This is a genomic window from Mycobacterium sp. NGS62 (assembly GCF_059812285.1).
In genome coordinates this window covers 56388-113937 of the sequence record NZ_JCALCK010000009.1, presented here as the reverse complement: position 1 = coordinate 113937, position 57550 = coordinate 56388, and the positions used below count along the sequence as shown (strand labels likewise).

At 65.9% G+C, this 57550-nt stretch carries 53 protein-coding genes and 2 tRNA genes (2 of these 55 only partly in view); 20 read left to right on the top strand and 35 right to left on the bottom strand.

Translation table 11 applies throughout. The features are described 5' to 3' along the window. Together crgA and AC5Y49_RS19255 are read left to right on the top strand one after the other, a co-directional pair. Positions 1 to 195, top strand: the 3' portion of a protein-coding gene (gene crgA / locus AC5Y49_RS19260; protein WP_065014546.1) for a cell division protein CrgA. It extends 87 nt beyond the left edge of the window; 195 of the gene's 282 nt are visible here — the last part of the coding sequence; its start codon lies beyond the left edge, outside the window; its stop codon occupies positions 193 to 195. Positions 196 to 349: 154 nt separating this feature from the next. After that, entirely contained in the window at positions 350 to 766 is a 417-nt protein-coding gene (locus AC5Y49_RS19255) for a PH domain-containing protein (protein WP_499889882.1), read from the top strand. A gap of 10 nt (positions 767 to 776) precedes the next feature. Here the strand turns inward: AC5Y49_RS19255 and AC5Y49_RS19250 are convergent, their stop codons facing one another. Further along, a complete protein-coding gene (locus AC5Y49_RS19250; RefSeq protein ID WP_499889880.1) occupies positions 777 to 1325 on the bottom strand; it encodes a peptidylprolyl isomerase in 549 nt (182 codons plus the stop codon). Positions 1326 to 1461: 136 nt separating this feature from the next. Between AC5Y49_RS19250 and cwsA the strand changes: the two genes are divergently transcribed. Further along, positions 1462 to 1887, top strand: a complete 426-nt coding sequence (gene cwsA, locus AC5Y49_RS19245) for a cell wall synthesis protein CwsA (RefSeq protein WP_499889878.1) — start codon at positions 1462 to 1464, stop codon at positions 1885 to 1887. Between the two features lie 6 nt (positions 1888 to 1893). Here the strand turns inward: cwsA and AC5Y49_RS19240 are convergent. The 10 genes from AC5Y49_RS19240 to dnaA form a co-directional block, all read right to left on the bottom strand. Then, positions 1894 to 1966, bottom strand: a tRNA-Ala gene (locus tag AC5Y49_RS19240). Continuing rightward, on the bottom strand, positions 1957 to 2100 hold the full coding sequence (locus tag AC5Y49_RS19235; protein ID WP_499889876.1) for a hypothetical protein: 144 nt from the start codon (positions 2098 to 2100) through the stop codon (positions 1957 to 1959). The genes AC5Y49_RS19240 and AC5Y49_RS19235 overlap by 10 nt, the downstream gene beginning before the upstream one ends. Positions 2101 to 2105: 5 nt before the next feature. Next, a tRNA-Ile gene (locus AC5Y49_RS19230) sits at positions 2106 to 2179 on the bottom strand. A 51-nt stretch (positions 2180 to 2230) separates the two neighbouring features. Beyond that, the gene (locus AC5Y49_RS19225; protein WP_499889874.1) at positions 2231 to 3115 is read right to left on the bottom strand and encodes a DUF3566 domain-containing protein; all 885 of its coding nucleotides are present in this window, start codon (positions 3113 to 3115) and stop codon (positions 2231 to 2233) included. Positions 3116 to 3180: 65 nt separating this feature from the next. Further along, the gene (gene gyrA / locus AC5Y49_RS19220; protein WP_499889872.1) at positions 3181 to 6945 is read right to left on the bottom strand and encodes an intein-containing DNA gyrase subunit A; all 3765 of its coding nucleotides are present in this window, start codon (positions 6943 to 6945) and stop codon (positions 3181 to 3183) included. Positions 6946 to 6963: 18 nt separating this feature from the next. After that, complete coding sequence (gene gyrB, locus AC5Y49_RS19215) at positions 6964 to 8994, bottom strand: DNA topoisomerase (ATP-hydrolyzing) subunit B (RefSeq protein WP_499889871.1); 2031 nt, start codon at positions 8992 to 8994, stop codon at positions 6964 to 6966. 219 nt (positions 8995 to 9213) lie between these two features. Continuing rightward, positions 9214 to 9771, bottom strand: coding sequence for a DUF721 family protein (locus AC5Y49_RS19210; protein ID WP_499889869.1), 558 nt, complete (start codon positions 9769 to 9771; stop codon positions 9214 to 9216). After that, the gene (recF, locus tag AC5Y49_RS19205; RefSeq protein ID WP_499889868.1) at positions 9768 to 10916 is read right to left on the bottom strand and encodes a DNA replication/repair protein RecF; all 1149 of its coding nucleotides are present in this window, start codon (positions 10914 to 10916) and stop codon (positions 9768 to 9770) included. The genes AC5Y49_RS19210 and recF overlap by 4 nt, the downstream gene beginning before the upstream one ends. A 9-nt stretch (positions 10917 to 10925) precedes the next feature. Then, positions 10926 to 12125, bottom strand: a complete 1200-nt coding sequence (gene dnaN, locus AC5Y49_RS19200; protein WP_499889866.1) for a DNA polymerase III subunit beta — start codon at positions 12123 to 12125, stop codon at positions 10926 to 10928. A gap of 464 nt (positions 12126 to 12589) precedes the next feature. Next, positions 12590 to 14080, bottom strand: coding sequence for a chromosomal replication initiator protein DnaA (gene dnaA, locus AC5Y49_RS19195; RefSeq protein WP_499889864.1), 1491 nt, complete (start codon positions 14078 to 14080; stop codon positions 12590 to 12592). 619 nt (positions 14081 to 14699) lie between these two features. Here dnaA and rpmH point away from each other — a divergent pair. The 9 genes from rpmH (at position 14700) to AC5Y49_RS19150 (ending at position 21151) form a co-directional block, all read left to right on the top strand. Further along, on the top strand, positions 14700 to 14843 hold the full coding sequence (rpmH, locus tag AC5Y49_RS19190; protein ID WP_081968348.1) for a 50S ribosomal protein L34: 144 nt from the start codon (positions 14700 to 14702) through the stop codon (positions 14841 to 14843). A 21-nt stretch (positions 14844 to 14864) separates the two neighbouring features. Then, complete coding sequence (gene rnpA / locus AC5Y49_RS19185) at positions 14865 to 15218, top strand: ribonuclease P protein component (RefSeq protein ID WP_499889862.1); 354 nt, start codon at positions 14865 to 14867, stop codon at positions 15216 to 15218. After that, positions 15215 to 15559 carry a membrane protein insertion efficiency factor YidD gene (gene yidD / locus AC5Y49_RS19180; protein WP_499889861.1) on the top strand — a complete coding sequence of 115 codons (345 nt, stop codon included), beginning with the start codon at positions 15215 to 15217 and terminating at the stop codon, positions 15557 to 15559. Before rnpA ends, yidD begins: the two co-directional genes overlap by 4 nt. A gap of 43 nt (positions 15560 to 15602) precedes the next feature. Further along, complete coding sequence (gene yidC, locus AC5Y49_RS19175; protein ID WP_499889956.1) at positions 15603 to 16670, top strand: membrane protein insertase YidC; 1068 nt, start codon at positions 15603 to 15605, stop codon at positions 16668 to 16670. 104 nt (positions 16671 to 16774) lie between these two features. Next, positions 16775 to 17335: a Jag family protein gene (locus AC5Y49_RS19170; protein WP_499889859.1), complete on the top strand. Its 561-nt coding sequence runs from the start codon at positions 16775 to 16777 to the stop codon at positions 17333 to 17335. Positions 17336 to 17394: 59 nt separating this feature from the next. Beyond that, complete coding sequence (rsmG, locus tag AC5Y49_RS19165) at positions 17395 to 18117, top strand: 16S rRNA (guanine(527)-N(7))-methyltransferase RsmG (protein ID WP_499889857.1); 723 nt, start codon at positions 17395 to 17397, stop codon at positions 18115 to 18117. Beyond that, positions 18114 to 19079: a ParA family protein gene (locus tag AC5Y49_RS19160; RefSeq protein ID WP_499889855.1), complete on the top strand. Its 966-nt coding sequence runs from the start codon at positions 18114 to 18116 to the stop codon at positions 19077 to 19079. Before rsmG ends, AC5Y49_RS19160 begins: the two co-directional genes overlap by 4 nt. A gap of 45 nt (positions 19080 to 19124) precedes the next feature. Further along, positions 19125 to 20111 carry a ParB/RepB/Spo0J family partition protein gene (locus AC5Y49_RS19155; RefSeq protein ID WP_499889853.1) on the top strand — a complete coding sequence of 329 codons (987 nt, stop codon included), beginning with the start codon at positions 19125 to 19127 and terminating at the stop codon, positions 20109 to 20111. A 308-nt stretch (positions 20112 to 20419) separates the two neighbouring features. Further along, positions 20420 to 21151 carry an acetyltransferase gene (locus AC5Y49_RS19150; RefSeq protein WP_499889851.1) on the top strand — a complete coding sequence of 244 codons (732 nt, stop codon included), beginning with the start codon at positions 20420 to 20422 and terminating at the stop codon, positions 21149 to 21151. Here the strand turns inward: AC5Y49_RS19150 and AC5Y49_RS19145 are convergent. The 8 genes from AC5Y49_RS19145 to AC5Y49_RS19110 form a co-directional block, all read right to left on the bottom strand. Next, complete coding sequence (locus AC5Y49_RS19145) at positions 21138 to 22358, bottom strand: N-acetylmuramoyl-L-alanine amidase (protein WP_499889849.1); 1221 nt, start codon at positions 22356 to 22358, stop codon at positions 21138 to 21140. The two genes, AC5Y49_RS19150 and AC5Y49_RS19145, sit on opposite strands and share 14 nt — an antisense overlap. A gap of 136 nt (positions 22359 to 22494) precedes the next feature. Further along, positions 22495 to 22842: a thioredoxin gene (gene trxA, locus AC5Y49_RS19140; protein ID WP_499889847.1), complete on the bottom strand. Its 348-nt coding sequence runs from the start codon at positions 22840 to 22842 to the stop codon at positions 22495 to 22497. After that, positions 22839 to 23849: a thioredoxin-disulfide reductase gene (gene trxB / locus AC5Y49_RS19135; protein WP_499889845.1), complete on the bottom strand. Its 1011-nt coding sequence runs from the start codon at positions 23847 to 23849 to the stop codon at positions 22839 to 22841. Before trxB ends, trxA begins: the two co-directional genes overlap by 4 nt. A gap of 73 nt (positions 23850 to 23922) precedes the next feature. Next, on the bottom strand, positions 23923 to 24654 hold the full coding sequence (locus AC5Y49_RS19130) for an RsmA family anti-sigma factor (RefSeq protein ID WP_499889843.1): 732 nt from the start codon (positions 24652 to 24654) through the stop codon (positions 23923 to 23925). A gap of 47 nt (positions 24655 to 24701) precedes the next feature. Further along, on the bottom strand, positions 24702 to 25271 hold the full coding sequence (sigM, locus tag AC5Y49_RS19125; protein WP_499889841.1) for an RNA polymerase sigma factor SigM: 570 nt from the start codon (positions 25269 to 25271) through the stop codon (positions 24702 to 24704). A gap of 52 nt (positions 25272 to 25323) precedes the next feature. Next, positions 25324 to 28992: a murein biosynthesis integral membrane protein MurJ gene (gene murJ, locus AC5Y49_RS19120; RefSeq protein WP_499889840.1), complete on the bottom strand. Its 3669-nt coding sequence runs from the start codon at positions 28990 to 28992 to the stop codon at positions 25324 to 25326. Continuing rightward, a complete protein-coding gene (locus tag AC5Y49_RS19115; RefSeq protein WP_499889955.1) occupies positions 28989 to 31403 on the bottom strand; it encodes a hypothetical protein in 2415 nt (804 codons plus the stop codon). The genes murJ and AC5Y49_RS19115 overlap by 4 nt, the downstream gene beginning before the upstream one ends. Before the next feature lie 20 nt (positions 31404 to 31423). Then, on the bottom strand, positions 31424 to 32173 hold the full coding sequence (locus AC5Y49_RS19110) for an NUDIX hydrolase (RefSeq protein ID WP_499889838.1): 750 nt from the start codon (positions 32171 to 32173) through the stop codon (positions 31424 to 31426). 142 nt (positions 32174 to 32315) lie between these two features. Between AC5Y49_RS19110 and AC5Y49_RS19105 the strand changes: the two genes are divergently transcribed. Beyond that, the gene (locus AC5Y49_RS19105) at positions 32316 to 33758 is read left to right on the top strand and encodes a CCA tRNA nucleotidyltransferase (protein ID WP_499889836.1); all 1443 of its coding nucleotides are present in this window, start codon (positions 32316 to 32318) and stop codon (positions 33756 to 33758) included. Positions 33759 to 33782: 24 nt separating this feature from the next. Further along, positions 33783 to 34292, top strand: coding sequence for a pullulanase (locus AC5Y49_RS19100; RefSeq protein ID WP_499889834.1), 510 nt, complete (start codon positions 33783 to 33785; stop codon positions 34290 to 34292). 71 nt (positions 34293 to 34363) lie between these two features. On the opposite strand, the gene AC5Y49_RS19095 is transcribed toward AC5Y49_RS19100, so the two are convergent. Both AC5Y49_RS19095 and AC5Y49_RS19090 read right to left on the bottom strand, forming a co-directional pair. Then, entirely contained in the window at positions 34364 to 35137 is a 774-nt protein-coding gene (locus AC5Y49_RS19095) for a TIGR03084 family metal-binding protein (protein ID WP_499889832.1), read from the bottom strand. Continuing rightward, positions 35124 to 36473 carry an MFS transporter gene (locus AC5Y49_RS19090; RefSeq protein ID WP_499889830.1) on the bottom strand — a complete coding sequence of 450 codons (1350 nt, stop codon included), beginning with the start codon at positions 36471 to 36473 and terminating at the stop codon, positions 35124 to 35126. The genes AC5Y49_RS19095 and AC5Y49_RS19090 overlap by 14 nt, the downstream gene beginning before the upstream one ends. Before the next feature lie 136 nt (positions 36474 to 36609). On the opposite strand from AC5Y49_RS19090, the gene AC5Y49_RS19085 reads away from it, so the two are divergent. Continuing rightward, positions 36610 to 37215 (top strand): YqgE/AlgH family protein, encoded by a 606-nt coding sequence (locus tag AC5Y49_RS19085; RefSeq protein WP_499889828.1) that lies wholly within the window; start codon positions 36610 to 36612, stop codon positions 37213 to 37215. A gap of 17 nt (positions 37216 to 37232) precedes the next feature. On the opposite strand, the gene AC5Y49_RS19080 is transcribed toward AC5Y49_RS19085, so the two are convergent. Together AC5Y49_RS19080 and AC5Y49_RS19075 are read right to left on the bottom strand one after the other, a co-directional pair. Next, the gene (locus AC5Y49_RS19080) at positions 37233 to 37592 is read right to left on the bottom strand and encodes a hypothetical protein (RefSeq protein WP_499889826.1); all 360 of its coding nucleotides are present in this window, start codon (positions 37590 to 37592) and stop codon (positions 37233 to 37235) included. A 30-nt stretch (positions 37593 to 37622) separates the two neighbouring features. Then, positions 37623 to 38597 (bottom strand): LpqN/LpqT family lipoprotein, encoded by a 975-nt coding sequence (locus tag AC5Y49_RS19075; RefSeq protein WP_499889824.1) that lies wholly within the window; start codon positions 38595 to 38597, stop codon positions 37623 to 37625. A gap of 172 nt (positions 38598 to 38769) precedes the next feature. Here AC5Y49_RS19075 and leuS point away from each other — a divergent pair, with 172 nt between their 5' ends. Further along, the gene (gene leuS / locus AC5Y49_RS19070; protein WP_499889822.1) at positions 38770 to 41649 is read left to right on the top strand and encodes a leucine--tRNA ligase; all 2880 of its coding nucleotides are present in this window, start codon (positions 38770 to 38772) and stop codon (positions 41647 to 41649) included. A 4-nt stretch (positions 41650 to 41653) separates the two neighbouring features. On the opposite strand, the gene AC5Y49_RS19065 is transcribed toward leuS, so the two are convergent. Genes AC5Y49_RS19065 through AC5Y49_RS19035 form a run of 7 tightly spaced genes read right to left on the bottom strand, consistent with a single transcriptional unit; the run spans position 41654 to position 48197 of the window. Next, on the bottom strand, positions 41654 to 42319 hold the full coding sequence (locus AC5Y49_RS19065; RefSeq protein ID WP_499889819.1) for an SDR family oxidoreductase: 666 nt from the start codon (positions 42317 to 42319) through the stop codon (positions 41654 to 41656). Between the two features lie 30 nt (positions 42320 to 42349). Continuing rightward, positions 42350 to 42859, bottom strand: a complete 510-nt coding sequence (locus AC5Y49_RS19060) for a MarR family winged helix-turn-helix transcriptional regulator (protein WP_499889816.1) — start codon at positions 42857 to 42859, stop codon at positions 42350 to 42352. Positions 42860 to 42913: 54 nt separating this feature from the next. After that, a complete protein-coding gene (locus AC5Y49_RS19055; RefSeq protein WP_499889814.1) occupies positions 42914 to 43663 on the bottom strand; it encodes an amino acid ABC transporter ATP-binding protein in 750 nt (249 codons plus the stop codon). Beyond that, entirely contained in the window at positions 43660 to 45453 is a 1794-nt protein-coding gene (locus tag AC5Y49_RS19050; RefSeq protein WP_499889812.1) for an ABC transporter substrate-binding protein/permease, read from the bottom strand. Before AC5Y49_RS19050 ends, AC5Y49_RS19055 begins: the two co-directional genes overlap by 4 nt. 52 nt (positions 45454 to 45505) lie before the next feature. After that, positions 45506 to 46183, bottom strand: coding sequence for a GntR family transcriptional regulator (locus tag AC5Y49_RS19045; RefSeq protein ID WP_499889811.1), 678 nt, complete (start codon positions 46181 to 46183; stop codon positions 45506 to 45508). 3 nt (positions 46184 to 46186) lie between these two features. Continuing rightward, positions 46187 to 46984, bottom strand: coding sequence for an LLM class F420-dependent oxidoreductase (locus tag AC5Y49_RS19040; protein ID WP_499889809.1), 798 nt, complete (start codon positions 46982 to 46984; stop codon positions 46187 to 46189). Positions 46985 to 47006: 22 nt separating this feature from the next. Then, entirely contained in the window at positions 47007 to 48197 is a 1191-nt protein-coding gene (locus AC5Y49_RS19035) for an NADH:flavin oxidoreductase (RefSeq protein WP_499889953.1), read from the bottom strand. 54 nt (positions 48198 to 48251) lie between these two features. On the opposite strand from AC5Y49_RS19035, the gene AC5Y49_RS19030 reads away from it, so the two are divergent. Beyond that, complete coding sequence (locus AC5Y49_RS19030; protein ID WP_499889807.1) at positions 48252 to 49265, top strand: NAD-dependent epimerase/dehydratase family protein; 1014 nt, start codon at positions 48252 to 48254, stop codon at positions 49263 to 49265. On the opposite strand, the gene AC5Y49_RS19025 is transcribed toward AC5Y49_RS19030, so the two are convergent. The 5 genes from AC5Y49_RS19025 to AC5Y49_RS19005 form a co-directional block, all read right to left on the bottom strand. Beyond that, positions 49206 to 49811 (bottom strand): TetR/AcrR family transcriptional regulator, encoded by a 606-nt coding sequence (locus tag AC5Y49_RS19025; RefSeq protein WP_499889805.1) that lies wholly within the window; start codon positions 49809 to 49811, stop codon positions 49206 to 49208. The genes AC5Y49_RS19030 and AC5Y49_RS19025 overlap by 60 nt on opposite strands. A gap of 5 nt (positions 49812 to 49816) precedes the next feature. Then, positions 49817 to 50710, bottom strand: coding sequence for an Rv0045c family esterase (locus AC5Y49_RS19020; protein ID WP_499889803.1), 894 nt, complete (start codon positions 50708 to 50710; stop codon positions 49817 to 49819). A gap of 74 nt (positions 50711 to 50784) precedes the next feature. Continuing rightward, the gene (locus tag AC5Y49_RS19015) at positions 50785 to 51879 is read right to left on the bottom strand and encodes an inositol-3-phosphate synthase (RefSeq protein WP_499889801.1); all 1095 of its coding nucleotides are present in this window, start codon (positions 51877 to 51879) and stop codon (positions 50785 to 50787) included. 58 nt (positions 51880 to 51937) lie between these two features. Then, positions 51938 to 52480, bottom strand: a complete 543-nt coding sequence (locus AC5Y49_RS19010; RefSeq protein ID WP_499889799.1) for a PadR family transcriptional regulator — start codon at positions 52478 to 52480, stop codon at positions 51938 to 51940. Between the two features lie 123 nt (positions 52481 to 52603). Beyond that, positions 52604 to 53446: a DUF1707 SHOCT-like domain-containing protein gene (locus AC5Y49_RS19005; protein WP_499889798.1), complete on the bottom strand. Its 843-nt coding sequence runs from the start codon at positions 53444 to 53446 to the stop codon at positions 52604 to 52606. A gap of 112 nt (positions 53447 to 53558) precedes the next feature. Between AC5Y49_RS19005 and AC5Y49_RS19000 the strand changes: the two genes are divergently transcribed. The 3 genes in view from AC5Y49_RS19000 to AC5Y49_RS18990 are tightly spaced (each overlapping or abutting the next) and all read left to right on the top strand, a layout consistent with a single transcriptional unit that may run on beyond the window. Further along, positions 53559 to 53993: a DUF5318 domain-containing protein gene (locus tag AC5Y49_RS19000; RefSeq protein ID WP_499889796.1), complete on the top strand. Its 435-nt coding sequence runs from the start codon at positions 53559 to 53561 to the stop codon at positions 53991 to 53993. After that, positions 53986 to 56517: a transglycosylase domain-containing protein gene (locus AC5Y49_RS18995; protein ID WP_499889794.1), complete on the top strand. Its 2532-nt coding sequence runs from the start codon at positions 53986 to 53988 to the stop codon at positions 56515 to 56517. Before AC5Y49_RS19000 ends, AC5Y49_RS18995 begins: the two co-directional genes overlap by 8 nt. Continuing rightward, positions 56514 to 57550: the 5' portion of a glycosyltransferase family 87 protein gene (locus AC5Y49_RS18990; protein WP_499889793.1), read on the top strand. Its footprint extends 676 nt past the window's final position; only the first 1037 of its 1713 coding nucleotides appear in the window; it begins with the start codon at positions 56514 to 56516; its stop codon lies off the right edge, out of view. The genes AC5Y49_RS18995 and AC5Y49_RS18990 overlap by 4 nt, the downstream gene beginning before the upstream one ends.

The following is a 57550-nucleotide window of genomic DNA, read 5'->3' as shown; positions in this document are numbered from 1 at the left end:
AGCGTCTGGTTTGTCGCATTGTTCGTCGGCTTGATGTTGATCGGGCTGATCTGGCTGATGGTCTTTCAACTGGCAGCAACGGGTCCCAGTGCGCCGGCGATGCTCGACTGGATGGCAGAGCTCGGTCCGTGGAACTACGCGGTCGCCTTTGCTTTCATGATCACCGGATTGTTACTGACCATGCGGTGGCGGTAGGGAAGCTGGCCCACATAATGAATTCAACTGCGCGATGCGTCGTTACTGGGCTAGCGACGTCGCGCTTACTCAATCACACGGATGTGATTCATCCCCATTGTTGATAGCGCTTGTGGATAACCGCATCGTCAGTGGTAGGAGTGTTGGTAACCGCATGCAGCAAACTCAATGGGCGCCGCCTGTGAACGGAATCGCTGGTTGCGGGCTCGCTGGCCTCGTGATGGCTACCGTGTGTGTGACTCTGGTCACAGACCTGCCAGGGCGGATACTGACCGGTGCGGCGGCCATCGGGTTGATCTTGTTTGCGTGGATATCGTGGCGCGCGCGACCGAAACTGGCAATCACACCCGACGGGCTCCTGGTTCGCGGATGGTGGCGAACGCAACTATTGCGGCGCCCCGATATCAAGATCGTCCGGATCACCGAATTCCGTCGGATCGGCCGCAAGATGCGGCTACTCGAGATCGATGGTGTCGACGACCAACTGCTGATTTTCTCGCGCTGGGATCTGGGCACCGATCCGCTCGACGTGCTCGACGCGCTTACCGCCGCCGGCTACGCCGGCTCCTGATACGGCTCGGTCAGGAAATCGTGACCGACTCGATGACGACGGCTTCGGTGGGCCGGTCGCTGTGGTCGGTGGGGGTGGTGGCGATCGCGTCGACGACTTTTTGCGACTCGGGGTCGACCACCTCGCCGAAGATGGTGTGGCGGCGGTTCAGGTGCGGGGTCTGGCCCACGGTGATGAAGAACTGTGATCCGTTGGTGCCCGGGCCCGCGTTGGCCATCGCCAGCAAGTACGGCTTGTCGAACTGCAATTCGGGGTGGAATTCATCGGCGAACTTGTAGCCGGGGCCGCCGCGGCCCGTACCGCTCGGGTCACCGCCCTGGATCATGAATCCGCTGATCACCCGATGGAAGACAGCGCCGTCGTAAAACGGGCCGGAACTGCCGCCTGAGGCGTTCTCGGTCGAATAGTCCTTGGTGCCCTGCGCCAGGCCCACGAAGTTGGCAACAGTCTTGGGAGCGTGGTTTCCGAACAATGCGATCTTGATATCGCCGCGGTTGGTGTGCAGTGTGGCAGTGGCGGTCTGAATTGGGCTGGTAGTCACGGCATCACAGTCTGCCATCATCGGTACCGCCGCCCGTCATCCGGTCTGGCAATCGGCGACGGCGTATGCCCATTGGGCCCGCGCTGCGCCCGATAGTGGCAGTGTGGGAGGTCCGTGCGCAGGAGTCAGGCAACGGTCGGCGGAAAGGTGGCAGATGAGCGCGAAGACGAAGGCCCGGTTGACCCCGCGGCAGCGACTAAACCGGGGTCTGACGTACTCGGCGGTGGGTCCCGTGGACGTTGCGCGTGGCCTCGTCGGGCTGGGTGCTCACTCTGCGCAGACAGGCGCCTCCAGCTTGCGACGCCGGTACCAGGAGGGCCGGTTGGCCCACGACCTGCAGTCGGCGCAGGAGACGATCGCACAAGAGCTGGCCGCCGCTCAGGAGGTCGTCAGCGGGTTGCCGCAGGCGCTGCAGGAAGCCCGCCGAGCCCAGCGCCGCAGCAAGCGCCCGTGGGTGGTTGCCGGAGTCGCAGCACTGGCCCTCGCGGGCGGTGCGGTCGCATTCTCGGTCGTGCGCCGTTCGTCGCGTCCGGAACCATCGTCGCTGCCGCCGAGCGTCGACGTGCAACCACGGCCGTAATCGCCGTGGAGCCTAGGGGATTCGAACCCCTGACTTCTGCCTTGCAAAGGCAGCGCTCTACCAACTGAGCTAAGGCCCCTCGTCGCGACCCGCGATCTGGTCGGCGGCCACATGCCAGACCTCGACGCCCCGTCGCGACCGAATCACCACCGCCAGGACGGCGATCACCGCCAGCGGCAGTATCAGTCGCGCGGAGCGTCTTGGCGAACACATGGTTGTGGGCCTAGGAGGACTCGAACCTCCGACCTCTTCGTTATCAGCGAAGCGCTCTAACCGCCTGAGCTATAGGCCCGCACTCGCGTACGGCCGAGCGACGAGATTACCGCACTGGACGCCTTCGGCACTAATCCCGGTCGGCCAGCGTGACTTCGACGCCGCCGATGAGATCGGTCGTCAGGTTGTAGACGAACGCGCCGATTGTGGCCATCGCCGTGAGCAGCACGATGTTCACCAGGCCGATCAGCACCGCGCCACCGAAGATCGTGCCGCTGGAGACGAGGTCGGCGCCGCCGCCGCTGGTGTTGTTCAGCAGGTCACCGACGTTGCTGTTGAGCTTGCTCCAGACCCCCATCCCGCCGAGCACCAGATACAGGAAAGCGACGGCGATCATCCAGACGAAGAACAGTGCCACCGACAGCACCAGCGATACTTTCAGCGTGCTCCACGGGTCGATGTGGCGGATCTGCATGCTGGCCCGCACCGGCCCGCGCGACCGCGCGCCTACCTGCAGCCGGCTGGTGGTCCTACTCGGCTCCGAGGCCCTCGCGGTGTCGGGTGCGCGATCAGGTGCGGGTTTGCGCGGCGCGGACCGGGGCGGAGCTCCGGACAAGTCGGGGAGCTCGCTGGCATACGCCTCGTTGTGCCGACTGTCGCCACGGGCGGGCGGGGCGTCTGTGTCATGCGCCGGCGCCTTCTGAGGACCGGACTGTGTGGTGGAGCCGGCGCCCGGTGCGGCGGTCCCCGAGATGAACCGAGTCAGCCGGGCTTCGACCCCGGGGGCGTGCCCCGAGGACCGCGGCTCATGGTGGCCCGGCGATTCCGATGGCGGCCGATGCTGCGGTTGCGACGGTCGCGCGCCGCTGCGCTGCCACGGCGGCACATCCCCGCCCTCGGATCCGCGACCCGCGGGACGCGCCTCCGACCGGTGTGAGCCCCCGCGGTCAGCCGAGCCATCCCCGTTGGGATTGTCGCCCGATTCGGGGTGACCCGGCTCGTTCGATGAACTCACCTTGGCTCCTTTTGGTATGCGCCTTGAGTCGCGTCAGGCAGGCTCCGGATCCATCTCGCAACCGGTTAGCTGCCTGCCTCCTCCGCATCGTCGGCTACTGCGGCTTCTTCAGCATTGCGTGCAATGGCTAACAGTGTGTCGCCCTCGCCCAAGTTCATCAACCGAACGCCCTTGGTCTGCCGACCGGCTTTACGGACCTGCCGCGCCGCCGTGCGGATCACGCCGCCGCCGGAGGTGATGGCGTACACCTCGCTGTCGTCATCGACAATCAACGCCCCAACCAGCTTGCCACGGCGGGAGTCGTACTGGATGGTGAGGATGCCTTTGCCGCCGCGGCCCTGAGCCGTGTACTCCTCGATCGCGGTGCGCTTGGCGTAACCGCCGGACGTCGCCACCAGCAGATATGTGCCTTCCCGGACCACATTCAACGACAGCAGATAGTCGTCGGTGTTGAACCGCATGCCCTGCACGCCCGACGTGGCGCGGCCCATCGGCCGCAGTGCTTCGTCGGTAGCCGAGAACCGAATCGACTGACCGTTGGCCGAGACCAGCAGCAAATCTTCGTCGGACGAACACAGCACGGCGCCGACCAGCTCGTCGCCATCCCGCAGGTTTACCGCGACGATTCCGCCGGATCGGTTGGAGTCGAAATCGGTCAACCTGGTCTTCTTGACCAGGCCCTTGCGGGTAGCCAGCACCAGATACGGCGCGTCCTCGTAGCTGCGAATCTGGATGACCTGTGCGATGCGCTCCTCGGGCTGGAAGGCCAACAGGTTCGCGACATGCTGTCCGCGCGCCGTCCGGGAGGTCTCCGGCAGGTCGTACGCCTTGGCCCGGTAGACCCGGCCCTGGGTGGTGAAGAACAGGATCCAGTCGTGGGTGGAGCACACGAAGAAGTGCCGGACGATGTCGTCCTGTTTGAGACCCGCCCCTTGGACGCCCTTGCCGCCGCGCTTCTGGCTGCGATACAAGTCCGTCTTGGTGCGCTTGGCGTATCCGGTCTCGGTGATCGTGACGACGACGTCCTCGCGGGCGATCAGATCTTCGTCGCTGACATCTCCGTCGGCGGCCACAATCCGGGTGCGCCGGTCGTCGCCGTGCTTGTCGACGATCTCTTTGAGTTCGTCGTGCACGATGCGGCGCTGCCGTTCCGGTTTCGCCAAAATGTCTTCGAGGTCGGCGATTTCGGCCTCGATCTTGGCCAGGTCGTCGATGATGCGCTGGCGCTCCAGCGCGGCCAGCCGGCGCAACTGCATGTCCAGGATCGCCTGTGCCTGGATCTCGTCGACGTCGAGCAAGTCGATCAGGCCCTGTCGGGCGATATCGACGGTTTGCGAGGCGCGGATCAGTGCGATCACTTCGTCGAGGGCGTCGAGCGCCTTGACCAGACCGCGCAAGATATGGGCGCGTTCGTTGGCCTTGCGCAGCCGGTAGGTGGTGCGCCGCACAATGACGTCCAGCTGGTGGTTGACGTAGTGCCGGATCAGCTGGTCAAGCCGCAACGTGCGCGGCACACCATCGACGATCGCCAGCATGTTGGCGCCGAAACTGGTCTGCAGCTGGGTGTGCTTGTAGAGGTTGTTCAGCACCACCTTGGCCACGGCGTCGCGCTTGAGCTCGATGACGATGCGCAGCCCAACCCGATCGCTGCTCTGGTCCTCGATGTTGGCGATGCCGGCGAGCTTGCCGTCGCGAACCTGCTCGGCGATCGAGGTGATGAAGTTGTCGTGGTTGACCTGATACGGCAACTCGGTGATCACCAACGAGGTTCGGCCGCGCGAATCTTCTTCGATCTCAGCAACTCCGCGCATCCGGATCGAGCCCCGGCCGGTCGCGTAGGCGTCGGAGATGCCTTGCGAGCCGACGATCAATCCAGACGTGGGGAAGTCGGGGCCCTTGACCTTTTTGGTGACCGCCTTCAACGTCGCCTCTTCGTCGGCGTCGAAGTTCTCCAGGCACCAGAACACCGCCTCCGCCAGCTCGCGCAGGTTGTGCGGCGGGATGTTGGTGGCCATACCGACCGCGATACCGCCCGACCCATTGGCCAGCAGGTTGGGGAACCGGCTCGGCAGTACCGTCGGCTCCTGCACCCGGCCGTCGTAGTTCGGTGCGAAATCGACTGTCTCCTCGTCGATTTCGCGCAGCATTTCCATCGCCAGCGGAGTCAGCCGCGCCTCGGTGTTGTGGCTGACAAACCCGTTGGTGATGAAAGAGTGGTCGTCAGTGTCGACCCGCAGGCTGTAGACCGGCTGCACGCCGGCGTCGGTGACCGACTTGACGCGCGCGTAGTAGAACCGGCCATCGGTGAGTTCCGAGGCGATGGTCCGCACATCCGGGTCAGCGATGCGGGACAGGATCTGCTCGCCGTCACGCCGCCATCGGGATAGCCGGTCGATGTTGTGACGATTCAGCCAGTCCTTGTCGACCCAGCGGCTGTCGCAGTGCCTGCGGATGAACCGGGCCAGCCCCGGAACGTGGTCTGCGTCCATGCCGGCACACGGCGGCATGGACGACAAGATCTCGACCAGCTTCGCCTGCTTGGCGCCGCCGAAACCGACTTGGCTGGCGAACAATTCGGCTTGCGCGCGGTTGGTGATGACGACCTTATGCTCGCCAACCGCGTGCCGGTAGCGGCGTGAAATCACGCCGAACTCAAGCAGCATCTGCTGCACGTCTTTGGCGAGCCGCTCGCTGCGCGTCGAGTACGAGATCTGAATCGTGTTGCGCGGCAGCGCGGAGCACGATCCGTCACCCTCGAAGAGTGCCTGCAGAAACACTCGCTTGACTGCGGCGGGGGAGTGCCATAGCCACTCTGGGATCCGCTTGTTTGCCGATCGCTGGCCGCACAAGTCGCCCAGTCGCGTATGCCGCAACTTTGTCAGATTGTGGATGTCCAGCTCATGCAGGACCGAGCCGGAGCGGATGGTCCTCGAGGACACATAGCGCTGACCGCCGACGACCGCGTCGTACGCCGCAACGACCATGCCGAAGTAGCTACGGTCGAGGTTGTTGAAACCCGCGCGCCTCTCCGAGACAAAGCCCTCGCTAATGAAGGCGCCGAGCAATAGTGCTTCCATGGTCGCGTGCCAGTCGGCTGGGCCGAGTTCCACTGGCGGAGTCCGCTGTAGCACGACATGGTCGTCGGGGCGGATCTCTTCGAGCAGCTTCCACAACAGCGTGGGCACGCCGCCAACATCGACGAGGCACAGCAACGGGTGGTTCGCGGTGCCCGTGACCTCATAGCCTTCCGCGGTGCGCACGGTGTAGGTCTGGTGTTCGCCGGAGTGGAAAAGCTGCTCGGCCGCCACGGGATCCCCGTGACGATCGAGAACTTTCAGATCAATAGCATTATCCGAGCTCGGCTGAGCGCCAGCAATGATGTCACCGATCCGGACAGACTGCCCAAACGGCAAGCGCACCAATGCATCTCCCGACGTACAGTAGCGCATCGCCGCCGGAGGATCGTTGCCCGGCGAGCCGAAGTTGCCTTGGCCGTCGACTAGGGGATAGCGCAGCGACCACGGCTGGGCCATCCGCACCAGGGTGTCGTAGATCGACGCGTCGCCGTGCGGGTGGTAGTTGCCCATCGTCTCGGCAACGGAGCGCGCGGATTTGGCGTGACTACGGTCGGGGCGGAACCCCGAGTCGAACATCGCGTAGAGCACCCGCCGGTGTACCGGCTTGAGTCCGTCGCGTACTTCCGGCAGCGCGCGACCGACGATGACGCTCATGGCGTAGTCGATGTAGCTGCGCTGCATCTCCTGCTGGATGTCGACCGGTTCGACGCGGTCGGCGGCGTCGCCGCCCGGTGGCAGCGTGGTGTCTGTCATTGATATCCCTTGTACGTCTTAAACATCCAAGAAGCGAACATCTTTGGCGTTACGCGTGATGAAGCTACGCCGGGCTTCGACGTCTTCACCCATCAGAACCGAGAACAATTCGTCGGCGGCAGCAGCGTCGTCGAGAGTCACCTGGCGCAGCACTCGAACCGACGGGTCCATGGTGGTTTCCCACAACTCCTTGGCGTCCATTTCACCGAGACCCTTGTAGCGCTGGATGCCGTCGTCCTTGTTGATCTTCTTGCCGGCCTTCTGCCCGGCTTCCAACAAGCCGTCGCGCTCACGATCGGAATAGGCGAATTCCGGATCGCTGCGCTGCCACTTCAGCTTGTACAACGGCGGCTGCGCCAAGAACACGTGTCCGTTCTCGATCAGCGGACGCATGAAGCGGAAAAGCAACGTCAGTAGCAACGTGGAGATGTGCTGACCGTCGACGTCGGCGTCGGCCATCAGCACGATCTTGTGGTAGCGCAGCTTGGTGATGTCGAATTCGTCGTGAATGCCGGTGCCCAGCGCGGTGATGATCGCCTGGACCTCGGTGTTCTTCAGCACCCGGTCAATACGGGCCTTCTCGACGTTGATGATCTTGCCGCGCAACGGCAGTATCGCCTGGAACATCGAATCGCGACCGCTCTTGGCGGAGCCCCCGGCCGAATCACCCTCCACCACATACAGTTCCGACTTACGCGGATCGGTGGAACGACAGTCGGCGAGCTTGCCGGGCAGCCCACCCAAATCGGTAGCGCTCTTGCGGCGCACCAGTTCTCGGGCTTTACGGGCAGCGATGCGGGCCTGGGCCGACGACACCGCTTTGTTCACCACCGTCTTGGCGTCACTCGGATTGGCCTCGAACCAGTGGGTGAGCTGTTCGTTGCAAACCTTCTGCACAAACGACTTGACTTCGGTATTGCCCAGCTTTGTTTTGGTTTGACCCTCGAACTGCGGTTCGCTGACCTTCACCGAAATCACCGCGGCCAAACCCTCACGGATGTCATCCCCGGTGAGGTTGGGATCTTTGTCTTTGAGCAGCTTCTTGTCTTTGGCGTATTTGTTCACCACCGAGGTCAGCGCCGCGCGGAAGCCCTCCTCATGGGTACCGCCCTCGTGCGTGTTGATCGTGTTGGCGAACGTGTGCACCGACTCCGAATAGCCGGCATTCCACTGCATGGCGATCTCGACCTCGTGGCCCGGGCCCTTGCCGGAGAAGTCGACGATGCTGCTGTGGATCGAATTCTTGGTGCGGTTGATGTGTTTCACGAAGTCGACCAGGCCGCCCGGGTAATGGAAGGTGCGGTGCTTGACCTTCTGCGGAGCGTTGCGCTCGTCGGCCTGCTCACGCGCTGACTTCGGCGCTTCGGCCGTGTCGCTGACGACCTCGTCTACGACTTCCTCGGCGGCAACGCGCTCGTCGACCAGGTCGATGGTCAACCCCTTGTTGAGGAAGGCCATCTCTTGCAGCCGCCGCGCCACCGTCTCGAAGTCGTATTCGGTGGTCTCGAAGATGTCCGGGTCGGCCCAGAAGCGCACCGTCGTTCCGGTCTTCTTAGTCTTCTCGCCCTGTTTGATGGTGCCGGGCACCGAATGGTCGTAGAACTGCGCCCATTCGTAGCCGTCGCGGGAGATCTCGACCTCGAGCCGAGTCGACAACGCATTGACCACCGATACGCCTACCCCGTGCAAGCCACCCGAGACCGCGTAGGCGCCGTCGTCGCCACCAAACTTGCCGCCGGCGTGCAGCTGGGTCATCACGACGTCGACGGTGGGCATGCCGGTCGAATGCATCGATACCGGGATACCGCGACCGTCGTCGGTCACCTGGACGCCGCCGTCCTCGAGGATCTTCACGTCCACTGTGGAGGCAAAACCGGCCATGGCTTCGTCCACCGCGTTGTCGACGACTTCCCAGATAAGATGGTGCAGACCTCGCTCGCCGGTGGACCCGATATACATGCCCGGTCGTTTGCGAACGGCTTCCAGCCCTTCAAGAACCTGGATGTCCCCGGCGTCGTACGAATTGCGGGCCTTCTTCTGGGCAGCCACGGTCGGACAGCTCTCCTTGGGGTTGCGTGGACGCGGTGCAGTTACCGCGCGCTGGTTCTCGGCCAGTCTACCGGTAAGGGCCGACAGCACCGACTCTGCGAGGGCGTTTCTACACAGCTATCCGGCTCGTGCGCGGAATTTTTCAGTCTTGGTTGCGTCCTGACGCTTGCCAGACGAACTCGCTTCCTTGTGACGGCCGTGAGCCGATCGTTCCCATCCTCAGCCATAGGTATCGCGCGGGCCCCTTCCGGCGATGTGCAGTGGGCCTTTCCGCCACGACGGTGCCGTCGGTCCGGTGATTTTCAGGGAGGTCACCACGCCGTTTCCGACTTCCGCGGCAATTTTTGCTATCAGCTGGGCCTGCATGATCCGCAATTGGGTCGCCCAGGCCGTGGATTCGGCCGCCACACTCAACACCCCGTCGCGCAGCGCCGTCGGTGTGGCGTGTTCGGCGATCTGTTGACCGACTACCGAGGGCCATTGCCCGAACACGGCTCCTTCGGCGACCCGTGCAGACCATCCTCGCTTCTTGGCCACATCACGCGCTGCCCTGCCCAGCGGTTGCGGGTCTCGAGTATCGGGACCCGGCCCGGACCAGCGTCGGCGGGTCGAGCTACCGGCTACCCGGCGGGCAGCTGGCCTCAACGGCCGGCCGCGCCCAACGTCTTTGCCCTGACTGCGGGCAACGCCGCGCGCCTCCTCAAGAGTGCGCCTGACCAGGTCCATACCGGGTAAGCCGCGGAGGTGTTCGGGCGGACCCGCCTCGGAGCCGGTCATGGTTGAACCACCGAGATGCGCCCGTCGTCACCGTCGTGCAATGCGATAGTCACCCGGGTGGCGTCCCAGTCGCGGGGTATGTCGTCGGCGACCGCGGCGGTCACCAATACTTGCTCCGCCGACGCCGCTGCAGCGGCCAAGGCTTGCCGCCGGCCAACGTCGAGTTCAGCGAACACGTCGTCGAGCAACAACACCGGCTCACCTCCGTCGGCACGCAGTAATTCGTAGGCGGCCAGCCGCAGCGCCAACGCCATCGACCATGATTCCCCATGGCTGGCAAAGCCTTTCGCGGGCTGATCACCAAGCCGCAACTCCAGATCGTCGCGGTGCGGACCAACCAAGGACACCCCCCGTTCCAGTTCGGCGTCGCGGCGCCGGGACATCTCCGCCAATAATGCGGTTTCGAGGAACTCCGGGTCGATGCCAGCGTCGGGGGAGATATCAATGCTGGCGCGGTAACCGATCGAGGCCAACCGCGAGCCGGGGGCCAACAGCTCATAGGCTTTCTGAACTTCGGGGGCCAATTCGTTCACCAGCTCCATCCGGGCCGCCATCAATTCGGCGCCGCGGGCGGCAAGGTGTCCGTCCCATACGTCGAGCGTGTCCAGCACACTGCGCTCGTCTCGATATCGTGCGCCAGCCGCCGACTTGAGCAACGCTGTACGCTGACGCAGCACTTTGTCGTAGTCGGCCCGTACCGCCGCAATCCGGGGCCGCCGTACGGTGGCCAAATCGTCGAGATAGCGGCGGCGCTCCGCAGGGTCACCGCGAACCAGCGCCAAATCCTCCGGCGCGAACAACACCGCACGTAGCACGCCCACCACTTCGCGGGCACTACGTACCGGCGTGCGGTTGAGCCGCGCTTTGTTGGCACGTCCGGCTGTGATTTCCAGGTCGACCGCGCATTCCCGGCCGTCGTTGACCACAATCGTCGACACCACCGCCCGCGATGCCCCCACCCGAATCAGCGGCGCATCCGTGGCCACCCGATGAGAATTCAGAGTTGACGAATACCACAGCGCTTCAACAAGATTCGTCTTCCCGTAGCCGTTTGGGCCGACAAAGACGGTGCGTCCAGGTCCCAATTCGAGGTCAACATTTGACCACGACCGGAAGTCGCGCAGGCCAAGACGACGCACGTACACGCGACCCCGCTAACCGGGCAAACGGACCGGCATCAACAAGTAGACGTAGTCGGTCGGCACGGCAGGAAAAGGCCCGTTATCGCTTGCCGCGACGTCGTCGGATGCGGGCCGTAACACGGCGGGCCGGCTGGGCGTAGTAAAGCCGAACGAAACGCGTTCCGAATGCAGCGACCCCAGCCCGTCAGTCAGGTAGGTCGGGTTGAACGCGATCGTCAGGGGCTCACCGGCGAACTCGACTGGCAGATCCTCTTCGGCACGGCCGACGTCATCTGCCCCGGCCGAAAGTCGCAGCGCATCCTCGCCGAACTCCATCCGGACCTGCGCACCCCGGTCGGCTACCAGCGCGACACGTTTGATTGCTTCGGTCAACTCGCTCACCCCGACAGTTGCCACCGCCGTATGTTCGGTCGGCAACAACTGGCGGAACTTTGGGAACTCGGCATCCAGCAACCGGGTGGTACTGCGCTTGCCATTACCGCTGATCCCGAGCAAGCCGTCTTGACCGACGGCGGGTCCAGCGCCCAACGACAACCGCACATCCGAGCCGTCGGTGCCGGTCTTGGCGGCTTCGGCCAAGGTCTTGGCCGGCACCAGCACCGCGGCTTCGATGTCGGGCGTGATCGACGACCAGGAGAGCTCGCGAACCGCCAATCGGAACCGGTCGGTGGCGGCCAGCACCACCGTGTCGCCCGAAATCTCAACCCTGATCCCAGTCAGCATCGGCAACGTGTCGTCGCGGCCGGCTGCCACGGCAACCTGGCCGATGGCTTCGGCGAACAGATCCGCTGACAACGCCCCAGTCTCTTCGGGTAGTGCCGGCAGCGTCGGGTAGTCCTCGACGGCCATCGTCGGCAGCGAAAACCTGGCGCTTCCGCACGTCAACGACACCCGCGTCCCGTCGACGTGGACGTCCACAGGTTTGTTCGGCAACGCCCGGGTGATATCCGATAGGAGCCTGCCGGATACCAAAACCGTTCCGGGCGAGGCGATTTCGGCCGCAAGTCGGACTTCGGCGGAAACCTCGTAGTCGAATCCGGAAATGGTCAGCCCGTCGTCCGAGCCGGTCAGCAGTACGCCGGCAAGCACTGGCACCGTCGGCCTGGAGGGCAGATTCCTCGCCACCCACGCCACCGCGTCGGCGAAGTCTTCCCGCACCAGGCGGAACTTCAAGTCGGTGAGGCCGACTCTCGTCGTCGTCGCCACGTCCATAGCGTCCCTTCATCACCTCGAACAAGATTCATACTCAGCGGCTACTCCCCGGTGACGAACGCCTGTGCGTGTAATCCGCCGCGACGGCCGTAACGGCAGTCGAACAACAACCGTAGAGCTTCCGGCGCCATCTTGAAAGCTAATCGATCGCAATGACACTCGATGGCGGCACCGCGCCTTCCCAGGTGTGGAACCCTGCTTCCCCAGGGTTGTTTTCGAAGAACAAACTACGAAGAGATACCAGTAACAGTATTAAGTCCTGTGCAAATTGGGGACGGCGCGGTGTCCGCGCTGCTGGGGGAGTCGACGGGCTGTGGATGACGTTGCGGGCGGCTGTGGGGTTTGTGTGTGGTCGCTGGGGATCGCGCGGGTTCTGCACGAGATACCGTGACACAGCCGGCTCATCTCGACCGGTTGCTCACAGCTGTATGCACAGCATGAGAGGTCAAAAAAATTTTGGAAAGTCAGCGCTTGGAACGCTGGCGAATGCGGGTGGTGAGTTCTTTGACGTGATCGAAGACCTCGCGTCGCTCCGCCATCTCGCCACGAACCTTGCGTTCGGCATACATGACCGTGGTGTGGTCTCGGCCGAATGCCTGTCCGATCTTGGGCAGCGACAAGTCGGTGAGTTCGCGGCATAGATACATCGCGATTTGTCGGGACTGGGCCAGCGCGCGGGTCTTGCCAGGGCCGCGGAGCTCCTCAACGGTGGTATCGAAGTATTCGGCAGTGGCGGCCATGATGGTGGCCGAGCTGATTTGCATCGTGCTGGCATCGGCGATCAGGTCACGCAGCACGATCTCGGCGAGCGCCTTGTCGATCGGCGTCTTGTTCAGCGACGCGAACGCGGTGACGCGGATCAATGCGCCTTCGAGTTCGCGGATGTTGCGTTCGATGCTGCTGGCGATCAGCTCGAGTACATCGTCGGGAACAGCCAGGCGTTCCATCTGCGCCTTTTTGCGCAGGATGGCGATTCGGGTTTCGAGCTCGGGCGGTTGCACATCGGTGATCAGTCCCCACTCGAAGCGGGTCCGCAGCCGGTCTTCCAGGGTTGCCAGTTGTTTAGGCGGGCGGTCGGAAGAGATCACGATCTGCTTGTTGGCGTTGTGCAGCGTGTTGAACGTATGGAAGAACTCTTCCTGGATGCCTTCTTTGCCCTCGATGAACTGGATGTCGTCGACGAGCAACACGTCCACGTCGCGGTAGCTGCGTTTGAAGGCCACCTTGCGGTCATCGCGCAGTGAGTTGATGAAGTCGTTGGTGAACTCTTCGGTGGAGACGTACTTGACGCGCATGCCAGGGAACAGCCGCTGGGCGTAGTTGCCGGCCGCATGCAAAAGGTGTGTCTTGCCCAGTCCGGACTCGCCCCAGATGAACAACGGGTTGTAGGCGCGGGCCGGTGCTTCAGCAATCGCCAGGGCGGCCGCGTGAGCGAAGCGATTAGACGCTCCGATGACGAAGGTTTCAAATGTATATCGACGGTTGAGGCTGGTGCCGCCGCCGGCCGCCGCGTCGTTGCCGTTGGGGCGTTCGGTGAAGTAGGTCGGCCAATTTGCGTGCGCCGCGGCGAGCGCTTCGCGATCGTCATCGACTTCGTCGGACTCGTCGGGGAGCGCTGTCGCGCTGGAGTCGGGCTCGTCTTCGGGCGGCGGGGCGATGCGCACGCCGAGCTCGACCTGTTGTCCAAGTCGTCGGCTCAGGGTCTCGGTGATCTGACTGCGTAGATGACGCTCGATTTCGTTTTGCACGAAGCCGCTGGGCACCGACAGCAGAGCAAAGCCTTCGACGATCGTGAGCGGCTGCACTAGGTTCAACCAGGCTTTTTGCTGGGGTGTCAGCGGTGTAAGGAAGGGTTCACCGTTGCTGGGGGCGTCATCCGGATGGAGTTCACCGTTGAGCTCAGAGACAACCGCGTTCCAGACGGTCGCAAAACCTACACCGGGATCATCGCTCAACGACGGATCCCCCTGCTTCGAAGTCGAGATACAACCATTAATCGCGCCGACGAACTGTCCACATGGTTATCCACAGGTGTGGAAAGGAGGGTCGTCATCGCGGCACTATCTGTCGGCGACGGCATGCGAAATCGGCGCTTCCGACAGCCAGCATAGGTTGTCTGGGCAGTGGGCCGAACCGCCATCCTCGCTACGTTGTCGGGGACCGTTCCGATCTGGAACAGCTTGAAAACTGCACCGCCCGAAGCTAACAGTTTTCCGTGGAAGTGCCAACCATTCCGCAACATTCGCCGCCGCCTCGATGAGGTTGCGGCAAGGCGCCGTGACGGGTGTGAAAACAGTTAAGGATCGAACCCGGTTCCGGCCACGCGCGGGGAATCGCGGACGCTGTCCGGCGGCCTTCTGGCGGGAGCAGGTTTGACCCAGAGAGGCCTCGTCAGTACCCTCGAACAGTCGCCCGAAAGTCGGCGATACGGCAGCGATCCGGGTGATCCGTCCGGGGCCCGCGCCGGTTACCACCGAGACACAGAGCCTACCGAGGGCTTCGTGCGGGCGATCGCGTCCGACCCACCGAGCTAAGTGGCCGGAATGCGATGCCAGATGCGACGAGGAGAGAGCCGTGGCGAAGGGCAAGCGGACCTTCCAGCCGAACAACCGGCGCCGAGCCCGCGTGCATGGCTTCCGGCTGCGGATGCGCACCAGGGCCGGGCGCGCGATCGTTTCCAGCCGGCGTCGCAAGGGGCGCCGCTCACTCACTGCCTGACCCTTCCCAGGTGTCAGAGCGGTGCTTCCCGCGCACAACCGCATGACGCGGTCCGTAGATTTCGACGCGACGGTTAAGCACGGACGACGAGCCGTGCAACCCGACGTCGTGATCCATGCCCGGCAGGGCCCGCCCGCGACCTCGCCGAAGATCGGGTTGATCATCGCGAAATCGGTTGGCTCGGCAGTCGACCGCCACCGGGTGGCGCGGCGGCTACGACATGTGGCACGAGCGGTATTGCCCGACTTGGACAATGTCGACCAGGTGGTGATTCGCGCACTGCCCAGCAGTCGCGAAGCGATCTCGCCGCGATTGGAGCAGCAATTGCGGACCGGCTTAGCGCGGATACGCCAAGCGACAGGACCGGCGCAGTGAAGGCGTCGACCGCCGGTCGCGCTGGCCGTATCGGGAAGGCGGGGGCAGGCGCAGCACGGGGGTTGATCTTCTTGATCCAGCTGTACCGGCACATGGTGTCGCCGCTGCGGCCGGCGACATGCCGATTTATCCCGACCTGTAGCCAGTACGCGGTGGATGCGCTGGCCGAATACGGCCTGCTGCGGGGGAGTTGGCTGGCCGCAGCCCGGCTAGTGAAGTGCGGACCGTGGCATCGGGGAGGATGGGATCCGATACCTGAACGCCGGACCGTTCCGGCTCAGATGGGGCATGCCGGCGGCACCCCAGTGAAGCAAGGGGAGAGTGCGTCCGTTGTCGTTTGATCTGGTCAGCCTGGACATCTTCTACTATCCGGTGTCCGCGATTATGTGGGTCTGGTACAAGGCATTTGCCGCGGTGCTGGGTCCCTCGAACTTCTTCGCATGGGCGTTATCGGTGATGTTCCTGGTGTTCACCCTGCGTGCAATCCTCTACAAGCCGTTCGTCCGGCAGATCCGCACTACCCGACAAATGCAGGAGTTGCAGCCGCAGATCAAGGCGCTGCAGAAGAAGTACGGCAAGGATCGCCAGCGGATGGCGATGGAAATGCAGAAGCTGCAGCGCGAGCACGGCTTCAACCCGATCCTGGGCTGCCTACCGATGCTGGCCCAGATCCCGGTGTTTCTCGGGCTTTATCACGTGCTGCGTTCGTTCAACCGTACGAGCAGCGGAATCGGCCAGCTGGGGCTCTCGCCGGACCAGAACCGGCAATTGGGCAACTACGTGTTCAGCGCCGCTGACGTGGGCCATTTCCTCGATGCGAACCTGTTCGGCGCGCCGCTGGGCGCGACTATGATTCAGCGCACGGGGTTGGATGCATTCGTCGCTTTCAACCGGCCCGCCGTCATTGCGGTGGGATTGCCGGTGATGATCCTGGCCGGGGTGGCGACGTACTTCAACAGCCGCGCATCGGTCGCCCGGCAGAGCCCTGAGGCCGCCGCCAATCCGCAGACCGCGATGATGAACAAGCTTGCGCTGTATGTCTTTCCGCTCGGCGTGGTGGTCGGTGGACCGTTCCTGCCGCTGGCGATCATCCTCTACTGGTTTTCCAACAACATCTGGACCTTCGGTCAGCAGCACTACGTGTTCGGGATGATCGAAAAAGAGGAAGAAGCGAAGAAGCGCGAGGCGTTGGAGCGGCGTGCGGCGAACGCGCCGGCGCCCGGAGCTAAGCCGAAGCGCTCAGCGAAGTCTGGGCCGGCCGGCGGGGGAGAGTCGCCGACGGCCGCAGCCGAGGAAGTGGCGGAGGAGTCAAGCGCCGAACCCAACGGTGAGGCAAGCGATTCCCAACGGTCGAAGGCGAAAGCGGGTAAGCCCAATCAACCGACGCGCGACGGCAATTCGCCCAGTCGGACCCCGCGGCCCGGGGCCAGACCGAAAAAGCGCAAACGGTGACGGCGCCGCGACGATTGACACAGACGAGCAAAAGCACCGCAGGACTTGAGAACTAGCCGGGTGAAGAAGCAGCCCCTGGCGCACCGGAAGAGAAAGAGGCAGGCATGACCGACGCCGACACAACCGAACGCGAAGCCAAAAATGAACTCCTGCAGGACGACACGGTGACCGCTGAGGGCGCGCCCGAAGCGGACGGCGATCTGGAGGAGAGGCTAGTTGCCGAGGGTGAGATCGCGGGCGACTATCTCGAGGAGCTGCTGGACTTGCTGGATTTCGACGGCGACATCGACCTGGATGTCGAGGGCAGCCGCGCCGTCGTCAGCATCGACGGCAGCGATGACTTGAACAAGCTGGTTGGCCGCAAGGGCGAAGTCCTCGATGCGTTACAGGAGCTGACCCGGCTGGCGGTGCATCAAAAGACCGGTGTGCGCAGCCGCCTGATGCTCGACGTCGCCAGCTGGCGCCGGCGTCGTCGCGACGAGTTGGCGACGCTCGGAGATAAGGTCGCGCGCCGTGTGCTCGACAGCGGGGAGCGAGAAGAGCTCGCACCGATGACCCCGTTCGAGCGAAAGATCGTCCACGATGCCGTGGCGGCAGTTCGCGGCGTTCGCAGCGAAAGCGAGGGCGTCGAGCCTTCGCGACGGGTTGTCGTCCTGCCTGACTGACCCAGGCGGAAGTTACAGGCGTGTAGTTCGCGGTGGGCCAAGGTCCACAAACCGGAGGAATGTTTCACGTGAAACATGTCGAAGTGGCCGCGCCGCCGCCGGCCGCTGCGACAGTCTTCGGGCCTCGGTTGGCCGCCGCCCAGCGCTACGCCGAACTGCTGGCGGGAGCCGGGATCGACTGGGGGATCGTCGGACCGCACGAGGTCGACCGGATCTGGGAGCGCCACATCCTCAACAGCGCAGCCGTCGCGGAATTGCTGGCACCTGGGGAGCGCGTGGTCGACATCGGAAGCGGCGCCGGCCTACCGGGAGTGGCGGTCGCGATCGCCCGTCCTGACCTAGGGGTGCTGCTCGTCGAATCACTGCAACGCCGAGCCGATTTTTTGCGGGCGGTTGTCGGCGAGCTCGAACTCGATATCGAGGTGGTCCGCGGCCGAGCGGAGGAGCCGGCCGCGCGCGACCGTGTCGGCACCAGCGACGCCACGATTTCTCGGGCCGTCGCGTCCTTGGACAAGCTGGTCCGGTGGAGTCTGCCGTTACTGCGACCGGGCGGCCGGATGTTGGCGATCAAAGGACAGCGGGCCGCCGACGAAGTCTCACGATACCGGCGTGTGATGATCGGGTTAGGCGCCGCGAATGTCAGGGTGGTGAAATGTGGCGTGAACTACTTGACTCCGCCCGCAACCGTGGTGGTGGCGGAGCGCGGGACACCAACGCCGTCGAGGCGCCGGCCACGCCCGTCGCCCCACCGCTCCAACCGGGACAAGAGGGAGGCGTTATGACCGCGCCACGTGGACCGGCTGCACGCGACTCCGAATCCTCTCGGGCGCCGGCGTCGGATGTTTCACGTGAAACATCGCCGGAATTCGACACTCCGATCGGGGCCGCCGCGGAGCGCGCGATGCAAGTGCTGCACACCACGCATGCGCGGTTACAGCGGCCTGTCGACCGGCGCCTGTTCACCATCGCCAACCAGAAGGGTGGAGTCGGAAAGACCACGACGGCGGTCAACCTCGCAGCGGCCCTGGCGGTCCAAGGTCTCAAAACGCTTGTCATCGACCTCGACCCGCAAGGCAACGCCAGCACCGCGCTGGGTATCGCCGAGCGTCATTCCGGCACCCCGTCGTCCTACGAGGTGCTGCTCGGTGAAATCCCGTTGCGAGACGCACTGCGCCGCAGCCCGCACAGCGACAGGCTGTACTGCGTACCCGCCACCATCGACTTGGCCGGCGCCGAGATCGAGTTGGTCAGCATGGTGGCCCGGGAGAACAGACTGCGGACCGCGCTGAGCGAATTGGATAACACCGACTTCGATTACGTCTTCATCGATTGCCCGCCGTCGCTTGGGCTGCTGACCATCAATGCACTCGTCGCTGCTCCCGAGGTGTTGATTCCGATCCAGTGCGAGTACTACGCGCTGGAAGGCGTGTCGCAGCTGATGAACAACATCGAGATGGTGAAGGCGCATCTGAACCCTCGCCTCGAGGTGACCACCGTCGTCCTCACCATGTACGACGGTCGAACCAAGCTCGCCGATCAGGTCGCCGACGAAGTACGACGCTACTTCGGCAGCAAGGTCTTGCGCACAGTGATCCCGCGGAGCGTCAAGGTGTCCGAAGCGCCCGGCTACAGCATGACCATCATCGATTACGATCCCGGTTCGCGGGGGGCGATGAGCTATCTCGACGCCAGCCGCGAGCTTGCCGAGCGCGACCGACCACGATCCGCGAAGGGACAACCATGACCCGCCGGCGACGATGCACAGCGAAGCGATGAGGAGGAGCGGCGCATGAGCCAGCCGTCACGGAGGAAAGGCGGCCTGGGCCGCGGCCTGGCCTCGCTGATCCCGACCGGACCATCGGAAGGCGAGACCGGGACGACCGACCTGGGACCGCGGATGGGTGCGGCGGCTGCCGATGTGGTGCTCGGCGGCCCGACCGGGTCAGCGGCGGCCGGCATCGGGGCGGTGTACCGCGAGATCGACCCGGCGCTCATCGAACCGAATCCACGGCAACCGCGGCAGGTTTTCGACGACGAGGCGCTCGCTGAACTGGTGCACTCAATCCGCGAATTCGGTCTCATGCAGCCGATCGTGGTCCGGGCGCTGGACGGGGCGCCGGATGGCCGGCGGTATCAGCTGGTGATGGGGGAGCGGCGTTGGCGCGCCGCCCAGGAGGCCGGAATGACGGCCATCCCGGCGATCGTGCGGGAGACCGGTGACGACAATCTGTTGCGCGACGCTCTGTTGGAGAACATCCACCGCGTCCAGTTGAACCCGCTGGAAGAGGCGGCGGCCTACCAGCAGCTGCTCGACGAGTTCGGTGTCACCCACGACGAACTTGCCGCCCGCATCGGACGATCCCGCCCGCTGATCACCAACATGATCCGGCTGCTGCGGTTGCCGATCGCCGTCCAGCGACGCGTCGCAGCCGGCGTGTTGTCGGCCGGCCACGCCAGGGCGTTGCTGTCACTGGAGGGCGGATCGGAAGCTCAAGAAGAACTGGCCGCACGGATCGTCGCCGAAGGCCTCTCGGTGCGAGCCACGGAGGAAGCGGTTACCCTGGCCAATCGCGGCGACGTCGGCAAGCCGGCACCGCCGCGGCGCAAGCCGATTCAGATGCCGGGACTCCAGGATGTTGCTGAGCGGCTGTCGAGTGCCTTCGACACCCGGGTCACCGTCAGCCTCGGCAAACGCAAGGGCAAGATCGTCGTCGAGTTCGGGTCGGTCGACGATCTGCAGCGGATTGTGGACCTGATGAACTCGTCGAACCCGTGAACCACCACCCGCAGTAGTTACGTCACTGTGACATTCCCGTGACCCGGGTGACCGGTCGGGGTGGTCAACCAGTCAATCATGGTGCGTGCCAGCGCTTTTCATTTCCATGCCGGCGGATACGGCGCGCCTGGCCCGATAGCGGCCCGAAGGCGGCCAATTCTCTTATTCTGGGTAAGTCAATTGCGTCTGTCAGGCCGCAACGATGCGGGCCTGCTCGGGGTACTCTCGCCTGCGAGGGGGCGGGGTACTACCCGATCGCGAGGAAGCCCGATCACCATGGCGGCGCCGCACCAAGGTCCAGGAGTCTAGTGTCAGCTCGAATCACGCCGCTGCAGCTCGAGGCGTTCGAGCAGCTTCCCAAGCATGCGCGCCGGTGCGTCTTCTGGGAGGTGGACCCGGCGACCCTCGGCAAAGAGGAGCATCTCGCCGACCCGGAATTCGAGAAGGAAGCCTGGTTGTCGATGGTGATGCTGGAATGGGGTTCGTGCGGCCAGGTCGCCATGGCGATTCCGTCGGAGTGTGGCCCGAGCGAACCGCCGTGCATGGGCTACGTGCTCTATGCACCGCCGCGGGCGGTGCCCAGGGCCCGCCGGTTTCCCACGGCGCCGGTATCGGCTGACGCGGTGCTACTCACATCGATGGGTGTCGAGCCGGGGCGCAACGCCAATGACTTGCCGTACAGCCTCATCGCGCAGGTGGTCGACGAATTGGTGCGCCGCGGAGTCCGGGCGCTGGAGGCTTTCGGCCGCACACCCGAAGTCGCCGAGCTGCTCAACCCGCAGGCCGCCGACCCCGATCTACGCCCGGTACTGGAGGCGCTCGGCGACTGTTCGGTCGACCACTGCGTGATAGGCGCCGACTTCCTGCGCGATGCGGGATTTGCCGTGGTGGCGCCGCACCGCTACTTTCCGCGGCTGCGCCTCGAGCTGGACAAGGGCCTGGGCTGGAAGGCCGAGGTCGAAGCGGCCCTCGAACGACTACTCGAAAATGCCCAGCTGCAGCAACCGGTGGCGGCCGGCTCGCCGGCTACGAGCCGCTGAGCCTGCTGGCCTGTTCCACCGACAACTCGTGAGCCAGTAGCTCAGCGAAAGTGAAAGTGCCGGTGGGCCGGTCGTTTTTGCCTAGCAGATACAACCGCTTGACTGCGGCGAGAACCCCTTCGGCGATTGCGTCGCGAGTCTGCGTCGTAACCAGCATGCCGCGGTCATGCGGGTTGGTGATGTAGCCAACGTCGACCTGAACCGTCGGCATCCTGGTCAGCCGCAGCAGATCCCATGTGCGCCCGTGGGTGCGGCAGTCGCGTAAACCGGTACGCGCCACCACTTCTCGTTGAATGAAGTCGGCGAGGTTGCGGCCGATCGTGGATACCGAACCGTGCGAATTACCGAAGTGAAACGAGGCCACGCCGTTGGCCGACGGGCTGGCCTGGGTGGCGCAGCGCAGGCTGATCATCAGGTCGGCGCCCACGGCATTGGCAGTCGCGGCGCGTTCGGCGTCTGACGGGCTGCCATTGGTCGGCCGCGACAAAAATGTCTCCATGCCGATGGCCGTCATCCGGCCTTCAAGCCGACTTGCCAAGTCCCACAAGATATCCGCTTCGCTGATCGGGCCGGCGGCGTCATGCGTGAGCAACCCATGGTCGGCACCGCCGCCCCCAGGATCGATGATGATCCGCTTACCGGACAGCTTCGGGCCGGAATTGCGCACCAACTCCTCCTCGCGGATGGCGTGGGGAGACCCGCCGCTAACCCGGGCGGACAGAAAGTACAAGGAGCGCAATGTTTCTGGACCGCAAATGCCATCGGCATACAGCCCGTACTCGCGCTGGTATGACATCAACGCGTTGTGTGTCTGCAGCCCGAAGTAGCCGTCGACCAAGCCGGTGTAGAAGCCAAGGTCCTGCAACCGGGATTGCAGGGTGGCGACGTCGTCACCGTACATCGGTGCGCCGAATTGATGATGCAGCGTGCGGGCGCCCAGCCGATAGGACGCTTCTTTCAGCGCGCGGTAGGTAGCTTCGCCGACGACGCCGTCCACCAGCAGGCCGCGGTGCTGCTGAAACGCCCGAACTGCCTGATCAAGCTCCTCGTCAAACAGGTCGAGTGCGACGTGTCTTCCGGTGGTGATGTCCTCGTCAGGACTGTGTAGATGCCCCAGCGCCGCTAGCGCTGCCCGGATCTCGGTGACCGCTGCACTGCGGTCACCACAGCGCAGCGCTTCGCCGGCACCGCGGTGCGGAGTCGACATTCCAGGGGGCCTCCGGTAAGCCAGTGTGATTAGCCCTGCCAGTGCTAGACAGGCTTGGCGGTATTGTCGCAGACGCTCGGCGAATTCGGGAAAACACCAGGCAAACCGTTATGAGGCGTGGCGAGCAGGACTTTCGTTACTGGGAGTCAGGCACCACGTCGGAAAGCTCGCGTAATAGCGCCGCTTTGCCCTTGGCGCCGACGATCCTTTTGACCGGCTGGCCGCCCTGGAACAAGATCAGCGTCGGGATCGACACCACCTGGAAATCGCGCGCGGTTTCCGGGTTGGCGTCCACGTCAAGTTTGGCGACGGTGAGCTGCCCCGCCTTTTCCGCTGCGATCTCCGCGAGCACCGGCGCAACCATCTTGCACGGGCCGCACCAGGTAGCCCAAAAGTCAACCAGCACAGGGTTATCGCTGGATAACACGGCCGTGGCGAACGTCGCGTCCGATACCTCCACGGGGGTGCCGGTGTTCGGGGTCATCGGGGCGCTCCAATCATCTCACTGCTGCCGGCGGCTCCGGTGGCCGTGGTCTGTGCAGGCTGGTCAGGGTCATCGTGGTCGGCCAGCCAACGTTCGGCGTCGATCGCTGCGGAACAGCCGGTGCCGGCGGCGGTGACGGCCTGGCGGTAGGTGCGGTCCACCAGATCGCCGGCCGCGAACACGCCGTCGAGCGAGGTGTGGGTGGAGTTGCCCCGCACCAGCACGTAGCCATCGGTGTCGAGGTCGACGGCGCCGCGCACCAACTCGGAGCGCGGGTCGTGGCCGATCGCGACAAAAGCCCCGGTGACGGCCAGTTCGGATTCCGTGCCGGTAGCGGTGTCGCGCAGCCGTAGCCCGGTCACCGTGCCGTCTCCCTCGACGGCGACCACCACGCTGTTGGTCAGGAAGCGGATCTTGTCGTTACCCCGGGCCCGGTTGAGCATGATCTTGGAGGCACGGAACTCGTCGCGGCGGTGCACGATCGTGACGCTGCGCGCGAAGCGGGTCAAGAAGGTGGCTTCTTCCATCGCCGAGTCGCCGCCGCCGATGACCGCGATGTCTTGGTCCCGGAAGAAGAACCCGTCGCAGGTTGCACACGAGCTCACACCCCGGCCCAGCAACTCTTGCTCGCCGGGCACATGCAGGTAGCGGGCGGCCGCGCCCATTGCCAGGATGACGGCGCGCGCCTGATGGGTCTCCCCGTCGGCGGTGACGACGGATTTGACCGGACCGTCCAGCGACACCGATTCGACGTCTTCCATCCGCAGGTCAGCGCCGAACCGCAACGCCTGCTCGCGCATCTGGTCCATCAGCTCCGGGCCGGTGATCCCGTCACGAAAGCCTGGATAGTTCTCTACCTCGGTCGTCGTCATCAACGCGCCGCCGAACGAGGTGCCTTCAAATACCAGTGGCGCCAGCTGTGCGCGTGCGGTGTACAGAGCGGCGGTGTATCCGGCCGGCCCCGAACCGATGATGATCACGTCGTGAAGAGGAGTGGTCTCAGTCATGGGAGCCTTTCGAGTACGTCAAGCCGGGTTCAGACACTCGAACGCCAGGGTAGGCGGTGGTGTTCCCCGGGCATCACCTACGTGGGACAACCCGGTCAGCCAGCAACCCGGTGTTGGCTGAGTTGCAGCTCGGAGCCACCGCCAGCGCCAGCACCGTGTCGGGCGTGTCGCCCGCTAGCACCAGTAGCACACCGGGATGCCCGGTTATCTGGACAGGCTGAGCACCTAACACCCTGGCGGATGTCGGGTAGCCCAGACCGCTCAGGCAGGTGGCCCGGCGCCCGGGATCGGCTAATGGGCCGTAGTCCGGCGTGGCGTCCAGCAGGGCGACGATTTGGGCGTCCGACAAGGGAATCACTGCAGGGGGCCGTGACACGGTGATGTGTTGGGCAGTGGTCGGGCTACTCGGGGCGGGTGGCGGCGCGGCGATCAGAGCGGCGGTGCCGAGCCCGATCGCGGCGGCCGCGGCTGCCAGGCCGGCGACGGCCGCGGCCACTCGCGCCGGACGAGCGCCTGGCCTGGCGGCGTGGGCAGGGCGGTCGGCGAGGTCCGCGCGGCGCAGCGCGTCGCCGATGCCGGCCACCACGGCCGGCGGAACTTCGTCGGCGGCGGACGAGTCAGCACCCAGCATCACGATGTCGCGACGCGCCCGGTTCAGCGCGTCCAACGTCTGCCGGGCGGCCGGATCCGCCCGGAGGCGGCCACGCACCCGCGCGGCGGTGTCGTCATCAAGCAAGCCTGCCTGCAGTTCGGCGAGTAACTCCGCCGTCAGCGGCAGTTCGGTAGCAGCATCGTCGTCGCCCATCGGCCCTAGTGTCCGCCATGTGCCCGCCAACTGGCCACGGGCCGTGGCTAGCCGGCCGAGTGCTCGGGAGCTGGATCCAGATAGCCGAGGGCTGCGGCGAGGCGGGCCCGGGCACGGGCGCACCGGCTTTTGACGGTGCCGGTGGCGACCCCCAGCAGTTGGGCGGTGTCGGCGACGGAGTAGCCGTGCATGTCGACGGCGACCACCGCTGCCCGCTGCTCGACCGGCAGTCTCATCAACGCGCGCTGCACCGCGATAGCTGTCTCCACCTGCGTGGTCCGATCAGCGACCGGGTAGATGTCCTCCAAGGGGGTAGTGAGATGAGACTTGTTGCGGCGCAATCGGTCCAGGCATGCATTGACGACGATGCGGTGCAGCCAGCTACTTACCGCGGCGTCGTGCCGGAAAGCTGCGGCGCCGCGGTGAGCGGAAAGCATCGCGTCCTGTAACGCATCGGCGGCGTCCTCGGGATTGCGACTGGTGAAGCGGGCAACCTGATACAGCTGCCGGTGATGGCGATAGAAGAGCTCTTCGAAGGCGTGGCGGTCGCCGGCGACGTGATCGGCCAGCAGCTCGGCGTCACTGCGTTCGCGCCGCACCCGGTAGCCGAAACCCACGGCCGGACAGTAACTTATCGGCCGGTGCGCGGCACTTCACCCGACCGCACGGTCAGGAGGCCGCCTGCACGGTGATCTCGGAGATCACCGCTTCGCTCTTGCCGTCAGTGGTTCCCAGGGTGGAGATCCACACCAATAGGTTCGACGTCGGCGCCGACGCATTGACCTTGATGGAGTTGTGGCCCGGATGTAGCGAGGTCGGTTCAGTCAGCGCGGTGGTGTCCTCCAGCTTGGCCGGAGTCGACGTCGATGACGATCGGATCTGCATCTTGGTACCCGTGGAGGTGATGTCGACGGTCACCATGCCCACGGTGGTGGGTTTGGGTAGCTGCAGCAGCAACCCGACACCGTTTTTGAAGCTGGGGAATGGCACAGCGTCGGTGTAGATGTCGGTTGCCCAGGACGTGGACGGGTTCCCGTCGATGGCCTGCCCCGCCTGGCTCGGGTTATCGGCTTCGCCTCCAGGAGAGAAGACGGTGGCGCGCGAGGGTTTGACCATGCTGCCGGACGCCGCAGAACCGCCCGAGGAGGCGGGGGACGACGACGGTGCGTTGAGGCCGAGTTGGTCTTTGTCCAGGCCACCGCCGAGATCACCGAAGATCCGGCCCAGCACCGACGCCAGCACCAGCAGCGCCACCACGATAATGGCGACACCGGCACCGACACCGATCATCACGTTGCGGCGGCGACGGAGCTGCGCCTCTTGGTCTTCCGGCTCGCGCGGCCGCCCGCGACCCGGCCGCGCAGTTCCGGGCACCGGTTCGTCGATCGGTGTCAGCAAGTCGGTACGGTCGGCCACCGCCGTCGCCTGTTGCAGCAAGTTCAAAAGCGTTGCCGCGCTGCGTATTCCGCCGTCACCTTGGAGCGAGTGGGTGGCTGCCGCTGAGATCTGGAATGGGATGTCGCGGTTGATCAAACGCGGTTCGATCGGCTGGCCCGACCGGTCCCGTTCGGCCGGAGGCAGCCCGCTGCGCATTCCGGATTCCGACAGCGGCCACCGGTTGACCAGCAGGGCATATAGTGCCGCGCCGATTCCGCGGATGTCGGCCTCCAGGGTGGCCTTGGGCATGGTCGCCGGAAACGCCAGCACCACATCGCCTTCGATGCTGACCCGCACTCGGCTGGGGTGGTCGACTGACAATGCGACGCCGGCATGGTGGGCGGCCTCAGCGGCGCCGGCCAGCGTCTGCATCGCGCGCGCAGCACCAACCGGAGACGGTGATGTGTTGGCCACCTCCTGCAACGAACCGCCCCGGATCCACTCGGCGACGACTAGGCCGCCGCTGCCGGAATCGACGACGTCGAGCACCCGCGCGACACCGGGGTTGTCGATCCGGCTGAGCCGCAGCGTGCGGGACAGGATTTCGCGTAGTTCGTCGTCGGGCAGTACGCCGTCGGGGTCGACGAACGTCAGAGCCACCTGTCGATCCAACGCGGTGTCGAGTGCTTGCCAAAACTGCAGGCCGGGTGCGCCGCCGTGGAATACCAGTAGGCGGTAGCGGCCGCCGCTGATGCTGGCGCCCGGCACCAGGTGGGCTTCGTCTTGCGCTGCCGGTCGTTCGGTCGCTCGCTCCCGGGGCGCGTCGAACTCGATCGGTTCATCGTCGGCGGCGTAGGCCGCGGGCTCGCGGGCCGAATCTGACGAGAAGTCGCCGTTGGATCCCTTCGGCGGGACTGGTGCCGAAACGACATCGACGTGAAGATCGGGCGGAATGTCTGGCTGGAAATCGTCGGCAGACGGCGACGATCCGGACTGCCGCGGCCGGTCCGGCTCTGAGCCGGCGTTGGTTGCCGTGCTATCCGATGGGCCGTCGGTCACCTCCGGTCCTTTCCGCATGCCCGTCTCGGTTACCCGCTCCGGAGGCCCGCGCCGGATGGGTTCCCGAACCGGATGCCCCCCCGCCCTGAACGAATTCCTCTGCTCAGAGTACGTGACCGTGCCCTGACCGGACAGCTCATCGTGACGCGTAGGTGGAACCGCTTTGCCGCCGGCGCCGAGCCACCCGCGGACCCTGGCCAACGCAGCCTGTGCCTCGGGGACCTGCGCGCGCAGCATGACGACGGCGATGATCGGGGCCATGATCACCGCGAGCACGAATAGCCGGAGCAGCGATCCGGCGCCGCCACCGTAGGCCGTCAGGGTTTCCAGCCCAAGTAGTCGATCGGCCGCATGAGCCAGTAACCCGGACAGCAACGACGCCGCGATCGTCACCAGAATGGTCCGCGCTTCGGCGGCACCGATCAGATGCCCGCCGGACGGCCGCAGGGTGTTCCGCAGCAGGAAATACCCGACGATCGCGCCGGCCAGAAACCCTAGACCGTTGGCCAGCCCCAGGTAGCCCGCAACGAGTTCACGGTTGTCGGTGAGGTGCGGCGCGAGCAGCGAGGCGACGATCTTGACGGTCGTGATGACGACAATGACCACGATCGGTGTCCAAGGCTGCTCACGGGCGTAGAAGACCCGTAGCTGTAATAGCACCAGCGCATAGGGGATCAGCGTGAACGCCGACAACGCGATCGCCGCGCCCAAATAGCCGGCGTCGACGTCACCGAAACGCCCGTAGGCGAACAGTGCGCTACCGATCGCCGGCCCACCGACCGTCATGAATGCCACCGCCGGAATCAGGGTGATCATGGTCAGCCGGGTGGCCAGCGACAGGTCGGCGAGTACCGCCCCGGTGTTGTCGGCGGCTGCGTTGCGGCTGAGCCGCGGCATTACCACGGTCAGCACCGTCACCCCGATCATGCCGAACGGCAGCATCAGCACCAGCCAGGTGTAGTTGTAGATCGCCGGACCGGAAGCGGCGGCGGTGCTGGCGATCTGGTTGCCGACCACCAGACCGAGCTGACTGATCAGCACGTAGAACACCATCGCGGCGGCCATCGCGCCAAAGCGTTTGAGCCGCTCGTCGATTCCCCACAACGGGCGCAGGCTGATGCGTTCTCGCCGGATCGCAACCAGCAGCACCGCGGTCTGCGCGAACACGCCCAACGTCGTGCCGATGCCCAGAACAAGCAACTTGGCGTTGCCCATCCGTACCGGGTCAACCGACAACTGGCCGGGCACCGCCAGATAGACGCCCAGGGTGACGATCGCGACGAGGTTGTTGACGACGGGCGCCCACGCGGGTGGCCCGAACACGTTGCGAGTGTTCAGGATCGCCATGAACACCGACGAAAGTCCGTAGAAGATCACCTGCGGTAACAGCAGGTAGGCGAACGCGGTAGTGAGCGGTTCGTTGACCTGGGGGTCGTGGCCCAGCATCAACCGCACCAGCACCGGCGCGGCTGCCACCGACAGCAGCGTGGCCACCAACAGCAGGGTCGTGGCCAGTGTGACCAAGCGGCGGACGAAAGCCCGGCCGTCGTCGGCGTCGTCCTGTTCGGCGCGCGCGAGCACCGGCACGAAGATCGCGGTGAAAGTGGCCTCCAACACCAGCGCTGCGACCAGGTTGGGCAGCTGATTGGCCACTGAAAATGCGCTCGACAGGGCCGCGCCCAAGATCGCGGCCAACAGCACAATCCGGGCAAATCCAGTGACGCGGCTGATCAGCGTCGCAAGGGCCATGCCCCAGGACCGCGACACCAGCGCGGCGTCGGAGAGCTCAGCCCGCTGCTGTCGCGGTGGCTGCGCCGACGGCGGCAGCCCCGGTGGGGGAGGAGCGGATTCGCGCGTTGGTGGCTGTGCCGGTGGCGGCACCCGCCGGCCGACGGACCTCATACCCGGCGCTCTTCGTCGACGAGGTCTTGGTCCGGAGCGTCCGCCCGAGCCGGCCATGCGTCCGCAGGTTCGGGACGGTCCAAGTCGGCGCGGTCGGGCTGGCCGCGGAAGCGGTGCCAAAGCCGTCGTCCCGCCAGCGCCACCAGCACCGCCGCGGCGGTCAAGGTGATCGCGAACAGGACTTTGCCGTAGGCGTTGGAGTGCACCGAAAGCCGCACCGGTTCGCCCAGTGACACCCCTTGGGGAGTATGCAGCGACACGTCGATCGCCACGCGCTGGGTGAATTTCACTTCGATGGGCACCCGCAGCGGCAGGTATCCCGGCGGAAGTTCGATCTCGCCCAGGTCCGTCACTGTCATTCCCGGTGGCGTGTCCACCTGAAGCCGCACCCGGATCGGCACGGCCAGACCGTTGTGCAGCGCCAGTGGCAACGGGCTGTGCTCGGTGGCCAGTGTGTAGGACCCGCCCGGGTTGACAATGGTGACGGCGCCGAACAGGTCATCGATCGAGTTGCCGACGGTCTCCAACCGGTGGTGGGCCAATCCGTTGCGGCTGTCGGGCCGCTCCGACTGGCTGACCGCGCGCAGCATGTCTTCGCGCAGGGGTGCGGTGTAGCCGATTCCGCTCATCCCGGTCCGGGCGTCGGTGGTCAACGCCGAGGTCAGATCCCGCAGCCGGCTCAATTCGTGAGACATCTGGGCGATCACCTGGTCGTCGAACCGGCCACGTCGGGCGGCGTCGGCAGTCGGTGGGCGTGGTGCGGCGGTGTCGGTCGCCGCCTCGGCGATCAGCGCCGGCAGCGGCCGGGGAGCGGCCAGCCCAGAGCGCACCGCCGTGGCCAATGTGGTCAGGATGGCGCCCGCGTCATCGGATTGCAGAGTCCAGGTGGCCGGCGGCAACAGAATCTCGGTGCGCTGGCCGACGTCAGGTTGCAACCCCCGCCACAGCATCGACCCCAGCGCATCCTGACGGCGGGCAGTGGCCGAATCGTGCCGCAGCCGTACCGCCAGCGCGGGGTCGAGGTAGGTCGGTGCAATCGGATCGGTGCCGGCGGCGGCCAGCGCTGCGCCGACGGCCGGATCGAACGGGGCGGTGACCACTTGCGGCGAGACCCGGCGGACGGCGGTGTCTGCGGTCGCGGGCGCGCCGGTGGCTGAGTCCGCTGCAGCGAAGTCGGCGGCGGCAACCGCCACGGTGTCGGCTTCGGCGCCCAACAGGTCCACGGTGCGGCGGGTCAGGGAGCCGTCCCCGATCAGCGTGGCCCCGCGAACCGACATGATTCCCAAGATCTGGTCGGCGATGTCACTGCTGGTGGTGGTAGCGATGGCCCGCAGGTCGGCATCCCCGACGCGTTGCAGGGCATCGAGATCGGCCTGGGCGTAGGGGATCGCTGTTACACACGTGCGGCGAGCCAACGCCCGCAACCGGTCCAACCAGCCCGCCGCTGCGGCTTGGCCGGTGCCCGGATGCGCCGGAGCGCGCGGGCCAGCGTTGCCCGGGGCATCGGAGACCACATAGCCGCTGGTCATCGCATTGACGGTAACCAGCAGATCCGGGTCGACCGCCAAGCACAGCGAACGACCGACTGCGCCGTCGGGATCGACGTCGCGACTGGTGGCGAATTCGGCGGCGGACAGCAGAATCTCCAGTCGGCCATTAGGGGCCAGCGCGGTGGCCAGTTCGTCGTCCATCAACCGCACCGGAACCGTGCCGCCAGGTACGCCGGGCGACAACCGCGGCCGGTCAGCCAGTGGCCACAGCATGGTGATCTGTACCGGTTTGGAGGTGTCGGGCGCGACGACGGAGCTCAACGCGTCCGCGGAGTTGTCGGTCGGTTCGGCCGGCACTCCCACTACCGCCAGCAGAAACCGGGCGTTGTCGAGTCGGGCGGGTTCACCGTAGTCGGGTGTGCCGTTGACGTTGACCAACAGCGGGTAGACGCCGGGCTTGTCGATCGCCAACGACGTTGCACTCAGCGAGCGCAGTGGGGCGGACAGCGTGAACCCGGCGTCCTGCCCGCGTTGCAGTTCGCCGGCCACCGTCAGGAAGTCGGCCACCGGCTGGTACTGGTCGGTGCTTCCGTCGAGATTGGTGCGCAGGCCGGCCGACGAACTCACCGCATCCGCGCGCTCCAGGCGGACCATCAAGTCACGCACCGGCCGATCGCCGACATTGGTCACGATTCCGCTGACGGTAACGACGGGTTCACTGGTGGTGGTGACCACGTCGGGGGTCACCTGATCGACTCGGACCTGGACGAATGGTGTCGCGCCGGGCTCGCCCGCGATGGCGGCCGGTAGCGTGGGCACGACTCCGAGACCAGCCAGGATGCCGGCCACTACGGCGAGGCGCAGTAGGGCGGCCCGCCCGTGGCGATCGCAAGCGCGACAAAGGGCGCTGCACGTCGCCACTTGGAACAGCCGCGGGCCGGTCACGGCCCTCGACCGCGACCGTTCTTCCGGGCGGGCGCGGGTTGCCGGTGGTGGGCACGGGAGTGTGTCTGTGGCCGGCGACGCGGCGAGGTGGGCGGCAGTGGCGGCAGCGCGGTCGGCCCGTCGGTTTGCAGCTTGTCGATCAGTTCATCGGCGACCTCGGCCAGCCGCCGCTCGTCGGCGTAGGCCAGGCGGGCAGGCAACTCGGGGATCGGCACCCACGCCACCTCGGCCACCTCGAGATCCTCGTCGGACAACTCTCCGCCGGAGCAACGCATCAGATAGTGATGCACCGTCTTGTGTACTCGTCGTCCGTCGGTGACAAACCAGTAGTCGATGCTGCCCAGCGCGGCCAACACGCTGCCGCGAATCCCGGTCTCCTCGGCGACTTCCCGGATTGCGGTCTGCTCAGCGGTCTCGCCAAGTTCGATGTGGCCCTTGGGGAGAGACCACAACATCCGACCGCGCCGGTCGACCCGACCGATGAGCGCGGCCAGCTGATCCTCGCGCGGCCCGTCGATGCCGTCGATGACCAGTCCGCCGGCGGAGGTCTCATGTACGGTGCGCAACCGCTCGGGTCCACGGTCGGCAGATCGCGACCGCCCGGAATTTGCCGGTCTGGCAGTGGAGGCCGCGCCGGCACTGCCGCCCTGACCGTTGTCGGTGCGGCTTTCGGCCGGACCCGCAGCGCGCCGTCCGCGGCGCCTACCCCGGCGCCGACGTGGTTTGGCATGTTCGCCGTCCGACACCCAAGCGATAGTAGCTGGCACGCCTGGGCCTCCCCGCTGCACTCGCCGGTAGTGCGGTGATGTGCTGCCGATTTGGAACTTTCGGCCCGGCAGAGGATGCGGGCCGGGGCGGTCTGAAACCAACCCGGACTACGCTCTCCACGTGCCAGAAACCGTCGAGGACGCTGATCTGCTGACCGCAGCCGCCGTCGCGTTGAACAGGTATACCGAGTTGTTTCGCGAACTCGGCTCGTTGTTCGCTGCGGCAGGACACGAGCTGTATCTGGTCGGCGGATCGGTGCGCGATGCGCTGCTGCGACGGTTGAGCCCTGATCTGGATTTCACCACCGACGCGCACCCGGAGCAGGTTCAGAAAATCATGCGGCCATGGGCCGATGCGCTGTGGGACACCGGAATCGAATTCGGCACCGTGGGCGTCGGCAAGGGTGACCAGCGTCTGGAGATCACCACGTTCCGCACCGACCGCTACGACCAGGTGTCGCGCAATCCGGAGGTGCGTTTCGGCGACCGTATCGACGACGACCTGGTACGCCGCGATTTCACCGTGAACGCGATGGCGGTACGTATCACGGCGCACGGGGCGGGCGAATTCGTGGATCCCTTAGGCGGTTTGGCCGCGCTTCGTGCCGCGGTGCTGGATACCCCGGCAGCGCCGTCACAGTCGTTCGGCGACGATCCGTTGCGAATGTTGCGCGCTGCGCGGTTCGTCTCGCAGCTGGGTTTCACCGTCGCGCCGCGGGTGCGCGCAGCGATCGAGGAGATGGCACCCCAACTGGGCCGTATCACCGCGGAGCGGGTGGCCGCCGAATTGGACAAGTTGCTGTTGGGTGACGATCCGGCCGCCGGGATCGACTTGATGGTGCAGACCGGGATGGGGGAGGTGGTGCTGCCCGAAATCGGCGGCATGCAGATGGCCATCGACGAGCACCACCAGCACAAGGACGTCTACCAGCATTCGCTGACCGTGCTGCGCCAGGCCATCGAGCTCGAGGACGACGAGCCCGATCTGGTGTTGCGGTGGGCGGCGCTGCTGCACGACATCGGCAAACCCGCCACCCGTCGCCACGAGCCCGACGGCGGCGTGAGCTTTCACCATCACGAGGTGGTCGGCGCCAAGATGGCCCGCAAACGGTTGCGGACGCTGAAGTACTCCAAGCAGATGGTCGACGACATCTCGCAGCTGGTGTATCTGCATTTGCGGTTCCACGGCTATGGCGGGGGGCGGTGGACCGATTCGGCGGTGCGCCGCTACGTCACTGATGCCGGCCCGCTGTTGCCGCGGTTGCACAAGCTGGTGCGTGCCGACTGCACCACCCGCAACAAGCGTCGCGCGGCGAAGCTGCAGGCCAACTACGACAATTTGGAGACGCGGATCGCCGAGTTGGCCGCCGCCGAAGACCTGCAGCGGGTTCGCCCAGACCTCGACGGCAACGAGATCATGGAGTTGCTGGCCATTCCGCCCGGACCGCAGGTCGGTGAGGCGTGGCGGCACCTGAAGGAGCTGCGGCTGGATCGCGGGCCGCTGTCTCGCGACGAGGCGAAGGCCGAGCTGCTGGCGTGGTGGCAGGCACGGGGGAACCGGTAGCACTCGAAGCGCGTCGTTCTAGGTATGGAGTACTGCTTGGGCGCGGCCGATGGCACGGCGTCGATGTGGGACGGCCAACCCGACCTCGACGTCGACGGTGACGGTCAGCTGGATGCGGTCGGCTTGGACTTCGACGGCGACGGGCTGCGCGATGACGCGCTGGCGGATCTCGACGGCGACGGGATCGCCGACCATGCGGTGCTGGATCTCGACAACGACGGCACCGCGGAAAGCTACTTCACCGATGATGGGTCTGGCACCTGGGCGGTCGCCGTCGACCGGGGTGGGCCGCTGCGGTGGTTCGGGCTCGACGGTGTCGAACACACCGGCGGGCCGCTGGTCGACTTCGACGGTGACGGCCAGCCGAACGATCGGCTGCTCGACAGCGACGATGATGGGCTGGCCGACCGCGCGATGTGCGCCGGCGACCACGGCATGACCGGATACCTCGACACCGACGGCGACGGCCGGTGGGATCTACGACTTACCGACAGCGACGGAGACGGCGCCGCCGACGGTGCAACGACGCTCTAGTCGATGCCGAACGTCGAGAAGTTGTGCAAAATTCGCCGAAAACGCACCACAACTCGACGTTCGGCGAAGTTCTATCGCCCAGGGCCCGGCGGGCCGGCAAAGGCTTGTGCGATGTCCAGCCAGCGCTGCGCATCGTCGCCGTCGGCGTCGATATCCAGCGCGCTACGCGGGCGTCGTTGTGTGACCAGGAAACAGAAGTCCTCGGCAGATCCGCTGACCCGCTGGGCGGCGTCGGCTGGGCCCCACGACCAGATGCCCCCGTCGGGTGCCCGCAGCTCGACCAGAAACGGCTCGGTCGGCGGTGTCAGACCGTTGACCACGAAGGCGTAGTCGCGGGTCCGCACGCCGATGTGCGCGATGGATCGCAGTCGCGCGGTGGGCTGTCGCTGGACGCCGAGCGTATCGGCGACGTCAAGGCCGTGTGCCCAGGTCTCCATCAACCGGGCGGTGGCCATCGACGCTGCGCTCATCGGTGGACCGAACCACGGAAGTTTTCGGCCGTCGGAAACGGTCGACAGCTTGTCGTGCAACCGCATCCGAGTGCCGCGCCAGTCGGCAAGCAGTTCGGCGGGCGGCGTCGTTGCCAGATCGTCGGCTCCCGCGTCGACGAATCCGGTCGGGTCGGCGGCCGCAGCCTCGAGCACGGCGGCGAAGGCGGACTCGTCGGTGACCGACGTCAGCGCAACCCGGTCGGTCCAAAGCAGGTGGGCGATCTGGTGTGCGATCGTCCAGCCCGGCGCGGCGGTGGGCTCGGCCCAGCGGTCACCGCCGAGCGGCGTTACCAGCGCGTCGAGCTCGTCGCTTTCGGCGCGCAAATCCGCCACGATCGAATCAAGGCCGGCCATCCGAATACCTTAGCGAGGGCGCATCCTCCTCCGCCGGGGTTGGTGGGCGGCGGCTCTCGTCGCGCGAGGCGCGCATCGCCCGCCGACCGACGACGGCGTGAACGGCAAGTCCGACAAGGTAGATCGCCGTCCCGGTCAGCACCAGCGCGGGTGCGCGCCCGTCGTCGGGGATGACGAACGCCACCGCGGTGATCGCCGCGATGAACGAGACCCAGAACAGCGCATCCTGCACCGCGAACACATGGCCGCGCAGGGCATCGTCGACGTCGACCTGCATCGCGGTATCGGCACACAGCTTGACGACCTGGCCGGCTGTGCCGAGGAAGAACCCGCAGGTCACCATCACCGGCAGTTGCAAACCGGCGCCGATGACCTGGATGGTGGCCGCGATCGCCAATGCGCCGTTGGCGGTGGCGTAGCGGCCCCATCGGCGCACTGCAGGCGGGGTCAAGACGTTGGCCAGAAACGACCCGGTCCCCGTCGCTGCGACGAACAGCACCGCAGTGCCCAGACCAACGACGGACGTGTCTCCGGCGTGGCGCATCAACAACAACACCAGCAAGGTGTTGATGCCGAAAGCCATCCGATGTGCGGCCAGCCCGGCGAGGGTGGCGGCCACCGTCGGGCGGGCCAGTACCGTCCGGGCGCCGTGCAGCCAACCGGTCACCACTAAGTAGGCCACCGGTCCATGGAGCGCACGCTTGGTGTCGTCCGGGCCCAGCGCGTGCGGCCTGAACCGCAACGACAGCAGCAGAGCGATCAGCACCGGGACCACGACGAGGAAGATGATCGAGGCCGAGCCGTTGTCGCCGGCTCCGAATAGCCAGCGGGGCGCCAGCATGAAGTTGGCGCCGAGGAAGGCCGCGACCGCACCGGTCGCAGCGGACACCGAGTTCATCGTGACCACCTGGTCGCGCGGCACGACATGAGGCAGCGCGGCCGATAGACCTGAGGAGACGAACCGGCCGAAGCCGTTGACGATCAGCGCGCCGCATAACACCGCCTGATCGCCGCTCCCGACGGCCAGCAGGGTGCCCACCGCGATCACCGACAGCAGTCGCCCCAGGTTGGCGCCGACCAAGACGAGCCGCCGGTCCCAGTGATCCATCAGCGCACCGGCAAACGGGCCCAGGACCGAATACGGCAGGAACAGCACACTGAAGGCGGCCGCGATCGCCAGCGGATGGGCGGCCCGCTCGGGGTTGAACAGCAGCGCACCGGCCAGTCCCGCCTGAAACAGACCATCGCCGAATTGGCTGACGGCGCGCAGTTCCAGCAGCCGCCAAAAGTCGGGCAGGCTGCGCACGGAGCGCCAGACAGCGGCGGGTGCGCGCATGTGGATCACAGAACCTACTTCCGCGGGCGGCCCGGCAAGCTAGGCCTCGACTAGAGGCCCAAACCAGCCTACAAATGTTGGGCAGCGCGCCGCTTGTTCACCGCAGGGATCCGCGCGTGGATGCCATGATGGTGAGGTGGCTCAGCCCGAAGATCCCGAGGACTTTGTCGCTCCCACCGCGCATCGAGTGCGGGCGGGAACTCTGCTCCTTGCCAACACCGACCTGTTGGAGCCGACGTTTCGTCGCAGCGTGATCTACATCGTCGAACACAACGACGGCGGCACGCTGGGGGTGGTACTCAACCGGCCCAGCGAGACCGCCGTTTACAACGTGTTGCCGCAGTGGGCGAAGTTGGCCGCCAAACCCAAGACGATGTTCATCGGCGGTCCGGTGAAACGCGACGCGGCGCTGTGCTTGTCGGTGCTGCGGGTGGGCGCCGATCCCGACGGTGTGCCGGGGCTGCGCCATGTGTCGGGACGGTTGGTAATGGTCGACCTCGACGCCGACCCCGACTCCATCGCGCCGCTGGTGGAGGGGGTGCGGATCTTCGCGGGCTACTCCGGCTGGACGATTGGACAGCTAGAGGGTGAGATCGAACGCGACGACTGGATTGTGTTGTCGGCGTTGCCATCTGACGTTTTAGTACAGCCCCGAGTAGATCTGTGGAGCAGAGTGCTGCGCCGGCAGCCGCTGCCACTTGCGCTGTTGGCCAGCCACCCCATCGACATCAGCCGCAACTAAGCAGGCCGGCCGCCGGATCAATGGCAGGGCCGTGCGTCAGTACTTAGGGCGCAGGCTGCGCAAACACCGCTGCAACCGGCCGGGACGGCTTCACGGCGCAGCGCATAGCGCGCGCTTTGCCAGGACCCGGCAGCGACGGTGGCGAGCGCGCCGAGGACACAAATACCGACCACCGTCAGCACCGCGGCGTGCCGCGGGACGGCCAACGCCGCCGACCCGCCGGCGGCCAGCATGACCGCGGCGGCCAGTTGTGCTGGCGCCACTGAACGCGCCAATTGCCCGGAGGCGCCGGACGCCGCCGGCCGCCACAACGACCGCAGTCCGAGTGCGGCGCAGACGGTCGCTGCGCACACGCAGAGCACCCCGGCGATCAGCATGGGGCCACAATACGAGTCCGCCGACAAGACTCAGCGTGTCGGGGCGGGCGACAATCCGGGCAGCGTCGGGAGGGTGGGCAACGCCGGCAATGCGGCCGGCACCGGTGGCGCGGGCGGAGCGGCAGGCGCAGTGCCGGCGGGTGCGCTGACCCGGAAGCCGTTGACGACGGCATCAGTCGCCGGCGCCTCGGTGACAGCCTGGGCGGCATCCGTGGTCACCGCCAGGGACACCAGGTAGCGGTCCGCTCCGGAGGTCGCGATGACGTGACGACGCGAGGTGTTCAGCGTCATATCGTTCTGGCGATAGGTGCCCTCGATGATCGCCGACGGGAAGGCGCCGAAATTACCCAGCGAGGCGTTGGTGGTTTGCCAGGTGGGCAGCTGCTGACTGTCGACGTAACCGTGAGTGATGGCCTCTTGAGGATCGAAGTCGCCGACCAGCTTGTAGACCACCACCTGGGCATTCGACGTGTAAAGACTGTTGCTGGAGCGGTTGGCGATCACCGCAAAGGGATCGGGCACGTTGGGATCGGGCACCTGGGTCCAGCCTGGCGGCATTGGCAAGGTGATGTCGAGAGCCTTGAAGCCGCGGGGCTGCTGCGGTTCGAGCTGAACCCCCTTGCCGTGGAAATAGTCGCGCAGCGTCCCGGAACTGGCCGGCAGCAGCGACGGCTGCGGCGGTGCCGCGGCAGCCAGCGGCGGAGCGACCTGAGTCGGCGCGACGGGGAGCTGCGCCGGTTGCGCCGGCACGGCGGCGGGCAGCGGCGACGAGACCGGAGGCGGCGCCAGCGCCGGGGCGGTGCCCGGCATGCTGTTGCCGACCGAGCCGAGAGTGCCGAGGCTGTTCTGGGTGGCTACCGGCGGAGCGGGGGCCGGCGCAGGATTGGGCCGCGGTGGAAACACCGGGTCGGCCGACGCGGTCGCGCCCCCCAAGCCCATCACACCCACGGATCCGACAGCCAGACCCGCTATCAATAACCGCCAGCCACGGGCGATCTGCATCATGAGCGTCGGTCCTTCCCGGTCACGCAGGGTTAGAGGCCGAATGTAACCAGCGCCACGCGCCTATCGCCAGGCTCGCAATACACCTGGGATGAAGCCCTGATCGCTCCGCAACGTAACCGAGACCGACCCGTGGCCGACGTGCCGGTCGGGGCGGGCCTTATACCCTGTTGGCGTGACCGAACCCCCGATCGTGGCCAGCGCCGGTGCGGGCGACGCGGACTCCGACGTGCCGCGGTATCGCTACACCGCGCAGCTGGCCGATCGCATCGAACGGACCTGGCAGGACAATTGGGCCCGGTGGGGAACCTTCAACGTGGCCAATCCGGTCGGCTCACTAGCACCCGCGGATGGTGGCCCGGTGCCCGAGGACAAACTGTTCGTGCAGGACATGTTTCCGTACCCATCGGGGCAGGGACTGCATGTCGGCCACCCACTGGGATTCATCGCCACCGACGTCTACGCGCGCTACTTCCGGATGAATGGCCGCAATGTCTTGCACGCCTTAGGGTTCGATTCATTTGGCCTGCCTGCCGAGCAGTATGCGGTGGAGACAGGCACACATCCGCGTACGCGTACCGAGGCCAATCTCGTCAATTTTCGGCGTCAATTGGGCCGATTGGGTTTCGGACACGACACCCGTCGCAGCTTCTCCACCACCGACGTCGATTACTACAAGTGGACACAGTGGATCTTCTTGCAGATCTACAATGCTTGGTTCGACACCGCCGCCAACAAGGCGCGGCCTGTCACGGAGCTGATCGCCGAATTCGATTCGGGCGAGCGTGCTTTGGCCGACGGCAGAGACTGGGCGGCCCTGTCGGCCAGCGAGCGATCTGACATCGTCGACGGCTACCGGCTGGTCTACCGGTCGGATTCGATGGTGAACTGGTGTCCGGGGCTGGGCACCGTGCTGGCCAATGAAGAGGTGACCGCCGACGGCCGCAGCGAACGGGGAAACTTCCCGGTGTTCCGGAAACGGCTGCGGCAGTGGATGATGCGTATCACTGCGTACTCCGACCGGTTGCTCGAGGATCTCGATCTGCTGGACTGGCCGGAGAAGGTCAAGACGATGCAGCGCAACTGGATCGGGCGCTCGGCCGGCGCGGCGGCGATGTTCGGCACCGACGCCGGTGATATCGAGGTTTTTACGACCCGCCCTGACACGCTGTTCGGCGCTACCTATCTGGTGTTGGCGCCCGAGCACGACCGCGTCGACCGCTTGGTCGCCGCCGAGTGGCCAGACGGCGTGGACCCGCGCTGGACATTCGGTGCCGCTACGCCGGCAGCGGCTGTCGCGTCGTACCGAAAGGAGATCGCCGCCGAGTCGGACCTGGAGCGCCAAGAGAACAAAGCCAAAACCGGTGTGTTTCTTGGTAGTTACGCAACCAATCCGGCTAGCGGCCAGCGGGTGCCGATCTTCATCGCCGACTACGTGCTGGCCGGCTACGGCACCGGTGCGATCATGGCCGTCCCCGGCCACGACCAGCGCGACTGGGAATTCGCCCGCGAGTTCGGCCTGCCGGTCGTCGAAGTTATTACCGGCGGTGACATTTCCCAGGCCGCCTACAACGGTGACGGGACGTTAGTCAACTCCGGCCATCTCGACGGCATGGACGTGTCGACGGCCAAGCAGGTCATCACCGATCGGCTGGAATCCGACGGCCGCGGCCGCGCCCGTATCGAGTACAAACTGCGGGACTGGCTGTTCGCGAGGCAACGTTATTGGGGCGAACCGTTTCCGATCGTCTACGACAACGACGGGCGTCCGCATGCGCTCGATGAGGCCGCACTGCCCGTCGAGTTGCCCGATGTCCCGGACTACTCGCCGGTGTTGTTCGACCCCGACGACGCCGACAGTGTGCCCTCGCCACCGCTGGCCAAGGCCAGCGACTGGGTGCACGTCGAACTGGACCTCGGCGACGGGCTGAAGTCCTATACCCGCGACACCAACGTGATGCCGAATTGGGCCGGCAGCTCGTGGTACGAGCTGCGCTACACCGACCCGCAGAACTCGGAGCGGTTCTGCGCCAAAGAGAACGAGGCCTACTGGATGGGACCTCGGCCGGCCGAGCACGGCGCCGAGGACCCCGGTGGCGTGGACCTGTATGTCGGCGGTGTCGAACACGCGGTGCTGCATCTGCTGTATGCCCGGTTCTGGCACAAGGTGCTCTACGACCTGGGTGAGGTCAGCTCCTGCGAGCCGTACCGTCGGCTGGTCAACCAGGGCTACATTCAGGCGTTCGCCTACACCGATGTCCGCGGGTCCTACGTACCGGCGACCGACGTGGTCGAACGCGACGGCAGCTTCTACTATCCCGGCCCGGAGGGCGAGATCGAGGTCTTCCAGGAGTTCGGCAAAATCGGTAAGAGCCTGAAGAATTCGGTGTCGCCCGACGAGATCTGCGAGGAATACGGCGCCGACACACTGCGGCTCTACGAAATGTCGATGGGCCCGCTGGAGGCATCACGTCCATGGGCCACCAAGGACGTCGTCGGTGCGCACCGGTTTTTGCAGCGGGTGTGGCGGCTGGTGGTCGACGAGCAGACCGGCGAAACGCGGGTGGCCAACCACGCGGCCATCGCGGAGGACACCCTGCGGCTGCTGCACCGCACCATTGCCGGCGTGTCGGAAGACTATGCGGCGCTGCGTAATAATACCGCGGCCGCCAAGCTGATCGAGTACACCAACCACCTCACTAAAACTCACCAGGGTGAGGTGCCGCGCGCAGCGGTCGAGCCGCTGGTGCTGATGCTCGCGCCGCTGGCGCCGCATGTCAGTGAGGAACTGTGGCAACGGTTGGGCAACGCTACGTCGTTGGCGCACGGACCGTTTCCCGTCGCCGATCCCGCGTACTTGGTCGAAGACACCGTCGAATATCCAGTGCAGGTCAACGGCAAAGTGCGCGGCAAGGTGGTGGTCGCCGCCGACGCCGACGCCGACACCCTGGAAGCGGCCGCACTGGCCGACGAGAAGGTCCAGGCGTTTCTGAACGGCGCCACCCCGAAGAAGGTGATCGTGGTGGCCGGTCGACTGGTGAACTTGGTCGTCTGATGTTTCAGCGTTGGCGGACCACTACTTCGTGCACATGACCGTCGGGCGGGGTGGCCACCACATTGGCGACCACCTCGGCGACGGTTTGTGGCCGCAAAAAGCGGCCGGCGTCATATTCGCCGCCCTCGAACGCGACCAGGTCTCGTTGCATGTCGGTGTCGACGCGGCCGGGGTAGACGGTGGTGACGCGCAGCGCGGGCTCATCGGCGCGCAGTGAATCGGCGAATGCGCGGAGCGCGAACTTGCTTGCCGAGTAGGAGGGCATCCCCGGTGACACGGTGCGGCCCGACCCGGAGTTCACGAACACCACCTGGCCGTGGGTGCGCCGCAGGGCGGGCAGCAGCGCCAACGTAACAGCCACCGCCCCAACGACATTGACCGCGAACGTGGTGCGCCACTGGTCGACGGTGGTATCGCCGACATGGCCGGGCATCGACACCCCCGCGTTGTGCACCAGCACATCGAGTTCGGTGATCGACCCGGCGTCGGCGGCGATCGCGTCGGTGTCGGTCAGGTCCAGCGGGAACGTGGTAGCGGCGAGGCGATCGGCAACGGCGTCGAGGCGCGCCGACGGGCGCGCAGCCAGCAGCAGGTTATGCGTCGGAGCCAGGGCCTCGGCGATTGCAGCACCGATACCACGGCTGGCGCCGGTGATGAGTGCGGTCGGCATATCAGCGAAAGTGTTGTGGTTCTGCGGCTTTCAGGCCTGCTCGTGGGCGGGTGAGGCGTCGGCGGGCCCGTCGGCCACGTCGCCGCCGGCAAGGCGTTCCAGCGGCCGCAGCGCCTTGGTCAGCGTGTCCAGGTCGGATTCGCTGAGTTGACTGAGCATTCCGGCCAAGGCGGCGATCCGGTTGGACAGCGACTCGCGGTGGACTGCCAGGCCGCGAGGCGTGATGTCCACCAGCACCGCGCGCAGGTCAGAGGGGTCGCGGGACCGCTTGACCAGGCCGACCTTCTCCAATCGGCGAATCGCCACCGTGGTGGTCGGGGTGCGGACCCGTTCGTGTGCAGCCAGGTCGGTCATGCGGATCGGGCCCTGGTCGAGCAGCGTCACCAGGATCGACAACTGCGCCAGGGTGAGTTCGCCGGCCGTCGCGGCGCCCGCGGAGGGGTCACCGCGGCGCAGGATCGTGAAAAGTTTGGACAGTGTGCGGTGTAGACCTTCAGCCAGCTGTGTCACTTCGGGCACGGTGGCTTCACGTTCCGCCATAATTCGCCAGTCTAACCTGATGGGCCTCAGGCAGGCCGAAAATCAGTTGTACTGTCAAAGTACTTGGGAGAGGAACCGTTGCAGCCGCTCGGTTGTAGCCGCCTCGAAGATCTGCTCGGGCGCCCCGGTTTCCACCACTGCGCCGTTATCCATGAAAACCACGGAATCCGAGGTTGACCTGGCGAAACCCATTTCATGGGTCACGACCACCATCGTCATGCCCTCGTCGCCGAGGTCAGCGATCAGCGCCAGGATGCCTTTGACCAGCTCGGGGTCCAGCGCCGAGGTGGCTTCATCGAACAACATCACCTGCGGCGCCATCGCCAACGCGCGGGCGATCGCGACCCGTTGCTGCTGCCCGCCCGACAGCGCGCCGGGACGGCTGTCGGCTTTGTGTTTCATGCCGACTCGGTCCAGTTGGGCCAGCGCCAGCTCGCGGGCGGCGTCGGCCGGTAGCCGTTTCAGCTTGCGCGGCGCCAACGTGACGTTATCCAGCACGCTGCGATGCGGGAACAGGTTGAAGTGCTGAAACACCATGCCGATGCGCTGGCGCAGCCGGTTGGGGTCCTCGGCCAGCACCGAGCGACCATCGAGCAGGACGTCGCCACGGTCGGGCTCGTGTAGCCGATTCAGGGTCCGCAGCAACGTCGACTTGCCGGAGCCCGACGGGCCGATCACCGCCACCGTGCTGCCCGCGGGCACGTCGATGTCCACGCCGCGGAGCACCGTGTTCGGGCCGAATGCCAAATGAATGTCCTTGCCCGCCAACGATACCGGCTGCGGGCGCTCGATGCTTTCTGTCACGTCATCTCCTGCCCGGTTGTCGAGGCAATCCGGTCGAGGGGATCTTCTGGCTCTGCTGAGGCACGGCCCTGGCGAAGCCGATTGTCGACGAAGTTCACCAGGTGGGTCAGCGGAACGGTCAGGATCAAGTAGAAGATCCCGGCCGCCACCAAGGGCGAGAGGCTGCCAGTCTGCGCGTTGAAATCCCGGCCGACCTGAAACAGCTCCCGTTGCCCGGCGATCAGCCCGAGGAAGTAGACCAACGCCGAGCCCTTCAAGAGCGCGATGAACTGGTTGACCAGCGCCGGCAGCACCCGCCGTATCCCCTGCGGAACCACCACCAGCCGCATCGACGACCGATAGCTGAGCCCCAGCGCACGGGAGGCTTCCAGCTGCCCGGCCTCGACGCTTTGGATGCCCGAGCGGAAGATCTCGCCGACATACGCCGCGGCGGTCAACCCCAGCGCGGCAATACCCAGCGGGTAAGGGTTGTTGTTGGTCAGCCCACCGACAATCGGCCCCACACCCAGGCCGATCAGCAAAATGATTACCACTTCGGGCAGGCCGCGGAAGATGTCGGTATACATCCGTGCCGGCCACCGCAGCCACCGGGTCCGGGAGATCCCGGCGACGGCCAGCACAATCCCCACCCCCAACCCGATGACGCTGGCGCTGATCGTCAATATCAACGTGTTGGGCAACCCCGTCTTGAGCAGCACCGGGATCGTCTGTTTGTAAAGGTTCCAGTCGAGGAAGGATTCCCGCAACTGGGCCAGCGTGGACGTCGGTGCGGGTGGTCCGGCCTTGGGTCGGTGATGGCGCTCGGCGATCTTGGCGAAGTCCGGCAGGTGCGGTGTCAGCGCTTCCTTCGATCCCGGTTTCCAGTCTGGCGGTAGTGGGCGCGGCGCCCATTCCGAATACAGACCCGACCAGGTGGCGTCGGCGATGACAGCGTCCAGTCCCGAGTTCAGCGCATCGAGCAGCGGCCGGTTGTCTTTCGCCACGGCGTAGGCCACGAAGTCGCCCTCGTTGAATGAGTTGGCGACGATCGCGGCGGGGTCGCCCGGGCGCACCGCGTTCATCGCCTCCAGCCCACCCGCAACCCAGGCGTCGATCTGATGAGTCTTGAGGCTGCTGTAGGCAGTGATGATGTCGGGGAACTTCACCGGCTGCAGACCCAACGTCTCGGTGACGTAGGCGTCCTGCACGGTGCCCTGGACGACACCGATCCGCTGCCCGGCGGCGAGGTCGTCGAATCCGGTGATCGGCGAGCCCGGCTGGACGACCAGCGAGGCATAACCGAAGTCATAGCCGTTGGTAAAGCTGACGATGCGTCGCCGCGCTTCGCTGGCCATGATGGACGCCGAGCCGACGTCGAAGCGCCGCGACGCCACCTGGGCGAGCAGTCCGGCGAAGTCGGTACCGACGAAGCGGACCTGCAAACCCAATTTCGCGGCGATGGCCCGCAGCACCTCGTTGTCGAAACCGGTGAACTGCCCCGCGGCGTTGATGCAGGCGTTCGGCGGTGACTCCGACATGGTGCCGACCGTCAACGTGCCCGGCGTGATGAGACCCAGCGTCGAGACGTCCACCGAAGACAGCGGCTCGACGCTGGCGGTCGTGTACTTGTCCTCGTGCGTGCGTTTCGCCGTGGCCAGTTTGGGAGGTAACTCGGTCGCGCTCTCCAGCCCGGGTGGGGTACACCTGTCGGGATTCGCCCCTGCCGGTGCGGCCGTTCCAAGGCTGCAGACCAGCAGTGTCGTGGCGATCAGCGCGAACAGCTTTGCTGCGCAGCCGGGGTTGAAATCCATAACCCGCAAGGTATCGGCCGACGGTCAGTTCGGCCACGTTCAGCTGGTTGGCTCAGAACGCGACGGCGGGCTTCTGCGGCGGAGCGAGCACCCCACGACGCACGAGTTCGGTCACCATGATCTTGGCCATCAACGCGGCGCAGCCACTGCAGGCGGCCCGTGCGGCGTCGGGGTCGCGGCGGTGGATCGCGGCGGTCTCCGCCTCGTAGAACGGCAACATCTCGGCGACGACGTTGGGGTAGCTGAGCAAGAACGGCCGCGGAATCAGGCTCGCCGAGGCTCGGATCGCGGCGTGGAGTCGCGGACCGGCGTATTCGTCATTGACTGCGCGCCGGTATTCACGCGCGGTCTGCTGAAAGGCGCGAGCTTCCTTCGCGCCGCGCATGGTGCGGATCAGCGTGTCGAGCTGACCCAGGATCCGTGGAGTGGGGTTCGCGGCGGCCCGCGCCGAGGCGATGCCGATCAGCACACCGTGCAACTCGTGATGCTCGAGAATGGTGTCCTCGTCGAACCGCTCGACGAACGCGCCGCGGTGATACTGGGTGGACAGCACCCCGTCGTGTTCCAGCTGCACGACGGCTTCCTGAATCGGGACGCGGCTCATCCCCAGTTCCCTAGCGACTTCGTTGCGGTCGACGCGGTCGCCGGTGCGCAGCTTGCCGGTCAGGATTTGGTTGAGGATGTAGCCAACAACCTGATCCTTTTCCTTCGCCCCGTATTTCTTGGGCATCGCTCACCCGCGATCCCGCCACCGGCACAACGTTTCTGCGGCGGTTAGGTCGTAGTCCGGGCCGTTACAGCCGACGGTCAGCAGGGTGACACCGAGGCCGATCAGCGCCTCCGCCTCGGCGATCAGCTCATCCGGCCCGCCGCGGCCGGTCTCGCCGCCCACTGCCGTCGAGCGTTCGATCTCGTCTGCTGCGCGACCGACAGTGCTGCAGTGGTCGGCCAATACCGCCGACTTGGCCGGGTAGCTCTCGGCATTGGCGAAGCTGTGCCAGATGTCGGCATGCTCGGCGACCAGGCGCAGCGTCTTCTTCTCACCCTCGCCGCCGATCAGTATCGGGATCTGGCGGGTGGGGGCCGGATTGAGCTTGGCCAGCCGCGCTTTGATGCGGGGCAGCGCGAGGGCCAGGTCGTCGAGTCGGCTGCCGGCAGTGCCGAATTCGTAGCCGTACTCGTCGTAGTCTCTGCGCTTCCAGCCGGAGCCGATGCCCAGAATCAGCCGGCCGTCGGAAATGTGGTCGACGGTGCGAGCCATGTCGGCCAGCAGTTCCGGATTGCGGTAGGAGTTGCAGCTGACCAGCGCACCGAGTTGGATGCGCGACGTCTGCTCGGCCCAGGCAGCCAACATCGTCCAGCATTCGAAGTGGGCGCCGTCGCGGTCGCCGTAGAGCGGAAAGAAATGGTCCCAGTTGAATGCGATGTCGACACCGATGTCTTCGCAGCGGCGGACCGCGTCACGGAGGTAGCTGTATTTCGGGGCGTGTTGGGGTTGCAGTTGCACGGCGATACGGACGGGGCGTGTCATGCCACCACCGTAGGACTCGAGCTCATCCGGTCGGCAGGCCGCTCGCGGTTTGGCGGACCGTACAGTGTGTTCCGCTATAGACGGTGGGCATGCATTTCATGCAGTGGATGCACAGCCCTTCGCGGGTGCTGCCTTCGCGGAAGCGATTGACCAGGTTCGGGTCTCGAAGCAGCGCGCGGGCCATGGCCACCAACTCAAACCCGTCGTCAAGCGCCGTTTCGACCGTGTCGAGCCGGTTGATCCCGCCGAGCAACATCAGCGGCATCGACAATGCCGCCCGAAATTGACGTGCGAGCGGTAAGAAGAACGCTTCCTCAAATGGGTAGGCGCGGAACATTCGTCGACCGATGACCCGTAGGCCCAAGCCGACCAGCCGAGGCTGAGAGGCGATGAACTCGTCGAGAGGGACATCGCCACGGAAGTAGTACATCGGATTGAGTAGCGAACTGCCTCCGGTCAGTTGCAGCGCATCGAGGTGTCCGTCGGATTCCAGGAGGCGCGCCGTGGGCAGGCTGTCGCTCAGCCAGAAGCCGCCGCGTACCCCGTCGTCCATGTTGAACTTGGCTGTGACGGCCACAGATTGCCCGACGGTGAGCCGAACGCGCTCGGCTACGCGACGGGCCAGCTCGGCGCGCCGCGCGGTGTCGCCGCCGTAGCGGTCGGCGCGCTTGTTCACATTCGGGCTGAAGAACGAGCTGAGCAGATAACCGTGGCCCATGTGGATTTCGATCGCGTCGAAGCCGGCTTCCACGGCATTGGCGGCGGCTGCGGCGAAGGCGTCGATGACGTCGTCGAGTTGTTCGGTGGTAGCGGCCCGCACCAGCCCCATGGCCGGTGCGCTGAGCCGGGTCGACGGGGCCAGGGTCGGTGTCCGATTCGACCGTGTGTTGGCGACCAGCCCCGCATGGCCGATCTGCGCGCAGACCAGGGCGCCCTCGGAATGCACTGCGTCGGTGAGCCGGCGCAACTGCGATATGCGGTCGCGGTCCAGCACGAGGGTGTCGCGATGCACCCGGCCACCGGGCGAAGTGGCGCAGTAGGCGACGGTCGTCATGGCCGCTCCGCCGCGGGCGACCTCGGTGTGGAAATCGATCAGCGCATCGCTGACCTGGCCGCGTGGCATCACGCCCTCAAACGTCGCCGCTTTGACGAACCTGTTCTTCAGGGTCAGCGGGCCCAGCCGCGTTGACGTGAAGGCTAGTTTCGATACCATTGGCATCGAAATATAGTACGGCGGAAGGTTCCGTCACGGCGAGGAGGCTGATTGGTGCGCATCGCGGTCACTGGCGGAACCGGCTATTTAGGGGCGCACACCGTGCGGGCGCTGCTGCAGGCCGGCCACCAGGTGAGTCTGTTGGTGGCACCGGATGACCCGGCCGCCGTCGTCGAGCGGTTCCGCACGCTCGGCTCCGTGACGGTCGTCGTCGGTGACGTTCGGGCGGCGTCGACGATCGAGGAACTGCTGATCGGCGCTGATGCCGTGTTGCATGCCGCCGGCATTGTCGGCACCGATGAACGCCGGGCCCAGGCGATGTGGGACATCAACGCCTATGCGACGGAAATGATTCTCACCCGCGCCGTCGAGCTTGGCCTCGATCCGGTGGTGTCGGTGAGCAGCTACAGCGCGCTGTTCCCGCCGCCGAACGGCATCATCTCACCGGACTCGCCGACGGCAGCTGGCCGCAGCGCCTATGCCAAGACCAAGGGCTACGCCGACCGGGTCGCCCGGCGACTGCAGGAGGCCGGCGCACCGGTCGTGGTCACCTATCCCTCGAGTGTGGTGGGCCCCGCGTTCGGCACCGCCCCCGGGGTGGCCGAGCGAGGCTGGGCGCCGATCGTGCGCTGGGCGGTCGCGCCGAGCGTGCGGGGCGGCATGCAGATGGTCGACGTGCGTGACGTCGCCGACGTGCATTCGCGGATGATGGAAGCCGGCCGGGGCCCCCGCCGCTACGTCTGTGGCGGGCAGCTGCTCAGCTTCGACGAGATGGTCGACGCGCTCGAAGAGGGTTTGGGGCGGCGAGTGCGACGTGTCCCGGTGTCGCCGAGCGTGTTTCGTGGCATAGGCCGTCTCGCCGACGTGGCCGGCCGGTATGTGCCACTTGCCGACGGGCTGAGCTACGAGGCGGCGATGCTGTTGACCGCCGCCACCCCCACCGACGACAGCAAGACATTGCGCGAGCTCGGGATCACCTGGCGCTGCCCGAAAGCCGCGATCATCGAGTCATTGCGTGCGGGACGCGGTGATAGCCGTAGTCAACAATTGCGCGATCCGGTTTCGTAGCGCCGGGGAGTCGTCTTCTACCGCAATCGTCGTCACGAATAGCGCGGCACCCGCTGCCATCGCCAGCGACGCCCGGGCGTCGAGATCGGCGCGCCGTCGTTCGCGACGCGTCGTCGCGTTCACGTCTTCGGCGAACAGCCGGACTGCGGGGCCGCTGAACTCCGCCCACAACGTCTTGCGGAGGTCGTCGCTTTCACTGAGCGCCAGCAGCAAGCCCGGCACCGCCGCCCGCACGTCGGCTCTGCTGAAAAGTTCGTGACTGCCGCGCACAACCCACTGAATCCAGCCGGTTGCGTCGGTACCGGAAAATGGTGACAGATCCGGGGTTTCGCCCAATATGGCGCGCAGCACCAACTCTGCTTTAGAAGCCCAGCGACGGTTCACGCTGGATCGGCCCACCCCGGCCCGCGCCGCCACCAAGCGCATACTCAGGTCGTCCCAGCCGACTTCCGCCAGCAGTTCCCGCGTCACCGCCAGCACCCGCTCGTCGATCGACGCGTCACGCGGCCGACCGACAGAGGTGCCGGGAGGATCATCGTTGGTCATCTGGCTCAGCGCGCGTCGAGCACTGACCGCAGGATGTCGACCAGTGCGCGAGGCTGGTCGCTTTGCACCGAGTGCCCAGAATTCTCGACGATGTGCGCGCCCCGGAAACGCTGTGCGCGACGGCGCAATTCAGCGACGTCATCGTCGCTGACGAAGCCGGAGGCGCCGCCGCGAATCAGGGTGACGGGCGCGGGCAGGGCATCGACGTCGGCCCACAGGCTTGCGAAGTCGGGAAAGGTGCGGATGGCATCGTAGCGCCACGTCCAGCGGCCATCGTCGAGCCGCCGAGAGTTGTGGAACACGCCGCGGCGCAACGCCTTCGGGTCCCGATGTGGCGCGGCGGCGGTGGTCAACTCCAGCATGGCTTCGAAGCTGGGGAACTCGCGCTCGCCGTGCATCAACGCCACGGTGCCCTGCTGCTCCTTGGTCATTTCGGCGTGCCGCTGCAACGCCGAGGGGGTGACGTCGATGAGCACGAGTTCATTGACGAGGTCTGGTGCCATCGCCGCCAACCGGATCGCGGTGAGCCCGCCGAGCGACATGCCGACAACAAGTTCGGCATTCGGCGCCAGCGTGCGCAGCACCGGCGCCAGGGCGTCGGCGTTGAGCTGCGGCGAGTAGTCGCCGTCGTCGCGCCACATCGAGTGGCCGTGGCCAGGCAGATCCACCGCCAACGCCGGCTCGCCCACCCCGGCGATCACGGTGTCCCAGGTGTGCGCGTTCTGCCCGCCGCCGTGCAGGAAGATCACTCGCGGCGGGCGCTCGTCCCAGCGCAGCGCGCTGATGCCGCCGGTGTCGATCCGGTGCACGTGCGGTAGCCGGCGTGTCACTCCGGCCTGTTCGGCGTTTTCATGCAGTAGCGCGAACTCGGAGAGTCCGGCCAGTTCGTCGTCGGTCATCTTTCGCACTGACTCTGCGTCTACCAGACAAAAGTGCGAGTAGCTTGTCTGGTCAGCGCAGAGTCAACATCGCGCTAACCGATGATGAACTGTTCGAGTTGGGCGCGCGCGACGTCGTCGGGCAGCTGCTTCGGCGGGCTCTTCATCAGGTAGGCCGACGCCGGCACAATCGGGCCGCCGATCCCGCGGTCCTTAGCGATCTTGGCCGCCCGCACCGCGTCGATGATGACGCCCGCCGAGTTGGGCGAGTCCCACACCTCGAGCTTGTACTCCAGGTTCAGCGGTACATCGCCGAAGGCGCGGCCTTCCAGCCGCACGTAGGCCCACTTGCGGTCGTCGAGCCAGCCGACGTGGTCGGACGGGCCGATGTGCACGTCCTTGGTCTTGAACTCGCGCTGCAGGTTCGACGTCACGGCCCGCGTCTTCGAGATCTTCTTCGACTCCAGCCGCTCACGCTCGAGCATGTTGAGGAAGTCCATGTTGCCGCCCACGTTGAGCTGCATCGTGCGGTCAAGCTGCACACCGCGGTCCTCGAACAGCTTGGCCATCACCCGGTGGGTGATCGTCGCGCCGACCTGACTCTTGATGTCGTCGCCGACGATCGGCACTCCCGCATCGACGAACTTCTTGGCCCACGCCGGGTCGGAGGCGATGAACACCGGCAACGCGTTGACGAACGCGACTCCCGCGTCGATGGCGCACTGGGCGTAGAACTTGTCGGCTTCTTCCGAGCCCACTGGCAGGTAGGAGACCAGCACGTCGACCTTGGCGTCGCGCAGCGCCTTCACGACGTCGACGGCGTCGACGTCGGACACCTCGATGGTGTCGGCGTAGTACTTGCCGATGCCGTCCAGCGTCGGGCCCCGCTGCACCACCACGTCGGTGGGCGGCACGTCGGCGATCTTGATGGTGTTGTTCTCCGACGCGAAGATCGCCTCGGACAAATCGAAGCCGACCTTCTTGGCGTCCACATCAAACGCGGCGACGAACTTGACGTCGCGCACGTGGTACGGCCCGAAGCGCACGTGCATCAGGCCCGGCACCGAGGCCGCCTCGTCAGCGTTCTGGTAGTACTGGACGCCCTGTACCAGCGAGGACGCGCAGTTGCCGACGCCGACGATGGCGACCCGGATTTCTGTCGACGCCTCTGCCGCGGTTTGCTCAGTCATTAGGGCGTTCTCCTTACTTCTCCCTGTGTCGTGGGTATTTCGGTGTTGCTGGATTGTGCTAGGACTGCTCCGCGCGGTGTTGCGCCACGCGTTCGGCTGCGATCAGCTCGTTGAGCCAGTTGACTTCCCGTTCGCTCGACTCCAGCCCGAGCTGGTGCAGCTGGCGGGTGTAGCGGTCGAACGAGTTGCTGGCCCGCGCCACTGCTTCACGCAGGCCCTCACGGCGTTCCTCGACCTGGCGGCGCCGGCCCTCCAGGATGCGCATCCGAGCTTCGGCCGGGGTGCGGTTGAAGAACGCCAGGTGCACCCCGAAGCCGTCGTCGGTGTAGTTGTGCGGCCCGGTGTCGGCCACCAGCTCAGAAAACCGTTGGCGGCCGGCGTCGGTCAGCTGATACACCCGACGGGCCCGTCGCACCGGCGTCCCGGCGGGGGCGGCGTCCTCGGCGATCAGCCCGTCGGCCTGCATGCGGCGCAGCGCCGGGTAGAGCGACCCGTAGGAAAACGCCCGAAACGCGCCGAGCAGACCGGTCAGCCGTTTGCGCAGCTCGTAGCCGTGCATGGGCGACTCGAGCAGAAGGCCGAGGATGGCAAGCTCCAGCATCGAGTCACCTCCTTTGCTCGGCCGTTACGACGGTTGGATGTGTCGGGGTATAGCTTCGCGCAATAGTATCGCCCCGATATATTCGCCACCACACCAGCTGGTGTTCGCACTGCGTTCAACTGGTCAGGACGGGTAGTTCACCCGTTTGACGGAGCCATCACCGGCGAACTCGATGTATCCGCCGCCGTAGTCGCTGGAGACATACACCGACAGTGACAGTGCCTGCGGCGTGGTCGGGTCGCGAGAGGGTTGCACGATCAGATATGTGGACTTGACGTCGTCCGGCTTGATTCCCAGCGTTTCCGGTGCGCCCCGCAGAATGCCGACCGTCGCCTTCGGGTCGAACTGCCCCAAGTCGACGAGCGCGGCGTCACTGCTTTTGGCTGAGCTGGTCGGATCGCCCCACCCGCCGCGATAGGTGTAGCTCAGTTGCCGGCGCTGCTCCTTGGGGTCCGCGCGCTCCATCGACGCGTAGTCGGGGTAAATCACCAGGCGATAGCCCATGGTGTCGCCGAACTTCTTGCGCGCCTGCTCCATCAGCCCGGTCAAGCCGCCCAGCGACTGCAGCTGACGCGGCGGCGTCAGTACCACCGGCGCGATACCGTCGGGCTTTTCGCCGGGATCCGACGTGAAGCTCAGCGGCGAGCTGGTATTGCCGTAGAGACCCCAACCGATTCCGATGCCGAGCAACACCGCGACGACCAGCGCGGCCGCGGCGATACCGCGGCTGCCGAGTGTCGGAGATTTGGCGAGTGCCGGCAGTTGCACCGGGGCGCTGGCCGTCTGCAGATCACCCACCAGCGTGTGCAGATCACCGAGTGTCACCGCACTGGTGGCCGCGCTGATCCGTTCCCGGTGCTCCTCCATCGACAGCTGGCCCTCGTTGAGCGCGCCGTCGAGAATCTTGCACGTGTCGTCCCGGTCGCTGTCTTTGGCCCGGGTCGCCGTCGTTTGCCGCGTCGCCACGGCGATGATCGTAGAGCCCGCAGTGCGCCGCAACGCAGAAACGCGCAGCTCGAGCTCGTTCGCCGGGTCCGTCGCACATCGGTACTCGGTCACTCGTCGTACTCTGGTGGGCGTGCGATTGCAGCGACAGGTAGTGGACTATGCGCTTCGGCGTCGCTCACTGTTGGCCGAGGTCTATTCGGGGCGAACCGGGGTGTCCGAAGTGTGTGACGCCAACCCGTATCTGCTGCGCGCCGCGAAGTTCCACGGCAAGCCCAGCCCGGTGATGTGCCCGATCTGCCGCAAGGAGCAGCTCACGCTGGTGTCGTGGGTGTTCGGCGACCATCTGGGCGCGGTTTCCGGTTCGGCGCGCACCGCCGAGGAGCTGGTGGTGCTGGCGTCCCGCTACGAGGAGTTCTCGGTACACGTCGTGGAGGTATGCCGGACCTGCAGCTGGAATCACCTGGTCAAGTCGTATGTGCTCGGCACCGCACGCCCCGCCAGCCCGCCCGGGGGATCGCGCAGCACGCGGACGGCGCGCAACGGCGCACGCACGGCCAGTGAATAACGAAGGGCGCCAAGACCGGTCAGCCACTGACGGCCCCAGCGGGTCAGCGGCCGACGGTGAGTCCGAGCGCCGAGCGGAAAGTGCCAAAGACCGCGGTGGTCATCGAACAACCGGCCCGCGGCAGCGTCGTCCCGTCCCGCCCGACGACCGATTGACGACGATTCTTCCACCGGTCACCGACGACCGGTCACAGCGACTGCGCGACCCGATCGAGGCGGTCAAGGCCGCGCTGGACGCCAGCTCGCCGCCGAGAAGCGCACGGGACGATCTCCTCGGCGAACGGGCGGCATCCCTCGGGGAACGGCGTGGCGGCGGAAAACCGCCCGGTGGCAGCCCGCCCGGTCCGCCACCCCGCGGCCCGGCGCAACCGAACTGGGAGTGGTTCCACGAGCTGGACTGGTCCTGGCTGCGGCGGATCAACTGGATGTGGGTCCGGCGCGGGCTCTACGTGACCGCGGCGGTGGTGTTGCTGTTGCCGATCGTCACGTTCGCGATGGCCTACCTCATCGTCGACGTGCCCAATCCCGGCGACATCCGGACCAACCAGGTGTCGACGATCCTGGCCAGTGACGGCTCGGAACTCGCCAAAATTGTTCCGCCCGAAGGCAACCGGGTCGACGTCAACATCAACCAAGTGCCGGTGCACGTGCGGCAGGCGGTGCTGGCCGCCGAAGACCGCAATTTCTATTCCAATCCGGGGTTCTCGCTCTCGGGTTTCGCTCGGGCGGTCAAGAACAACGTCTTCGGCGGTGATACCCAGGGCGGCTCGACGATCACCCAGCAATACGTCAAGAACGCACTGGTGGGCTCGCAGCGCGCCGGGGTGAGCGGATTGATCCGCAAGGCCAAAGAACTCGTCATCGCCACCAAGATGTCGGGGGAGTGGTCCAAAGACGATGTGCTGCAGGCCTACCTCAACATCATCTACTTCGGCCGCGGCGCGTACGGGATTTCAGCAGCAGCCAAGGCCTACTTCGACAAACCCGTCGAGCAACTCGACGTCGCCGAAGGTGCGCTGCTGGCCGCGCTGATCCAGCGCCCGTCGACACTGGATCCCGCCGTCGACCCCGGCGGCGCCAGGATCCGGTGGAACTGGGTGCTCGACGGCATGGTCGAAACCGAGGCGTTGACGCCGAAGGACCGCGCTACCCAAGAGTTTCCGGCGACGGTGCCGCCGGACCAGGCCAGTGCGCAGAACCAAACCACCGGGCCTAACGGTCTGATCGAGCGGCAGGTGACCAAGGAGCTGCTCGACCTGTTCAACATCGACGAGCAGACGCTTAACACGCAGGGACTGCAGATCACCACCAGCATCGATCTGCAGGCCCAGAAGGCTGCCGAGAAGGCGGTGTCGAAGTACCTCGAGGGGCAAGATCCCGACATGCGGGCCGCGGTGGTCTCGATCGATCCGCATGACGGCGCGGTGAAGGCCTATTACGGCGGGACGGATGCCTACGGCTTCGACTTCGCCCAGGCCGGTCTGCAGACCGGGTCGTCGTTCAAGGTGTTCGCCCTGATCGCCGCGTTGCAACAAGGCATCGGTCTGGGATATCAGGTCGACAGCTCCCCGCTCACGGTCGACGGCATCAAGATCAGCAATGTCGAGGGCGAAAGCTGTGGAACCTGCAACATCGCCGAGGCGCTCAAACGGTCGTTGAACACCTCCTATTACCGGCTGATGCTCAAACTCAAAAACGGTCCCGAGGACGTCGCCGAGGCCGCACACCAAGCGGGCATTGCCACCAGCTTCCCGGGGGTGTCGCACACGCTGTCCGAAGACGGTGAGGGCGGACCGCCGAACAACGGGATCGTGTTGGGCCAGTATCAGACCCGGGTGATCGACATGGCCTCCGCGTACGCCACGCTGGCCGACTCCGGCGTCTACCACCCGCCGCATTTCGTGCAAAAGGTGGTCAACTCCGACGGCAAAGTGCTTTTCGACGCCAGCACGTCGGATAACTCCGGCGAACAGCGCATCGACAAGGCCGTCGCCGACAACGTCACGTCGGCCATGCAACCGATCGCCGGGTACTCACGCGGGCACAACCTCGCCGGGGGCCGGCCGTCGGCGGCCAAGACCGGGACCACCCAATTGGGCGACACCGACGCCAACAAGGACGCCTGGATGGTCGGCTACACCCCGTCATTGTCGACGGCGGTGTGGGTGGGCACCACCCAGGACAATGAGCCACTGGTCAACAAATGGGGCGCGCCTGTCTACGGTTCGGGGCTGCCGTCCGACATCTGGAAGGCGACGATGGATGGTGCGCTGAAGGGCACCAATAGCGAAACCTTCCCCAAGCCAACCGAAATCGGCGGGTACGCCGGTGTCCCAGCTGCGCCACCACCGCCGCCACCCAAGCCGGAGGAGCCGCCACCCGGGACGGTTATCCAGCCCAGCATCGAAGTGGCCCCCGGCATCACCATCCCGATCGGACCACCCACCACCATCCCCGCCGCTCCCGCCGTCCCCGTCGGGCCGGCGCCCGGAGCACCCGAGGCGCCTGTTCCGCCGCCGCCGTGACGGACGCCTCGCCAGGCCCTTCCGCCACGGTTTCACCGGGGCTCTTGGCTGCTGACTTACGTACTGTCGACGAGCGCGATTGTCCAAGCCGCACCGACTTTTTGGGCTCGGCACTGGCGGGCGTCATCGGTGGTCCGGTGGGCCGGCATGCGTTGATCGGCCGGACCAGGTTGTGGACGCCGTTGCGGGTGATGTTCGTGTTTGCGCTGGTGTTCATGGCGCTGGGATGGTCGACCAAGGCGCCGTGTCTGGTGTCCACCGGGTCTGGGCCCGGGGACCATCGGGTGGCCAATTGGCAAAATCAGCGGGCCTATTACGAGCTGTGCTACTCCGACACGGTCCCACTTTACGGCGCAGAGTTGTTGAGCCAGGGCAAGTTTCCCTACAAGTCGAGCTGGGTCGAGACCGACGGCAGCGGCAAACCACAGGTTCGTTACGACGGTCAACCCGCGGTCCGCTATATGGAATATCCGGTGTTGACTGGCGTCTACCAGTACGTGTCGATGGCGTTGGCCAAGACCTATACCGCGTTGAGCAAGCTGATCCCGCTGCCGGTGATCGCCGAAGTGGTGGTGTTCTTCGACGTCGCTGCGCTGGGCCTGGCGCTGGCGTGGCTGGCTACCGTGTGGGCCACTGCGCGATTATCGGGCCGGCGGGTGTGGGATGCGGCGCTGGTCGCCGCGTCGCCGGTGATCATCTTTCAGATGTTCACCAATTTCGATGCGCTGGCAACGGCTTTCGCGATGGGCGGCCTGCTGGCGTGGTCGCGCCGACGGCCGGGGTGGGCCGGTGTGCTGATCGGCCTTGGTGTTGCCGCCAAGCTCTACCCATTGTTGTTGTTGGGCCCGTTGCTGGTGCTGGGTATCAGGACCGGTCGCCTCGGTGAGCTGGCCCGCACCGCGGCCACGACGGTGGCGACATGGTTATTGGTGAATTTGCCGGTGATGGTGCTGTTTCCGCGCGGCTGGTCGGAGTTTTTCCGGCTCAACACCCGCCGCGGCGACGACATGGATTCGCTGTACAACGTCGTCAA

Coding starts and splice junctions, on each gene's coding strand:
- trxB (WP_499889845.1), bottom strand. CDS start 23,849: ATGACTGAGACCACTCCTCTTCACGACGTGATCATCATCGGTTCGGGG.
- AC5Y49_RS19020 (WP_499889803.1), bottom strand. CDS start 50,710: ATGACCGACGACGAACTGGCCGGACTCTCCGAGTTCGCGCTACTGCAT.
- AC5Y49_RS19155 (WP_499889853.1), top strand. CDS start 19,125: ATGAGCCAGCCGTCACGGAGGAAAGGCGGCCTGGGCCGCGGCCTGGCC.
- AC5Y49_RS19075 (WP_499889824.1), bottom strand. CDS start 38,597: ATGATGCAGATCGCCCGTGGCTGGCGGTTATTGATAGCGGGTCTGGCT.
- AC5Y49_RS19025 (WP_499889805.1), bottom strand. CDS start 49,811: ATGACCAACGATGATCCTCCCGGCACCTCTGTCGGTCGGCCGCGTGAC.
- AC5Y49_RS19065 (WP_499889819.1), bottom strand. CDS start 42,319: ATGCCGACCGCACTCATCACCGGCGCCAGCCGTGGTATCGGTGCTGCA.
- yidC (WP_499889956.1), top strand. CDS start 15,603: ATGTGGGTCTGGTACAAGGCATTTGCCGCGGTGCTGGGTCCCTCGAAC.
- AC5Y49_RS19015 (WP_499889801.1), bottom strand. CDS start 51,879: ATGACTGAGCAAACCGCGGCAGAGGCGTCGACAGAAATCCGGGTCGCC.
- AC5Y49_RS19095 (WP_499889832.1), bottom strand. CDS start 35,137: ATGGCCGGCCTTGATTCGATCGTGGCGGATTTGCGCGCCGAAAGCGAC.
- AC5Y49_RS19080 (WP_499889826.1), bottom strand. CDS start 37,592: ATGCTGATCGCCGGGGTGCTCTGCGTGTGCGCAGCGACCGTCTGCGCC.
- trxA (WP_499889847.1), bottom strand. CDS start 22,842: ATGACCCCGAACACCGGCACCCCCGTGGAGGTATCGGACGCGACGTTC.
- murJ (WP_499889840.1), bottom strand. CDS start 28,992: ATGAGGTCCGTCGGCCGGCGGGTGCCGCCACCGGCACAGCCACCAACG.
- AC5Y49_RS19255 (WP_499889882.1), top strand. CDS start 350: ATGCAGCAAACTCAATGGGCGCCGCCTGTGAACGGAATCGCTGGTTGC.
- AC5Y49_RS19090 (WP_499889830.1), bottom strand. CDS start 36,473: ATGCGCGCACCCGCCGCTGTCTGGCGCTCCGTGCGCAGCCTGCCCGAC.
- AC5Y49_RS19130 (WP_499889843.1), bottom strand. CDS start 24,654: ATGGGCGACGACGATGCTGCTACCGAACTGCCGCTGACGGCGGAGTTA.
- gyrA (WP_499889872.1), bottom strand. CDS start 6,945: ATGACAGACACCACGCTGCCACCGGGCGGCGACGCCGCCGACCGCGTC.
- AC5Y49_RS19160 (WP_499889855.1), top strand. CDS start 18,114: ATGACCGCGCCACGTGGACCGGCTGCACGCGACTCCGAATCCTCTCGG.
- AC5Y49_RS19170 (WP_499889859.1), top strand. CDS start 16,775: ATGACCGACGCCGACACAACCGAACGCGAAGCCAAAAATGAACTCCTG.
- AC5Y49_RS19145 (WP_499889849.1), bottom strand. CDS start 22,358: ATGTCGACTCCGCACCGCGGTGCCGGCGAAGCGCTGCGCTGTGGTGAC.
- cwsA (WP_499889878.1), top strand. CDS start 1,462: ATGAGCGCGAAGACGAAGGCCCGGTTGACCCCGCGGCAGCGACTAAAC.
- AC5Y49_RS19050 (WP_499889812.1), bottom strand. CDS start 45,453: ATGGATTTCAACCCCGGCTGCGCAGCAAAGCTGTTCGCGCTGATCGCC.
- AC5Y49_RS19250 (WP_499889880.1), bottom strand. CDS start 1,325: ATGGCAGACTGTGATGCCGTGACTACCAGCCCAATTCAGACCGCCACT.
- AC5Y49_RS19010 (WP_499889799.1), bottom strand. CDS start 52,480: ATGCTGGAGCTTGCCATCCTCGGCCTTCTGCTCGAGTCGCCCATGCAC.
- AC5Y49_RS19045 (WP_499889811.1), bottom strand. CDS start 46,183: ATGCCCAAGAAATACGGGGCGAAGGAAAAGGATCAGGTTGTTGGCTAC.
- AC5Y49_RS19210 (WP_499889869.1), bottom strand. CDS start 9,771: ATGACCGGCTCCGAGGCGGGTCCGCCCGAACACCTCCGCGGCTTACCC.
- AC5Y49_RS19040 (WP_499889809.1), bottom strand. CDS start 46,984: ATGACACGCCCCGTCCGTATCGCCGTGCAACTGCAACCCCAACACGCC.
- AC5Y49_RS19235 (WP_499889876.1), bottom strand. CDS start 2,100: ATGTGTTCGCCAAGACGCTCCGCGCGACTGATACTGCCGCTGGCGGTG.
- AC5Y49_RS19035 (WP_499889953.1), bottom strand. CDS start 48,197: ATGGTATCGAAACTAGCCTTCACGTCAACGCGGCTGGGCCCGCTGACC.
- dnaN (WP_499889866.1), bottom strand. CDS start 12,125: ATGGACGTGGCGACGACGACGAGAGTCGGCCTCACCGACTTGAAGTTC.
- AC5Y49_RS19060 (WP_499889816.1), bottom strand. CDS start 42,859: ATGGCGGAACGTGAAGCCACCGTGCCCGAAGTGACACAGCTGGCTGAA.
- AC5Y49_RS19100 (WP_499889834.1), top strand. CDS start 33,783: ATGGAGTACTGCTTGGGCGCGGCCGATGGCACGGCGTCGATGTGGGAC.
- rsmG (WP_499889857.1), top strand. CDS start 17,395: ATGTTTCACGTGAAACATGTCGAAGTGGCCGCGCCGCCGCCGGCCGCT.